The organism is Parabacteroides sp. AM17-47, assembly GCF_003434625.1.
GTDB lineage: Bacteria > Bacteroidota > Bacteroidia > Bacteroidales > Tannerellaceae > Parabacteroides > Parabacteroides distasonis.
Map to the genome: position 1 here is coordinate 1 of NZ_QTLI01000029.1, position 48115 is coordinate 48115.

Here is a 48115-nt window from a genome sequence, read left to right on the forward strand (position 1 = left end):
TTCGCCTCACCTCCACGTAGCTCCTCCATCTCCGGGACTACCAATGTCTTCAAGGAGGCCTGCTCGCAATAACGGATCAAACGGTCACGCTCCTGATGGGCAACCTTTATATTGGGGAAGAGAACGCCATCCAAGCTGTTGCGAGGGATCAAGCGATACAGATCCTCCACGTTCTCGATCTGGTAGACCGGTAACTCCGCGATCCGGATGCTTTTCTTGGAATTGCCAAAGGAAAGGAAGCCCATGATGCTATAATTCTGCATGAATACCTGACGGTTCGCCGATGTGGCGATCATCACGCTCTCCTCCTCCGTGCCAAAGACCAGTACCCGCTTGCGTTTCTTGCCGAGTTGCAGGAGGACGCTGTTATAGACATTGATCACGAAGACACGCAACGTGACCAACATCACGATCGTCAACGTACTGTCCATGATTCCACCCAACCAATAGATAGAAGGGCTGAAACGGGCTTTCAACAGCCAAAGCAGCAGGAACATCAAGAGCGACTTGCCGATCGCAGCACCACCGATCCGCCACAAGCCACGCAGCGTGGAATGGCGAATAACCCCATGATATGCTTTGAACAGCAAGAACGAAACGATACTGGCCACAAATGAGGAGAGGCCCACTTTCAGCACATCAGACTCTCCAATACGTATATGCAGAATGGAGAACATTCCTAGTACGCCCAGCAACGACACGGAGAGCGAGACGAAAAGGTCCGCACTAAAAATGATCCAACGGTTGATATACCGCAAATTCACCAGACGGCCTAAGGCCAATCGCCATCTGCCCTTATGAAAATCCATCATTTGTATTTTGTTTGTTTTATATTCAATGCCCTAACTTTTCCCAACGGCGGTGCCTGTGACTCGTGGCGTCCCGAAGCGGCGGGCGTAATACAGCTTTCCGTCCGCAAGATCGTACCATCACCCTGGTGGATGATTTGGATCGCATGGGTTGCATTGGGCACGATCTGCACATTGCAACCGTAGATATGGAAGACGAAACGTGCTTGTTCCGCCCGCTCATGGTTTTCTGTCATATCGTAATTTTTTCAGTAAGGTTATCACTTTTCGTTTCCCTTGGAAAACGAGGTATATATGAATTGCCCTATGAAGTATATATCAATTACCTAACGCAGTATATATCCTCGGGCATATGCAGTATATCTTCTCAAAAACGGCCAGTTGAGCGGTGTCTGAGACGACTGCTCCACGCATCGTTGATACGGGCACGGATGTTGCTGACGCTTTTACCCTTCGTGATTCGGGGGGTGATGGGTAGAAAGAGGCGGATGAAACGCTCTTTGACCATCTCCTCGGGGGTTATTTTCAGCTCGTTCTCTTGCATGACCAGAATGACTTGGGCCAACTCGGTAACCGTCCGGCACTCGACGATCTGCGCAAGATAGCGTTCCAGATCCTCTTCTTTATTTATATAGGCACGAAAACGGATCGTTTCAGGCATGAGACCGGATCTACCGTCCCCCTCTTCTAGGGAGGTCTCCCCGCAATATTCCCCCACATAGAAGTTCTGGATGGCTTCCGTAGCGTTGGGGAGTATCTGGTTATTGCCGCCGTGTATGGTAATCGTTATATCAGACATAAGGTATATATGAATCGTTTGTCAATGAAAAGTAAACAGTTTGTCAACGGTTATCAACGGATTTGATTTCGCTATCCGGGGGTTGTACTTTCGCATTGTCAACAATAAGTTTAATCTTTTAAAAAAAGAAGTATGATTAATTATTCAACTTACATGTGGAAAAGTCCACTGGATGAGACAGCAAAGGAACAGGCGTACGCCAAGAACCAAGTGACGAAAGTGATGAGTTTCGATGATTTCGTGAAGCACATCTCAGATCACAACGGTGTTTTCACACGCGGCACGGTAAAAGGCGTGGTAAGCGACACCTGCTCATGTCTAGTGGAACAATTGCTGAACGGCTACAAGGTACAATTCGGCGAACTAGGAATCTTTAGCATCTCCATCACCTGCGAGCCGGCCGCTACACTCAAGGACTTCTCCAGCGATAATATCAAGGCAGTGAACATTCTATTCAATCCGGGTATAGACTTCGAGAACCTACGTTCTAAGGCAGAATTCAACCTAGTAACCAGCCGCGCGATCCAAGCCGCCTCGCTGAAGGCGGTAAAGGAGAATAAAGACACGGTAGACTTGGCAGCGTTGAAGAAAGGAGACTCAGAATCTCCCGATGAGATCTAAATCCTACCATTGAGAAATACGGCTCTTAACCATGAAGCTTATTTTATTCATTTATTTAAAGACTACAAGTATGAAAAAAACAAATTGGAAGAGCGTCTTGCTCTACATCATCCGTATTGTCGAACTGGTCATCACCGGTGCTGCCGGTGGAGCCGCTAGCGGTTGGATCGGATGAGAACCATCACGTTGATTATCGTGCATTGCTCTGCCAATAGGCAGGGCAGCACTTTACGGATGATGGACATCGACCGTCTGCATCGCTCTCTCGGCTGGAAAGGCTGCGGATATCACTTCGTTATCCCGACCGATGGTACGATCGAGACCGGTAGGCCCCTTGAACAAGTGGGCGCTCACTGTAAGAACCACAATCGGTACAGTATCGGGGTTTGCTATATCGGAGGACTCGCCAACGATGGAAAGACTCCCATGGATACCCGAACGGAAGCCCAACGAGAAGCCCTACAGGGTTTGCTTCGTGAATTGCATCAGCGATTCCCCAAAGCCCTAATCGTGGGACATCAAGACTTGGACCCGTCGAAATCCTGTCCCTGTTTTAATGTCGTGAACGAGTTTTCCGATTAGTTTAACGCAGGGAGTCCCTTCACCTCCCTCGTATGCCACGCTTGGTAGGCGGGAGCGGAGAGTTCAGGTACAGTCAATAACTTGTAATCCGCCCCGTTCTGCTTAGCTATATGTTTTCGTTCATACAAACGAAGGGAACGATCCGTTACGGAAACCATGACAACCGGAAAAGGATAAGCGTACAGGCGCATCGGCGTGATCTCACTATCCGGAAAGGCACGACGCAATTGATAAGCGGAACGTTCGAACGCGACCCAATAAGATCCCGTACAATATAAATGGATCGAGGTCTGATTCGCACACTCACGATTCATGATCTCTCTCAAATGCCCTTTCAGCAATAGCATCAAACGGATACCGGAGGGAATTTCGCTTTCCTTTCTCATGACAGTCTACTATTTAATGTTTTAGCCAAATATCGTAATCGTGTAAACGCTGTATCAACAAGGCCTTGCTTCTCTTAGGCGAAGGGTCATCCCGCCAGGGATCTACCAGCTCATGCGCCATACGGTAATACAGGTTGCTATTCGTGCAGCCGTAAAGCGTGACGAGTAGCAAGGCACGAGAATTCACTGCCTTAACCAATAGAAGCATATTGCGTAGGGTGGAATACAAGCGTTCAAACTCCTCTTCCTGATCCAACAGCTTATAGGCCGGAAGGAGTAATGAGTAAACCTTGCAACGCATCACGTCGGTCTCCACACGAAGGGAAGCATAGCCCTTCAGCACCTCATGAACCAAAAGTTCGTCTTCCTTTCCCAATTTGCCCGAGAGATAATAACGCCCCAACGCCTTGTGCATACCTTCCGATAAACGATCGTTATCCAAATGGGTATAAACGTGCTTGCCTTTCGTATTCAACTCGATCAGCTCATACTCGCCTTGCCTTACCTCAAATAGAGGAACCCACATACAGTCAAGGATACGTACCATGACATCCTTATGACCTCCACCCGGTTGCACCACCACCTCAGCCTCCATCCCCATGAAAGAACCCGAGGTGATACGTACACGGTCACCTTTCAGCAAGCGACCGCTATCCGGTACGTACACCGGAAGCTCATTGGAATAAGATTCTGCCATCCAGCGTAAGGTCTCCATCTCATGATCTGACAGGTAAGGGAAATAAGAGTGTTCGCCCACGGATACCCGAGGAAGAAGATTATATAAGGGCATGATACGTTTCAAACGGAAAATCTCATTCTCCGAAGCATGGATAAACACATAGTTGTATAAAAGAGGCTTCCTCGTATTGACCATCTTGCCTCCCACCTTGCGAGCCTCGACATACGAGGGGGCAAAGTACTCGAACAAGGGTTCCCCACAACGTTTACGACGAGAAAGCTCGGCATCTAATCCTTTTGACGAATAGATATTATCACGTCCCCCAACAGCGGTAGGAAGCGTCAGTACGTACCAGCGTACAGCCTCCTGACTACGGCGATTGCGTATATGCACCATAGCTCTATCAGAGCTATTACTTGTCATGATATTCATTGAGGAAGATAATTCAGAGCCTTATCAAGATATTCTTGTAATACCCTGATAAATAAATACTTATGTGAAAACAAAAAAGGAATTACTGAAAATTTGCATCCCTTCAATACTCATGCTACTTGGCGAGTAGCGTTCATTTCATGCCGCAAATGTAGTAAAAAATAACATAACACAAGCAAACATTAGGCTTTGTTTGTGTTTCAACCTTAATTCTCTTTAAATCTTCGTTCTTATTTCTGATGTATAGACATGGCAATAGAAACGAAATGGCCTCGTTATTCCCGAAATCATCACGTTATCCGAAGTAAATTCCATATAACATCATGTAGAGATGGAGCGTGCTCCGTCTCCCACCGCCTGATAGTAACTAAAATACCATTGTAAGGGGATGAAACGGGACACGCTCCGTCTCTACAACTAAGGAATATCCTTTCACTCCTCTTGTTAAGGCTACTCGCCAAGTAGCAGTCAGTTTGGCTACTCGCCAAGTAGCGTACTTTTCTTCACCCTACTTTCGGCGCATAATTATACACACTCTCGAAACAAAGTTTGTTTACGGTTGAGAGTTTTTCTAAAGAGAAACTCTTCAAGTATATTTGCGTAGTCTTGATAGATTTATGCCCTAACAGTTCACTGATCATCTCAATCGGTACGTTTTGCTCCTTCAAGGTCGTGGCGAAAGAGTGACGAATCGTGTATGAGGTAACCCGAGTATGAATGCCAATGGATTCCGACAGTATTTTCAATCTGCGGTTAAAACCTCCTAATACGGTATTATATTCCTTGTAGGCATCCTCACCGGTCTTCATTCCCTCTAAAAAAGGAAACAGATAGGGCGAATCCTCGGTTGTATCGGCTGCCAACTCATTCAGCAGCCCTTGTGCCTCCGCTGGGATCTCCACCTGTATAAGGGATCCGCTTTTCTGCCGATAATAAGACAAGATCCCTTCCTTGATATCCTCCTTTCGCAAATGCGCCAAATCCACGAAAGCCATCCCGCAAAACAAAAACATCAGGCAAAAGGCTGATTGGGTCCTCTTCTGTTGTGGATCTGTCACCGGGCTTGTCATCAGCAAGCGTAAGCTTTCCGAAGGCAACGCCTTTTTACGTTTACTCTCAACCCCCGTAAACACATGCTTAAACAAATGAGGAATATAGGCAGCCTCACCCACCTCTACCGCTAAATTATAGATGTGACGAATCCGGCGCATATAAGTAGATACCGTGTTACGAGCACATCCCTTGGCCAACAGCCAAGATTGATAACGCAAAAGTGTATCCCGATTAATATACGCATAAGGAATCTCTTCCCGGCCACAAAAACATTTAAACGACCTCAACGCATCTTGATAACTCTTCGCCGTGGAATAACGCTTTTTCTCACGCAGGCAGGTGATATACGTAAGTACACCCACCACAAAATCATTCTCATTCATACTTTATCTCCTTAAGAATTAATACATAAAAAAATCCTCTATCTCTCCGTTTACACAGGAAAGATAGAGGATCTTCATAAAATCCTTAAAGAAATATATTATTTTCCGGCTTTCTCAGCAGCAGCTTTCTTATTGATCTTCTTCTTCTGCAACTCGTAAGCGATCGGAGTAGCGACGAACAAAGTAGAGTATGTACCGATAATGATACCTAATAAGATAGCGAACGTAAAGCTTCGGATCGTGCTACCGCCCAAGATGAAGATACACAATACAACCACCAACGTAGTCAATGATGTATTAAATGTACGACACAAGGTAGAGTTCAACGCATCATTGATCACTTGATAACGATCACGCTTCGGATACAAAGCGATCGTCTCACGGATACGGTCGAATACAACCACGGTATCATTGATAGAGTAACCGATAATCGTCAAGATAGCTGCGATAAACGTCTGGTCTACCTCCATTGAGAACGGAAGAACCTTCCATAACAAAGTATAGAAAGAAATGATACACAATGTAGTCGTAGCAACAGAGGCGAACGCACCAACAGAGAATGACACATCACGGAAACGAAGCAGGATATAAGCGGCCATACAGATCATGGCGAAGATTACCGCTAAGATAGCGCTATTCTTGATATCGTCTGCCATGCTAGGACCCACCTTCTGCGAACTCTGTATGAAAGTAGTCGTGAACTCATCTAATGTAGTTCCTTCCGGAAGTAAGGACTTCACGCCCTCAAACAATTTATTCTCGATCTCTTGATCTACCGTAGGATCATTGTCTTCGATCTTATAGTTGGTAGATACACGCACTTGATCCGCTGTACCGATCTGGATAACACTAACAGAACCGTCTAACTGGGCATCCAGCATATTACGAACATCGTCTGTCTTCACCTCTTGATTAAAACGAATCACGTAGTTACGTCCACCCGTGAAATCGATACCGTTATTCAAACCGATCGTCATCATAGAAATAGCACCCAATACGATAATAGCGGCCGGAATCAAATAACCGACTTTGCGAGCACCCAAGAAATTGATCTTCGGGTTTGTCAGCAAGTCTTTCGTCAGAGAAGTCGTGAATGTCACGTTCTTCAATTTATCTTTCGCTAACAATGCCTCATAAACGATACGAGTCAAGAACACGGCTGTAAGGAAGGAAGCGAACAAACCGATGATCATCGTCGTAGCGAAACCACGGATAGGACCCGTACCGAAATAGAACAATACGATACCGGTAATGATAGATGTCAAGTTTGAGTCGAAGATAGCGGAGAACGCATTGCTGTAACCGTCGGCGATCGCCTTTCCTAAAGACTTACCGGCGCGAAGTTCCTCTTTCGTACGCTCATAGATCAATACGTTCGCATCGACTGCCATACCTAGCGTCAACACCATACCGGCAATACCCGGCAAGGTAAGAACCGCTTGGAAAGAAGCAAGGATACCCATCGTGAAGAAAATGTTCAATACCAAAGCACCATCGGCGATCAATCCCGGTACCAATCCATAGAATGCGCACATATAGATCATCAACAGCACCAATGCCAACACGAAAGAGATCACACCGGCATTGATAGCCTCTTGTCCTAATGACGGACCAACGACGTCTTCTTGAACGATATGTACGGAAGCAGCCATCTTACCCGATTTCAATACGTTCGCTAAGTCCTTCGCCTCTTCCGGTGTAAAGTGACCGGTGATTTGTGAACGACCTCCCGTGATCTCATCGTTTACGTTCGGAGCGGAATAAACCATCTCATCCAAAACGATAGCGATCTGGCGACCGATATTCTCTTTCGTCAAACGAGCCCAAGCCTTAGAGCCTTCGGCATTCATAACCATGTTAACCATTTGCTCTGAACGACCGGCTTGTTGCATAAAGTCAGCGTTAGCATCTGTTACTACGTCACCACCTAAAGCGGGACTTCCGTCACGGTTCGTTACCTTCAAGGCATATAACTCAAAGAACTGCTCTTTATCATCGATCGCCTTTACACCCCATTTTAAAGCCAAGTTACGAGGCAATACCTCTTTCACTTGTTTCATGTTCAGGTATTCGCTGATCTTCTCCATATCTTTTGCTTGAGCGATACCTACCGTCGAACCCGGAGACAACTGACCGTTGTACTGGCTAATCTGCAATAATGCAAATAATGGATGTTGCTTAGCGAACTCTTCCATGCTTTGATTAGCTTCCGTATCTTTTTTATCTTGACCGAGCTCAGCCAACAAAGAATCGGCCTCACTTACATTCGCATCAGCGGCATCAGCGATTTTCTCAACATTATCGGTAGCAACAGAATCAGCGGAAGCCTCCTTACTTAGGATAGTAGCCAATACATTATCAGCGGCAACCAATTGTTGATAGATTTCCGGCAACTTATAAGTTTCCCAGAATTCCAAGTTAGCGCTACCTTGAAGCAACTTACGAACACGTTCCGGTTCTTTCACACCCGGCAACTCAACCAAGATACGACCCGCTGTCTCCAAACGTTGGATGTTCGGAGAAACCACACCGAAACGGTCGATACGAGTACGCAATACGTTGAATGAGTTATCAATCGCACTCTGCAACTCTTGTTTCAAAACAGAAACAACCTGAGCGTCTGAGCTCTGGGGCGTGATTTTATCTTTTAACTCGAATGTACTGAAAATAGCGGAAAGACGTGCGCCGCTATCCAACTTCTTATACTCCTCAGCGAAAAGGTCGATGAAATCTTTTTGGCTAGTCGCTTGATGCGCATAAGCTAAATCCAACGCCTTGTTGAAATTCTCGTCTTGGTTGTTGTTAGACAACGAACGGATTACATCCGCCACGTTCAACTCAAGGACAACGTTCATACCGCCCTTTAAGTCAAGACCTAAACTAATTTCCATTTCACGGCATTGCTTAAGCGTATAGCCTAACCATACCTTCTGAGTAGATAGTGAGTCTAAATAAGCACTCTCTTTCGCAGGATCTCCACCCGCATACTCAGCGGCTTTACTGTTGTAATGTTGCGTCACGAACGAGAACGACAAATAGAACAAACAGACAAGCGTAAGTAACACCGCGAAGACCTTTACAAATCCTTTGTTTTGCATCTGAATCTTAGGTTTATGTTATTACATTATTTATATTCGTTTTTTCACAGGGTGCAAATATAGACTTTTTTTCTTTGATAAAGAGCAATTAGTATAATTATTTGTCACGCTCATAGTTTATTTCAAACGCAAATGTATATCTTTGGGGCTAAAATAATAAGGAAAATATACCATGAAACAGTTATTATTCGCTCTGTTATTTATCCCCGCCCTGCTATTCGCGCAAGAGGATCAACACTATCTGGCAGGGGCCGTTCCGGTTGCAGACGGTAAAGTCGTTTTTACCCGAGAGATTAATGCCCCCTCTTTAAGCAAGGCACAAATCTACCAACAACTATTAAAATGGGGACAAGAAAATTTTAACACAAAGGAAAGTAGAGTAGCTTATCAAAATGAGGCAAAAGGCGAGATCGCCATTATCGGGGAAGAATATATAGTATTCTCCAGCACAGCCTTATCCCTCGATCGGGCGATGATGAAATACCGTATTATCATTGAATGCAAGGAACATGCTTGTACCCTGCAACTTGCGGGCATCCGATATGAATATAACGTGTCTTACCAGAACGAGCCGGAGAAATACCTAGCCGAGGAATGGATCACGGACGAGTATGCCTTGAATAAGAGCAAGACGAAATTGAACCGTATCAGCGGTAAGTTCCGTAAGGCCACGATTGACTTCGCGGATAAGACGTTCGATAGCGCAGCCAACGCATTAGGCGCACAGTTGCTGACAGCTGCACCGGTAGAACCAGTATCCGCTCCGCAACGGGAAACACGACCTGTGGCACCGATGGAAGGTTTCGTAGCGTTCCAAGCGGACAAAATACCTAGCACGATCCTCCAAATGTTACCGGACAACGCTTTACAGATCAAAGCCGTAAAAGGAAATACGACCGACGCAAACGTTGAATGGAAAGGCATAGGCAATATGTTCGGTAAAACGATCAGTACAATCTCCATATCCAAAGATAGTCCTGCTTATAAAGCGATTGGCAATAACGACGTATATCGATTATCCTTCTCCAAGCCCGGCACATCTGCCGATGCGCCATGGATTATTATCGAGTGCCGTAAACAAGGCGAGACCTCCGAAGGACAGCAAACGATGTTAATCGGCGAGATTACGAATGTATGGATCAAATAACGAAAAAGAGAGTTGCATTTATGAAAAAGATTCTATTATTAATATATATGATGTTCCCTGTGCTAGTCATGGCGCAGGGGCATAAAGGCGAGGTAGACGAATGCGCCCCCATGAAAAACGGGAAGGTATGCTATAGTGATGATGTAGAGATCGAGAATACCTCTAAACTAGAAATATTCAACGCTATTAACGCATGGGCTAAGAAATCTTATGGAAAAGATGTCTTCTTATCCAACGTAAACTCGAACAAGAACAAAGGGACCATCTTCGTAAGCTCTAAGGTTGAATTATTGTTGAATGATACAGACAAGACTATCATTAAATATAAAATGCGTATCACCTGCTTCGACAACCGATACACGATCGAGGCGAGCGATATCGTATATCAATACGATCCGCTAAACGATAAAAAGTACAAGACCTATAAAGCGGAAGATGTGATCGCCAATAATGGGGATAGCAATACGATAGCGCTGATCAAAGATCCTAAGCTATTCTGTAACGCTACCTTCTTCTTTGTCGAGAACTTGTTCGCCGACGTATTTGACGCTGCGCAGAACGCAGAATCCGAGTGATGAAACCCTTTTATTCAAGTTTCAAATAACACCATAACGGGTAGTGGTCTGAATAAGCGACCTTATCCACGGAACAATTCATAGAGGTCATGTTCGGGGAATGCAGGATATTATCGATACGGAACCAGAAGAAATTTTGATTATAGGTAATACCCATTCCCCGGCCAGACTCGGCAAAAGCATCCATCAAATCCCCTTGGATCGTACGGTGCGCATAAGAAATAGGCGTATCATTAAAGTCACCGCATACTAAGACATAATCTCCTTTAGCGTTCTTAATCTCTTCTGATACCGCTTCCGCTTGCTTAGCCCGAATCCGGAAAGCAGGTCCTAGCTTTTGCTCGAACGCTCCTTTCAAATCGTCCAACCCATCCGAGCTAAAGCTCTTTATAAGGGATGAATAACGGGTCCGATCCTCCATCGTCAGTTTAAACGATTCCAAATGGTTATTAATCAAGGTCAACTTCTTTCCCTTGATGTTCACTTCATGTACGGAAGAGCCGTTATAATCCGAATCGTATTTCACCATCCGGGAATTCGACAGCGGATATTTGGAGAACACAGCGATGCCGAAACTCTGGAATTTCGTGGAGCTTTGATAAAATACGGAACGATAAGGATACATGCTCAACGCATCATAGATCTTAGAGGCAGTAAGGCTCTTCTCTGATTTAGCCGTGGCATATTCCTGCAAACAAACAATATCTGCGTCCGAGTTAGCGATATATTGGATAATCTTGTTCGGAGCTATCTTCGTATGATTCTTGTACCCAAAAGCCATCACATTATAAGTCAGCACCTTCAGTACCTCTTCCCGAGGAACATCCTTATGCGAGTGAAACGGAAAATAGCGTTTCACGGGACCCCAACATAACAAGAAGGAGAATATGCCGATCAATAAGAACTTCCATTCCCATAAGAACAGCCAATAGATAATAAAGCAAAGATTGACTACACATAAGACAGGAAAGGCTAATCCCAGATAAGATAACGTCATACTCGTCTCAGGAGACACCCGATCCGAATAAGCCGAGACTATCAACAATACGACAGCCACCACATTCGCTACGACGAATAAGAATTGAAGAAAAATCCGTAGAGTTTTCATAAGTATCTGTTATTTCTTACTGGCGTCGAAAAGTCGCTTTTTCTCTTCAGCGGAAAGGCTCTCATAACCGGAACGTTTCAATTTATCCAGTATAGTATCTAGATCCACCGACTCCTGATGTTTGCGTGCGTTATACTCATAATCCGTCTCGTTACGTTTATAAGTCACACGCATCTTCGGTTTCCGTTTGCCCAAATTCACGAACCAGTCGATCAACCGATTCATCGGAGCGGTCAAGTCCTTTCCATTACGAATACGGGAAGCGAACCACATACCAAACAAAGCCCCGCCGATATGGGCGATATGTCCTCCCGCATTATCAGAAGTCATCGCCAACAAATCGATCACCAGCGTAAAGATAGCCAAATAAATTAATTTGATCCTTCCGATCAAGAATAAATTAATCTCCAAATCCTTCCGGTAAAACGACACGGCGAAAACGATCGCCATAACAGATGCCGAAGCCCCCATCAAATAGCTAAAAGAAGCCACGTTCTGGAAATAAGGGAAAATATTATAAGCAAGGACAAACAATACCGCACCGGCAAGACCTCCCAATATATACAAGCCTCCCAACTGCCGCTCACTGAAGAAATTCAAGAACAATCCCCCGAACCAATACAACCAAAGCATATTGAACAAGATATGCAAGAAGTCAAAATGAGTGAACATATAAGTAAACAACGTCCACGGACGGAAGAGCAAAAGTTCCGGAGAAGCCGGTAACTGCAAATACTGCAAAAAAGGTACCCCTTGCACATTAAAGAGCATAAACAATACGCTGGCCAAACGTATCAAGATAAACAAGCCTACATTTATATATATCAGTTTCGACAGGATATTACCCGACTGAAACATACGCTTCAAATTAGTAAAAATACCGTCCATTGTCTGCATCTTTCTTTTTCCAATAACGAATTAGGAAATAACCGAATAACATACCCCCCAAATGAGCGAAATGCGCTACCGTATCGCCACCAAAACTAGCCACACCCATAAATAGTTCGGCAAGACCATAAAATATTACGAAATATTTGGCTTTAATCGGGATCGGTATGAACATCAAGTACAAAGGAACATTCGGGAAGATCATCGCGAATGCCAACAAGATTCCGAATACGGCACCCGAAGCGCCAATGGTCACGAAATAATTCAAGAACTCGCTTTTGCTGATAATCTGGGCTCCATTCAAGTTTATCATGTCTTGGCTAGCGAAGATCACATCCCGCAAATTAAAGAACCATACCACCTCTTGTACCAAACCGGCGCCTATACCCGTCACGAAGTAAAAAATCAAGAAACGTTTGGGGCCCCATACGTTCTCCAATACCCGGCCGAACATATAAACGGCGAACATATTAAAAAACACATGCGCAAACGAATGGGTATCGTGCATGAACATATAAGAAACGATCTGATAAGCCTTGAAGTCGGTAGCACCCGGGACGTGAAGCCCTAATAAATCCACTAAATCGACGCCGACTTTCGGCAGTGCAAGGCTGGCTACCCAAAATAGCAAGTTTATAATGATAAGATTTTTCGTTACCGGCGGGATACTATTCAAGAACCCCGAATTTGTCTGATTCATCATATACTACGTTAATTTAGCGGCAAAGGTAAATATATTTTAGCCGTTTTTGCCCATAATAATACTAAAACATATGTAAATCGGTAAAAAAAGTAGGTTTTTCTTTTGTGATATTTCAAAATAAAACTACATTTGGAGCCGTCTATCGGTTATCATAGTTTTGTTTAATATATTAACAGTCAAACCATCATGAACAAATCAGAATTTATTAGTGCAGTCGCTGAAAAATCAGGTCTCAGCAAAGTGGATGCTAAAAAGGCAGTAGAAGCTTTTGTTGACACAGTTTCTAACGAATTAAAAGAAGGCGGTAAAGTCGCTCTACTTGGCTTCGGTTCATTCTCTGTGTCAGAGAAGGCCGCTCGTAAAGGTGTTAACCCGAAAACTAAAGAAACCATTGAAATCGCAGCTCGCAAGGCCGTGAAGTTCAAGGCTGGTGCTGAATTGAACGAGCTAATCAAATAAGAAACACCATTATTCTCTATAGAAGAAGGATACGATGCAAATTGTATCCTTTTTTTGTGTACCTTCGCGTACAAATAAAATCCGAATTATAGTTAGACGAATATGGTTATCGAACAACAGATTACCGGGGCTATCATAGCCGGCATCAAAGAGCTGTACGGAGCGGATGTCACCGCTAGCCAAGTGCAGTTACAAAAAACGAAAAAAGAATTCAAGGGGCACTTGACCCTAGTCGTATTCCCATTCCTTCGCATGTCGAAGAAATCTCCGGAGCAGACCGCTCAGGAAATCGGTGAGTACTTGTTGAGAAACGAGCCAGCGGTAGCTGAATTCAATGTAATCAAAGGATTCCTTAACCTGACGGTCGCTTGCTCTTGCTGGATCGATTTACTAAACTCGATCAATGAGCAGCCCGCTTACGGTATCATTCCGGTTACCGAGCAATCGCCTTTGGTTATGATCGAATATTCCTCTCCCAATACAAATAAACCGCTTCACTTGGGCCATGTCCGCAATAACTTATTAGGATACAGCTTATCGAAGATCATGAAAGCGAACGGTAACCAGATCGTAAAGACGAATATCGTAAACGATCGTGGTATCCATATCTGTAAATCCATGTTGGCTTGGCAGAAATGGGGAAATGGAGCTACCCCAGAGTCTACCGGAAAGAAGGGTGACCATCTGATCGGTGACTTTTACGTATTATTCAGCAACAAATTAAAAGAGGAAACCCATGCGTTAGAAGCGAAAGGCCTTACCAAGGAAGAAGCCGAGGCTCAATCCACCTTGATGGCGGAAGCCCGTGAGATGCTTCGTAAATGGGAAGCCGGAGACAAAGAGGTGCGTGCGCTTTGGGAAATGATGAATAATTGGGTATACGCCGGGTTCAACGAGACCTATAAGATGATGGGCGTAGATTTCGATAAGATTTATTACGAGTCTCAAACCTATCTGGAAGGAAAAGGCAAGGTGATGGAAGGCCTAGAGAAAGGGATTTTCTATCGTCGTGAAGACGGCTCCGTATGGGCTGATTTGACGAAAGACGGGCTGGATGAGAAATTATTGCTTCGTGCGGATGGAACTTCCGTCTATATGACGCAGGATATCGGTACCGCCAAGCTGCGCTTCGATGATTACCCGATCAATAAGATGATCTATGTGGTAGGGAACGAGCAGAATTATCACTTCCAAGTATTATCGATCTTATTGGATAAGTTAGGCTTCGAGTTTGGCAAGGGATTGGTCCACTTCTCCTACGGAATGGTAGAGCTACCGGAAGGTAAGATGAAGAGCCGTGAGGGAACGGTCGTAGACGCCGATGATTTGATGGCCGAGATGATCAGTACCGCACGCGAGATTTCCCAAGAATTAGGGAAATTGGACGAGATGACTCCGGAAGAGGCTGAGAATATCGCCCGTATCGTAGGTCTTGGCTCCTTGAAATATTTCATATTAAAGGTAGACCCTCGCAAGAATATGACGTTCAATCCGAAAGAGTCTATCGACTTCAACGGAAATACGGGACCATTCATCCAATATACCTACGCCCGTATCCGTTCCGTATTGCGCAAAGCAGCGGAACAGGGCATCGCATTACCGGAGCAGTTACCGCTTACTTTCGCCATTTCCGAGAAAGAAGAGAACCTGATCCAAATGATCGCCGATTATGCAGAGATCGTGAAAGAGGCAGGTAAGCTATACAGCCCGGCCTGTGTCGCCAACTATATTTATGATCTGGTAAAGGAATACAATCAATTCTATCACGATTTCTCCATCCTTCGCGAAGAGAATCCGGAATTGAAGAACTTCCGTTTAGTCTTATCCGCCAATGTAGCTAAGATCGTGAAATCCGGTATGGATTTATTAGGCATCGAGGTCCCGGAAAGAATGTAACGATAGAAGATGAACATAAACGAGAAAACAAGAAAGGCTCTCCTTCGATTTCAACAAAATGAAATCACGGAGAGCCTTCTCTATACGCAACTCGCCGCTATCGAGAAAGATCCAAGCAACAAGGAAGTATTACTACAGATAGCGAATGACGAGAAAGGACATTATACGATCCTGAAAAAGTATACGGGGCAAGAGATCTCCCCGAATAAATTACGCGTCACCAAATACTACTGGTTGGCACGTATCTTGGGGATTACTTTCGCCATTAAGCTAATGGAAGGTAGCGAGGAAAGCGCCAAGAATGATTACGCCTCTTATGATGAGTATCCGGATTTGCAACAAATCGCACGTGACGAGGATGAGCATGAGCAGAGGTTGATCGCCTTGATCAATGAGGAACGGTTGGAATATATGGGTTCTGTCGTACTGGGGCTAAATGACGCTTTGGTAGAATTTACAGGTGCTTTAGCAGGCTTTACCCTTGCCTTGAGCGACTCTAGATTAATAGCGTTGACCGGAAGCATCACTGGAATAGCCGCCGCATTATCCATGGCTTCCTCCGAATATCTATCTACCAAGTCCGAGAATGGAAATGAAAACGGGAAACATCCTGTTAAGGCATCGATCTATACGGGAATAGCTTATATCTTTACGGTAGTCGCCTTGGTCGCTCCATTTATCTTTATATCGAACGTATTAATGGCTTTAGGGCTTATGCTCATCATAGCGTTAAGCATCATCGCCCTTTTCAACTATTATTATTCCATAGCGAGAAGCGAGAGTTTCCGGAAGCGTTTTACCGAGATGGCAGTACTTAGTTTTAGCGTGGCCGCATTAAGCTTCTTGATCGGATATGCGTTAAAAGAATTTACGGGTATCGATGTCTAAAAAAATCATAGTTATGTTTTGAAAAATTCATAGTTATGAGTTTAGTAAATCATAACTATGAATTTTTAGAGCTATAATCAAGCCTTTTTCCGTGTCGTACGTTTCTTCGTCGCGGCAGGTTTTTCTCCCGCCTCGGCGATTATCTTCTGGCATTCCTCCAAGGTCAAGTTCTCCGGTTTCTCTATCGTCTTAGGGATTCTGTAATTCTTTTTCTTATAAGAGATATAAGGGCCGAAGCGACCATTCAAGATCTCCATTTCCGGGTCCTCATCGAACTTCTTGATAAATCGTTGCTCATCCTTTTGTTTTTTTGCCTCGATCAACTCGATAGCTTCCTCGGCTGTTATCGACAAAGGATTCAAGCCCTTCGGTATGGATACGAACTTTCCGTCATGACGGATAAACGGGCCAAAACGTCCGACAGCGGCAACCATGACCTTACCTTCATATTCACCGATCGTACGGGGTAGATCAAACAATTTCAAGGCTTCTTCCAAAGTAATCGTCTCGATAGATTGCCCCTTCATCAAGGTTGCGAACTGAGGTTTAGGAGCCTCTTTATCCTCTGGGTGCGCCTGCCCGATCTGTACGACTGGGCCATAACGACCGATCTTCACGAAAACAGGTTTGCCGCTCTTCGGATCGATACCCAATTCACGCTCACCCACTTTATGCTCCGTACGGACAGAGGCTGCCTCTTCCACGATCGGATGGAATAGTTTATAGAATTTATCGATCGCATCCGTCCATACCATCTCGCCTTCCGCTACGGCATCGAATTCCTTCTCTACGCTCGCCGTGAAGTTATAATCCATAACGCCCGGGAAATACTCCATCAAGAAATCATTCACGACCGTACCGATATCGGTTGGCATCAACTTATTCCGGTCCGCTCCTACGATCTCCGTCTTTTGGACTTCCTTGATCGTATGCTGAGCCAAGGTTATGATATTATAAGTACGCTCCGTTCCTTCCTTATCCCCTTTCACGACATACTCTCGATTCTGAATCGTCTGGATCGTAGGAGCATAGGTAGAAGGACGACCGATTCCCAATTCCTCCAAACGGCGAACCAAGCTTGCTTCCGTATAGCGGGGAGGACGTTGCGTGAAACGCTCGGTAGCGACGATATCCTTCATACTCAATACCTCGTTCAAGGTAACCGGAGGAAGAAGGCCGTTTTCCTGTTCCTTCTCATTCTCGTCATCAAAACTCTCGCGGTACACCTGAAGGAAACCGTCGAAAGTAATGACCTCACCGGTAGCCACGAACTTCTCTTTCTTGCCGCCGATGCCTACGGAGATCGTCGTACGCTCCAACTCGGCGTCCGCCATCTGGCAAGCGATCGTACGTTTGCGGATCAATTCGTATAATCTCTTTTCCTGAGCGGTCCCGCTTATCTCATCATGGCTGATATAGGTCGGACGAATCGCCTCGTGCGCTTCTTGCGCTCCCTTGCTCTTGGTATGATATTGACGGAATTTATAATATTTCTCACCGTAGGTATCCAAGATAGCTTCTTTTGCCGTCCCCAAAGCCAAATCACTTAAGTTCACGGAGTCAGTACGCATATACGTGATCAATCCGGACTCATACAGGCGTTGGGCGATCATCATGGTCTGCGAGACCGAATAACCCAACTTACGGGCGGCCTCCTGCTGCAAGGTAGATGTCGTAAAAGGAGGGGCTGGTGTCTTGCGCACCGGCTTTTTCGAGATATCATCGATCGTGAAAGAAGCGTCCTTGCAAGATTCAAGGAATGCCTCCACCTCTTCCTTATCTTTCAAACGACGGTTCAGCTCTGCCTTGAGGATTGTCGTACCATCCGGCAAGATAAAGCTGGCGATCACACGGTAAGCGGCCTCCGAGACAAACTCGTTGATCTCTCGCTCCCGCTCTACGATCAGACGTACGGCAACCGATTGCACGCGCCCCGCGGATAAAGCCGGCTTCACCTTACGCCAAAGAATGGGGGATAGCTCGAAACCCACGATACGGTCTAAGATACGACGGGCTTGCTGCGCGTTCACCAAATCGATATTGATATCTCTCGGCGTCTCGATCGCATGTAATATAGCGTTCTTGGTAATTTCATGAAAAACGATACGTTTCGTATTCTCAGGTTTCAATCCTAATACCTCATATAAATGCCAAGAGATGGCCTCTCCCTCCCGGTCCTCATCGGAAGCCAACCAAACCTGCTCGGCTTTCTTCGCTTCGTTCTTCAATTCGGTCACGAGTTTCTTCTTGTCAGAGGGAATCACGTATTCCGGGGCATAATTGTGTTCGAGGTCTATACTGAAATCTTTCGTTTTCAAGTCGCGGATATGACCATAGCTAGACATAACCTTATAGTCCTTTCCGAGGAACTTCTCGATGGTTTTTGCCTTGGCGGGTGACTCCACTATTACCAAATTCTTTTGCATATCTATTTTTTGCTGGTTAGAAATCGGGTGCAAACTTACACAAATAATTAACGTACGCGGTATATCGGTCACTAAAAAAGCGTTTTTTCCTATACATTATATATATAGTCATGCGTTTCTATTTACCTTCGCGGGACAAAATCAAAAAGCTATTCAAAAATATGGAAGAGATAAAGCGACTTATTTCAGAGAATAAACTAGAAGAAGCGATCCGGCTCTTGGACGCTTACCTCACGGAGCAACCGAGATCCGACGAGGCTTGGTTTCTCCTCGGAAAAGCTCATTATAAACTAGGCAACGTACGCCTAGCCCTCAACAGCTACCTGCAAGCGATAGAGATCAATCCGGAAAGCCCGGCACAAGCGGCCTACGATATGGCGATCAAGGTACTGGATTTTTATAATAAGGATATGTACAACCATTAAGAAGACAGAGCACCCGTACCCAAATAAATTCTAGAAGTACAAGTAACTCGACTTTATGCATTTATGAAGTTAGTTGTTCTTGATATAGCGTTTATTTGTATAATGCTCATTTACAACTTATAACGTAAGCTCGTCATAATAGGCATCGTTAAAGGCTTATAATGGGCATTATAAAGTGCTTATAATGGGCATTCTTAGCACCTAACATTGCCCATCGTAATTTGTAGAGACGGGGCGTGCCCCGTCTCTACAAGATATACAATGAATTTATGTTTCTTTAGATTTCAATCTTCCATGGGAGTAATCGTATAGTCATGCAGACAGAAGAAATGATAAAAATACAGAAAATGCTTTTTTCATATAAGTAAACTTTAAGAAATTACCTTTATCCAAATGATTATCCTTTATAAGTCAGCGCCAACATCGTAATATCATCGCTCTGCGTAGCGCCGTTCACGAATGATTGGACGGATTCAGATATACCTTCGATCATGGATTTGGGGGATTGGTTCTTTACGGAGCTACAAGCCTCTACCAAACGGATATCTCCATATTGCTCATTCCGCAGGTTCATCGCCTCACTGATTCCATCCGTATAGAGGAACAAGCTGTCTCCCGCTTCCAGTTTCAAGGATTGTTCTTTATAAGCTAATCCCGGCACGACTCCCAAGGCCATCCCACCAGTCATCGGCAAAAGAGATACCTTATCGTTCTTACGAATCCAAACCGGACGATTATGCCCCCCATTGCAATAAACCACGTCGCCCGTATGGATATTCAAGATCGCATAAAAAGTAGTGACAAACATCCCATTGACACTCTCACGGCACAATAGATCATTCGATTCCTTCATACAGACCGCCGGGGAAAGCTGCCTAAGCGCCGTAGCACGGATCACCGTACGGCTGATCGCCATGAAAATAGCAGCGGGAATCCCCTTATCCGACACGTCAGCGATCGTAAAACCCAGATGATTATCGTCCACCAAGAAGAAATCATAGAAATCCCCCCCCACGGCTTTCGCCGCACTCATGGTCGCATAAAGATCGAATTGCTTATATTGTGGGAACGGAGGGAACTGCTTCGGCAAGATAGATTGCTGTATCTCACGTGCCACGTTCAAGTCGTATTGTATCTCCTCTAGCTGATGATGTTCCTTTTGGGCCTCCTTGATAAAAGAAATCTGCTCGACCGCCTTCTCGATCGTACGTTCCAGATCCTCCATATCGATCGGCTTGGTAGCGAAGTCGAAAGCACCATGGTTCATGGCGGTACGAATATTCTCCATATCCCCGTAAGCCGATACGATGATACATTTCAAGGCCGGGTTACGCATCTCGTTAATCTTCGTCAGCAATGTCAAGCCATCCATCTCCGGCATATTGATATCGCTCAATATGATATCAAAGTCCGGATGGTCCAACATCATCCTCAACGCCTCCAAGCCATTATGGGCAAAGGAGAACTCATACTCTCCCTTACGGATCTTCCGACGGAAATATTGGGTTAGCAACGCTTCCAGATCCTGTTCGTCGTCTACGCTTAATATCTTGATCGCCATAATTCTTCTGTTTATTTCGTTAATGGAATAAGGAATATGAAACGGGTAAACTCACCTTCTTTCGATTCCACCTCTATCTTCCCGTCATGCTTCTCCTCTATAATGGATCGAGTGATAGATAGCCCCAAGCCAGTTCCCTCTCCCACCGGTTTCGTGGTGAAAAACGCGGAGAATATCTGCTCCCGGATATCCTCCGGCATACCGATACCATTATCCTCGATACTTAATCTTAAAGAATCTCCCTCCTTCCGTAGATCCACGGATATAACCGGCTCATACCCGATCGGCGAGAGCTTGGATTTACTATAGACCGCATAGCAAGCGTTATTCATGACATTCAATACCGCACGGCTCAAATCCTGCGGGATCACTTTCAGCATCGGAAGCCCCTCCTCGTAATGCTCCCGGATCGCAATATTGAAACCTTTATAGTTCGCTCGCATCGAATGATAAGCCAGCCAAACATATTCCTTCACCAGATTCTTGATATCCGTAGGGATGTACTCGTCATCCTTCCCTCTGGAATAAAGCAAGATACCCCGGATGATACTTGTCGCCCGGTTTCCATGTTCCTCGATCTTCTTCAAGTTACCATGCAAATCGTTAACGATCTCGCTAAACTCCTCATGCAAGGCGGTCAGCTTCTCCCAAGATTCCGGAGGCAAGACATCTTTCTCTTCTTCTAAAATATCTTCCAAGTCATCCACTAACTTAGAGGACAGCTTACTGAAATTGATGACAAAGTTGAGCGGATTCTGGATCTCATGCGCGATCCCGGCACTCAACATACCTAAAGAAGATAATTTCTCTAAGTTCTTCACTTGCAAACGTAGCCGTTCTATTTCCTTACTCTGGTCTTCCATATCTATTCCTCCTCTTTAGGCGGTGTAATTGTTTTCGGTTGATATACAGGGATCGTAATTAGAAACTGGGTATATTCTCCTTTCTTACTCTCCACCTCGATGGTTCCCCGATGGTTTTGCACGATCTCACGGCATAGGTAAAGCCCTACGCCGGCCGCTTCCCCCGTTGTCTTTGTTGTGAAGAAAGGAGCGAATATCTTATCTTTTATATTCTCGTCGATACCGGACCCGTTATCCCGGATCGTTATTTCCAGCATATCCTTATTGACTTTCAATCCAAGGAATATCTCCGGACTAAAAGTCACGGTCTCCGATTTCTTCAACAGGGCATACATGGAATTTTTCAATATCCCGGCCAGAACCTTACTGAACTGCTCCACGTTTACCTCCATCATCAAAGACAACGTCAAATTATCGAAAACAATCCGGATATTCTTCTCTTGAATATCCTGCTCATACGTTTTCTTCAATTTATCCAAGGCGATCCGGCATAATCCGTTTATGTTGGTAAGCGTAAGATTACCTCTTCGATCTTTCAGCAATTCCTCCATCGCCTTAACGATACGGACCGTATTGAAACCATGCTCGGAGATCTTCTCCAAATTACTGGTCATCATATTCAGCAAATCTACCGAGTCGTCATACACATCCGGTTTCAGATGCTCTTTCTGACTATCCAGATTTTCCCGGAGATCCTTGGCCAACCCCGATGTCAGATTCGCGAAGTTATTGATATAATTCAGTGGGTTCAAGATACGGTCCACCAAACCTTGGGTCAATTGCCCTACGGTAGCCATCCGTTCCTTACGGACCAGCTCGTCCTGCGCCTCACCCAAGGCTTTCAAAGCCGCCGCCAATTTCTCGGATTCCTCTTGGATAGCGTCTTTCTCCGAACGGATCTCCTGCGTACGCTCCTCTACCTCTTTTACCAAATACTCTTTTTGTTTGAGTTTCCGCTTGAAAACGAACTTAGAGATCTGGCAAAACAGAATCAAGAAAAGTAATCCGATCCATTCTTGATGACCGAACTTCACAGATACACAAATACCGACCAAGCTACCCAGTGTAACCCGTTCGCAAAGTTTAATCCGCCTTTTTAACCGATCGATCTCGGTATGTAAATCCTGTATCATGATGAACCTCCTTTCCTAACTATAAATAGGCAACGTAATCGTAACTTCCGTATATTTATCTTTCTCAGACTCGATAGCGATCGTACCCTTATGGTTCAACACGACCTCCCGACTCAAGTAAAGACCTGTTCCTGCCGCTTCCGCGGTCGGTTTGGTGGTAAAGAACGGAGAAAAGACTTTCGTCTTTATCGTTTCTTCTATACCGACGCCATTATCACGGATAACCACTTGCAACTTATCCGCTTGAATACGCAATACCAACGAGACAGAAGGCTGATATCCCGGCTCTCCGGCCTTCTTCAAGACCGCATATATACTATTATCCAATATCTGCGACAAGGCTTTTCCCATCTGATCGATATTCACCTCGATTGTCAACGGTACGGAAAGCCCGGAGAATGATAGATCTACTTGATTCTTCTCGATCTCCTTCGCGTAATTCTTTCGCAAGATATCCAGATTGACCCTACATAAATCATTAATATCCACGCAGGTTCGATTCGCCGAATGATCTTTCAGCAATTCTTCCATCGCTTTTACGATTCGCACCGTGTTATCACCATGCTTGGCGATCTTATCCAGATTGCCGGTCAAAAGAACCAGCAGTTCTTGCGTATCATTATAATTATCGTGTTTACCGGTCTCTTCGTCCTCATCGATATTCTGCTTGATATCTTTCGCTAATGCGGCAGACAAATGAGCGAAGTTATTGATATAATTCAAGGGATTCAAGATACGATCCACCAGACCTTTCGTTAATTGGCCGATCGATGCCAGACGTTCCTTACGAACCAACTCGTCTTGAGCGTCCGCCAAGGCAGAAAGGGCACGGGATAGTTTCTCCGACTCCGCTTGCATCGCATCCCGCTGGAAACGCAATTCCATCGTCCGCTGCTCCACGAGATTAGAGACGAACTGTCTTTTTCGCAGACGGAATTGCGTATAATACTTTAACAAGAATAGAAGGACTACGGCTCCCACCAAATAATAAACCAGTTCTTCCTTCTTCTGGTAAACCGCCAAGGCGATCCATGCCGTCCCAATCACGGTCAGCGTCTCGATCACCCGCATCCTCCAGCGAAGGCTTTCCAGTTGTTTGATATTTATGTCACCCATCCTTCCTATTTCAAGTGTTAGAAATTGATATTCACGCCAATCATCGCACTAAAGCTTTGCAAAGGATATCCGTAATATACCTCATACTTCTGGCAAAGGATATTATTCAACTTAGCGTAAACACCAAAGGTATCGTTGAAGGTATAGGTACCTGTTAGGTTTAGCTCGTTGATGTTGTTCATCTTGTATTCGCCAGCTCCCGCAGACACGCTACTGTGATTTTCAGCTTCCCAGTAATTCTTTACAAAAGCATAACGTCCGGTGGCCAAATAATAATCCAAGGCAACAGATAACTTATCGATCGGACGCACGGTTACATTTGCGTTAACCTCCATTTCTGGCTTTCCATAAGCATGGCTTAGTTCAACACTCTCATCCCCTTGATTTGCCTTCCAATTATTATACATCCCTTTTAAAGAGATATCCAGCAATTGCTGATAGCTATATTTCAAGTTAGCCCCTACAAAAAGCTGCTTAGTATCGACATCCGGTATCGCTTCACTGAAATTGGAAAAAAAGTCAGGTTTAGATGTGGCCACTTGACTGAAAAGCACATCGCTACTAGTTATCTTATAACCAGCGAACACGTCGAACCAAAATCCCGGTGCCACGCCACTCCGGATACCCAAGATAGCATTCAACCAGTTACGAGAAGGAGCCAACTCTTTCATTGGATACAGATAACGGTTGATCTGTGACATATCGTACATGCTGTTGGAGTAAAGCTTTCCGTCAGCCTTTACATATAGCTCCGTTTTATCAGCAACCTCCACATCAGCGGCAATATTTGGCGAGGCCATGAACTCCGCGTCATCACCTGTAGCCAGCATCACATTCGCACCTAATTTGATTTTCCAATTATCACCCTCAACTTTATAATATGGTGATAACATCACCTCGGCATGATTCTTAAACTCATAAACATACGAATTAGAAGCTGCCTCCGGAAAGTTGTAGTTGAAATACTCCACCAATCCACCCAAGCCAATCCGCATATTCCCATTAAAACCTGCGTTCAAATCAAACTTCGCCTCTAAAGTATGCTCCGTCGGTCCATCTATATTCTTGTTCAACCCATATTTATGGGAGAAATTTATATAACCTAAATCCAGCAAATATCCGAACGGGGCATCTTCCTTCGACTCAAATCCTATATTAGCAGCTATCGTCTGGTTTACTTGGTTTGTTTCCCGATCCACTCTATCCAAACTACCCTCTGCCATCATAGACCAAGCATCCGCAATAGGCAGTCCATAATAATTAAACGCCGAATACCCGTACTTCGCACCGATACTAAATATCGTCTTATCAAAAACATGCTTGAAATTAATGCCTCCCAGATTGTCATTGAGTTTCGCCTTTACCTTCTCATCGTCCATCTGGATATATTTCACCTTTCCATTCGTAGAACGATGCGAATACCAAATATTCAACTTATCCTTCTCGGTACTCAAGATATGATATCCCAAATCACCATTTATATTTAGATAGGTACCGGCACCAAAGTTAAAATATCCCCGGCGCTTGTTGTAGTCCATCTGCGTCATGATATTTCCGGAAGGCAACAAACTAATCTCTTTCTGCGGATCGGCGGCGATCGTATAATTCGAGTAATCGATCGGGATCTTACGAACCTCCGGCTCTTTCACCACGGGAAGCGTATTTACCTTGCTAGCGTCCTGCACGGAAGGATCATACTCCCGTTCAAGCGTCATCTCTCGGTTCAGGTTCTTTTCTTTCGTAACATCCTCTTGCGCACTCGCAGCAGCAGCCGAACCCAGCAAAGCTACCACACACAACGCCTTTACATTATATATAGTCTTCATCGCTTTCTTTTATTTCTTTAGTTTACCCAATCTGTCTTCGATCATCGCGGCGATCTCATCATCGCCCTTGTAGTTGTTTTGCAAACTGGTCAGATATTGACGAGCTTGGAAATCATCACCTTGGCGGATATAAATATCAGCCAACAAGATAAAGCCCCGTGCCAACCAATATTGGTGAGGCGTACCGTTCTCGATGAAGTTCATCAAGACAGTCTCGGCATTCTTATCATCCTTATTATCATAATACAATTGAGCCAATAGATATTTAGCCTCCGCCCCGTGTATCGTACGGGTATCCTTGCTGATCTCCTTCAAGTCGGCCAACGCCTTGTTCTCCTGCTTCAAGCTGATATAAGCCTTCGCACGGACATAACGGGCCTCGGACATAATCTCGGGAGATAGCTTCGGTTCCTTCAGCAAATCGTTGGCGGCAAGCAAAGCCTCTTGCGGCTGACCGGTCAACTCGGCGCAACGCATCAAGCCCAATTTAGCGGCCTCCTTATTCTCCGGATTCTCCGCTACCGCCTGTAGATGCTTGAAACTTTCCATAGCGGCGGCGTAATCCTTATCCAGATACTCGATCTCAGCCTTACGAGCCCAAGACTCTTCCCTGAATTTCGTATCACCGCTCTCCAATACCAACGAGAACAGACGTTTCGCCTCCTCCAGATCTTTCTTGGCAAAAGCGATACTTGCCAAATAGAAATTAGCGTTCGAGCTAAACGCTCCCTGCGGGAAGGTTTGCAAATAATTCGTCAAGCTACGACGAGCGCCCTCATTATCGCCTCGCATAAATAACTTCTCGGCCGCCAGATAGGTCAAGGAGTCTTGCTCACTCACCTCGAAACGAACATTTCCACCTAACGAATTCGCATAGGCGGCAAACGAATTGATATCGTTCAGCTCGATATATACGGACTTCAAGTCTTGCAAGGCCACTTTCGCCTCCTCGCTACCCGGATAATTGCTAATCACGCTCTTATAAGCGTCGGCCGCTTTCTCCGGCTGATTGTCGTTGAAGTAAATCAAACCAAGCTGTACGCCGGCCTTACGAGCCAGACTGCTTTGCGGGAAATCACGCATCAATTGCTCAAAGCTTGCCGCAGCCGCTTGATTATTATCCAATAACACGTAAGAACGTCCTTTCTCAAACAAGGCATCGTCCACATATTGTGATTCCGGGAACTCACGGATCAAGCGATCCATCACGCTGATCTTTCCCTTATAATCTTTCTGCAATCCCAGCAAGAAGCCCTTCTGATACACCGAATAATCTCCGGCGGACGGTTGCAATTGCGCCGCACGGGTATAATTCTCTTCCGCCATAGCGAACTGACGGTTGTGGAATAAACAATCGCCGATACGATTATAAGCGTCCGCATAAGCCGGAGTCTGCTGATTGCTTTCCAAATTCACGTATTGACGGAAGCGGTTCAACGCCTCGCCATACTCTTTCAATTTGAAGTAGCTGTAACCTAAGTTATAATGTGCCAAGGCATACATATCCGTATTACGTTGGCGGGTATTATTCAAATAGGTACGATAATCGGAAATCGCCTTGTTATACTCACCTTGGCGATAATAAGATTCCCCACGCCAGAAATAAGCGTCGTTACGAGATTCCAGATTATAAGCGCCCAACGAAATCGCACGGCTGAAAAGATCGACCGCCTTATCCAATTCCATATTCGTGAACGCCTGCGTTCCCAACTGGAATAAGATATCTTGTTTCGCCTCCAAGATCTTCGTACTCGGATGCTTGATCTTATCGATAGAGTTCAGAGCCGCTTGATAGTTCTTGGTAGTCAAATAAACCTCCACCAGATAATCGTTTACCTTATCGGCATATTTGGAATTCGGGAAATCATTCAAGAAATCCTCGAAGATTGTCACCGACTCGCCAAAGCCCGTGAAAGCGGTCTCGTGGATCAATAAAGCGTAATTATACATAGCCGCCTCTTTCACTTGCTTATCGAAAGAAGAAGTCGCGGCAGCCTCGAAGGCCATACGGGCGTTATTCTTATCTTTTAATTTCAGATAACTTTGCCCCAGATACAGATAAGCGTTCTGCGAAAGGGCGTCGTTCTCACGAACGGTCCGTCCCAAAGCGTTCACGGCGCTACTGTAATTACCCTTATTATAATAACATACGCCCAAGATATATAAATCGCCCCTCAACGGGCTATCCGTCGAGGATACATATTTACTCAGCATATTAATCGCTTGATCCTCATTTCCCAGATGATAGTAGGCGTTACCCATGATACGGTAAACCTCGCTATTGTTCTCGCTATCCGGATAAGAGGCTAACAATTCCTTGCCTTCGCTGATCACTTTCTCGTATTTATTCTGTATAAAATAAATTTGCGTGATATAGTACAAAGATCGCTCCTTATAATCAGACAAGTCCTTCAAGCGGGTAAATTCCACCAAGGCATTGTTGTATTTACCGGTCGCGTAATCGATATAAGCGACATAATAGGTAGATGCTTCCCGGTACTTCGTTCCGATCTGCTCGATCCGTGCGAAATAACCACGGGCCTTCTCCATATCCCCGGTTTGCAACAAGGAATAAGCCAAACGGAAACAATAAGCCTCCTGTTGTTCCGGACTTAGCATATCAATGTTCGATTCGTTAAACCAAAAGATAGCTTTCTGATACTCTCCCAGTCCGAAATGGGCGGAACCGATCAAGAAGTTCACCTCGTCCGCATGACGGGAAGCCGGGTACACATCCAGATAATCTTTCAATAACTCAACGGCATTGAGACGGCCTTGCTCATAAGCGGAATAAACCAACATATAATCGGCCTCTTGAATCAAGTCGGCATCCGTGGAATGCTGTTTATACGCCTCCAGTTTATCGATGCAACCTGAATAATTCTTCAAACTAAACAACTCCTTGCCTTCGACAAACAAACGGTTCGGCGCATCAAATTGATACGATCTCTGCCCGCTTGCCATGTGGCTGCCTACTACCAGACACAGCGGAATAAGTATTCTTTTCATCACTCATTTGCTTTTTAATACAAGCACTTACTTCAGTGCCTATTCGTTCTAATTCGCAAATATAAGTAATATGCGCCAAACAGAAGGCAAGTTCTATCAATATTTACCAAGATAGATCGGTACCGCCTTTCGGATAGAGTCTAAACCGAAGTCTTCCGGATTCACATCCTCCGGGCGAAGGATCACGATCTCGGCGGCATCATCTTCCGCATGCACGTTATTGAAATCATCTACCAAACACTCATAAAACATATCCAGCGTATGCACCTCAAAGCCGGAATACATATATAAATTAGGCAAGGAAAACAAATAACGGCAATTCTGGATATGCAACCCCGTCTCCTCCCTTACTTCCCGGCGAGCGGCCTCCTCCCCCGACTCAAACATATCGACGAAGCCACCGGGCAAATCCAATGTACCTTTAGCCGGCTCTTTTCCTCGGCGAACCAGCAATAACTCCCCCTTAGCGTTCTTTATGAAACAAGCGACAGCCGACGACGGGTTGAAATAATAAACAAAACCGCACGCCATACATTTTTTCGCTTTCTCGTTATGTTCCACGAAAGCTTTTGCCCCGCAAACCGGGCAAAACTGAAATTGATACAACGGATGTCTCATACTTTATGATTTATAATTCAATTAAAAACAACAAGCCGCACCTAAATATAGATGCGGCTTGCCTTATTTCGCAAATGTCTTTTCGTTATACGCAAAACCGGATTTAGACTTCCAAACCAGCACTTTGGTCTCTTACTTCCCAACCCAAAGCACTTGCTCCTAATACGGCAGCGTCGCTCTCTTTCAATTGAGAGAATAATAATTTAGTCTTACCTGCGTAAACTTTCAACATATTTTTCTCCATTGAACGTTTAATCGGGTTCATGATCAAATCGCCAGCTTTCGTAAGACCGCCAAACAAAATGATAGCCTCCGGGCTAGAGAATGCTACGAAATCAGCGAAAGCCTCTCCCAACATAGAGCCGGTAGCCTCGAAAATCTCAAGAGCGATCTTATCATTCTTCATAGCTGCGTCGTATACGTCTTTTGAAGTGATTTCATCCGGATCCAAGTCGCGAAGAACACTCTCGTCCTTACGGATTTCCAGATATTCACGAGCCGTACGAGCCACACCGGTAGCTGAAGCATAAGCCTCCAGACATCCTTGGCGACCGCAACCGCACTGACGACCATTGTTACGACGCATGATAACGTGGCCCAACTCGCCGGCAAAACCGTCATGTCCGTATACCAAGTTACCACCGATTACGATACCGCTACCCACGCCAGTACCCAAAGTGATCACGATAAAATCTTTCATACCGCGAGCGGCTCCATAAGTCATCTCACCGATAGCGGCAGCGTTGGCGTCGTTTGTTAAAGCAACAGGAATACCATCGATCTGTTCGCTGATCAATTGAGCCAAAGGAATCTTACCTTTCCAAGGCAAGTTCGGAGCGAATTCGATACATCCGTTGAAAAAGTTTCCGTTCGGAGCACCTACACCCACACCTTTAATCTTATCCGGACCACCAGCCTGATCAATAACAGACTTCAGACCTTTAGCTAATTCCGCTACATAGTCATTAACGTCTGCATATTTACCAGTCTTAATTGATCCACTATACAAGATTGTTCCTCTTGCGTCAACTACACCAAAAACAGTGTTGGTACCACCTATATCGATACCTACTACATAAGGCTTCTCCATGATTTTATATTTAGGATTAATAATGATTTTCCTCTTTCTGGGTAGCAAATATAAGAGGTTTAACACAAGTTGCAATACGATTTGAAGAAAATTTTACAGATTCCTGTCATTTTATCTTCTTTTTTCGAAAACTTATGTTAAGCAACATTGTTATATAATAATGGAGAATTATCGCAACGGTAATATCTCGATCCAATAGTCATCCGGATCATTAATAAAATACAATCCCATCTTGGTATTCTCGAAGCAAACCGCTCCCATTTCCTTGTGGTATTTACGTACCTCCTCATAATCGCCGGCTACCCGGAAACAAAGATGGCTCTCATTGTCGCCTAGCTCATAAGGTTCTTTCCGGTCACGCAGCCAAGTCAGCTCCATCAAGAAACCGGTTTGCTCATCCGTTAAATAAACCAATATAAAAGAACCGTCTTCCGCGACCTTTCGATGATGCTCTTTCAACCCCAACGCTTTGTTATAAAAAGCGATACTTTTCTCCAAATCCAATACGTTAATATTGAAATGGTCAAATCTGCCTTTAACTTCCATACCTAAATAAATTTATATGTTTTCTAAAACCTATACATTAATAATATATTATATATCGGTACCCTCACCCGGTACAGAAAGGACAACATACCGGCAACCTTTCGATTCGGCATACGGGGCAAAGGCCATGACCTCCGCCGGACGTTCCCAGAAATGCATCGGCACAAAGATACCGGTCCTTATCCGGTCGATGAATTGTTGGGCACCTCGCATAAAATCGGTCCCTAAGCGGGGATCTACCGGAAACATGACAACATCCATCGCCTGCGTATATTTCGCTATTATATCCAGTTCTTTCAGGTAATTCCCTTCCGCCTCCGCAACTTCCTGTGGAGTAGACTCATCTTTCCAATGCCAATTATTCAAGTCTCCGGCATGAAAAATCAGTTTACCTTGCGCCTCGATCAAAAAAGAGATACCGACATCGGTCGATCCGAACGCCCTAATCGTTAAATGCTCATCTTGGTACACATCTCCCTTCTTCATATAAAAAGCGTCCTCGGCTTTTGCCCAGCGGCGTTTCAAGATATCCTTGGAGAAAATATATTTGATATCGTCTTTCTCCTCTTTCCATTTCAACACGTCCGGATTAAAATGATCCGGATGGAAATGTGATGCCAATACGTACAACGTCCCCGGACGTTTTAATAGCTCCCCACGCACAAACCCCTTCGCCGGGTCCGGATTCGTATCTTTGAAATAATCGATCAAGATGGAGAAGCCTTCCGCCTCTACAACAAACCCGCTATGATAAATATACACCAGTCTCATCCTATTCTCTTTATTTGTTTATTAAAAAACACCGAAACCCTCCGGGTTGTTGACTTCATGCCGCAAATATACAAAACGGTCAGACATATCACATGCCTGACCGATACAGATTATTAACCTACGATTTATTTCCAATTCTCATTCTGGACTAAAACGCCTTCCATGGTCACGATTTGATCATTCGGGATCGGAAGAGTTACCCATTTAGCGTTATAAACGCAGTTGGCAAACTTTCCGAGATGCTTCTTCTCGTAAGTGATATAATTACTTATCTCATCGTACGCTATTCCCCAACGAGCTAAGTCGTACCAGCGATGACCTTCCATCGCCAACTCTAATTTACGCTCGAAACGTAAAGCGGCTAAAGCACCACCCTTGCTGTTGAATTGCGAATCCGGATACAAACCTACACGATAATTAGCCGCAGCGTTCGAATCCAACTTCCCATTCACTTTATCATCCAAGACATAAGATGTAGAAGTGGGCAACATCGTGGCAGCATCAACGCCCTTCACATACGAGTTTGCCGCACGGGCACGTACCTCATTTATATACTTCCCGGCCTCCTTATAATTTCCGTCGTGAATCAAGACTTCGGCATACCAAAGTAAAACATCCGCATAACGGATCAAATGGTAATTCTTGGCTGTAGAACTCGTCTCCGTAGATACGCTCGTACCGCCTTTATCCGCTTTTTTCGGTTGCCGCTTCTTATTCATATAAGGACCACCATTCGCGATATCACGTACCCACCCATCCAAGATAGAAGGAACCGTTCAGTCCCAATAAGGGACATCAAAACGACCGGTACTGATATCCAGACGAGGATCGGTAAAAACCTCTAAATCCGTATGTGGAATATTATCTGTCAAGGTAGTCAACGCCGGTTTATCTTAATATGATTTATCCAGATACGGCAAACCATTCTCGTCTACGATATGTGAGTTTACCAACTCATAGGAAGGTTGATAGAAACCCCATCCGGATGTGCCCATACCTCCCGGAGGAGCCGTATGCCATGAACCTTCGATAGAGTTCGTGATTACCTGAGAACCAGAGATAGTCCGCTGTATATCGAACACGGACTCACCGCTCCAATCGGCACTACCTGCCGTAAACAAATCCTCATAAGTATCCGCTAGTTTGAATTTCGTGCCATTATTATCCTGCCCATTCGCGATAATAGCCTCCAATAAAGCCTTGGCATCCGCCCAATGATCGGAAGAACCATTCGTACCGTTATAGGGTGAAGACTGATACAGCCTCAATTTTGCCAAGAAAGCGGCGGCGGCCCATTTATTGACACGTCCTTTATCGCTCGCCCAAATATCCGGCAGGTTATCATAAGCGAACTGTAAATCCTCGGCCACCTTATCCCATATGTAAATATAATTGCCAGACTCATCCACATTGGAAACTTTTGGGTTTACATCGCTAGCGAACTCCTCGCTTCCCACGTAAGGAATAGCGGCACCAAATAATTTCATTCCCTCAAAATGCCAGAATCCGCAGAAGAATCGGGCTTGGGCGATCGCTTCGGTATAAAAATCCTTTGATACGCCTTTTACGGAGGAAAGCTCGTCCTTGATTTTATCGATCATATTAATCACGTTGTTCGCACGATAGACACCTTCATAAACCACTTTCCATTTGGTATTCAAATATCCGTTGTCCGTAGTGATCGCATACGTTTCCAAGTTCGTAAAGTCAGACTGGTCCGTAAACGTAGACCCTTTATTCGCGCTTCCACCCAGTACATCGCCATAGGCATAATTTGTCAAAGGAGCCGCAAAATACTCCTGTGTAAGCATCGATGAATACATTCCTGTAATCGCATAATTTACGCCTTCCTGATTCAGTAACTCTTCTTCACTGACCGCACCCACCGGCTTCACATCCAAGAAGTCAGAGCAAGAGGTCATCGCTCCTAATGAAGACGCCACTAACATTGAATATATAAATAGTCTTTTCATACTGTTTTTTTTAATCGTTATCAATATCCTTATCGAAAATCCTTTTAGAAAGAAATATTCACGCCTAAAATGAACTGGCGTGGCATACCATAAGAACCGTAGTCGATACCTTTCATCATATCGTTACTGCTATCTTCATTATTGCTACGAACCTCCGGATCCAAACCTGAATAGCCTGTTAATGTAAACACATTGGAAACCTGACCGTAAACACGAATCTTCTCAAATTTGATCTTATTCAAGATACTCTTTGGCAACGTATAACCGAGCGTCAATGTCTGCATACGCAAGTATGAACCGTCTTCTATATAAGTAGAATTGGATTCATTAGCCGCCTCCGTACCTTCATTAGATGTACCAGCCCATAATGGATAGATACCATCCGGGTTTGTAACGGGATCCCAAGAGTTTTCCAAGCGATCTTTAGAGAAGTTACTTTGTAATGCCCCGAAATGCGTATAATACTGATAATGTTTATACAAGTCGTTACCTACAGAGAAATAAAGGAATGTACTCAAATCAAAACCTTTCCAACCAACACTAAGGTTCACACCTCCCGTGAAGTCCGGATGCGGATTACCGATAATCGTACGGTCTTCCGCCCCAATCTTTCCATCTCCGTTCACGTCACGAATCTTATAACGACCTACCCATGATTGAGGATTCAAGCTGGCCTCGTCCGCCACGGCATACGGTAAAATCGTTTTTCCATCCGCGGTCTTATAGTTCAGCACATCTTGTTCACTCGTATAGATTCCGTCCACTTGATAACCGTAGAACATCGCTACCGGTTGCCCTACCGTGGTGATGTTTACCTTACTCAAACGCGTATTCGTAAATAGATCCGAAGAACCTAATTGGGTAACCTTATTCTTATAGGTTGAGATATTGGCGTTTACCGAGTAACTAAAATCACCGACTTTATCTCTCCAGCCCACACTGAAATCAAGACCTTTATTCTGCATATCGCCAATATTGATCTTTGGCTTAGTAGCGTTACCGGCCAAAGCGGACCAGTTAGCGTTCACCAACAAATCTGAAGTCTTCTTAATATAATAATCGATACTTCCGGTCAAACGATTATTCAACGCCGTTACGTCTAAACCGACGTTAAACATCTTGGTTGTTTCCCACTTAGCATTCACATCCCCCAGATTTGAGATCGCATAGCCCGGAGACGCCCCTGAATCCGCACCTGTGATTCCATATAAATAATCATTTCCGGTCGCATATTGAAACGCATAATTATAGGCTCCGATATTAGAGTTACCGGTCGTTCCATAACCCGCACGCACCTTTAAATCATCCAACCACGTACGTGTCTTTTCCATAAAGACCTCATCCGACATACGCCAGCCTAAAGAAAGAGAAGGGAATGTACCCCAGCGGTTATCCTCGCCAAACCGGGAAGAAGCATCCCGGCGAACCGTTACAGTTGCCAAGTATTTACCTTTATAGGAATAATCGCCACGGAAAAACAAGCCGAACATCGTACTTTTATCAAACATTTTTCCTTCATTCTTCATATTGTCGGAAGAACCATTGTTTAATATCCATGTATTGGGATTATTCTCGAAGATATAATCATAGCGAATGGCTTTCATGCTTCGTCCCACACCAAATTTCATAGCTTCCGTACCGATCATAAATGTCACGTCATGATCTTCATTGAATTTCGTCTTATAAGTCGCCGTATTGGTCCACTGATAATCCAACCTCCAATTCGCGTTTTCCTCCAGATAATTTTGAGATTGCCCCTCTTTATTGGTAGCGATCGTCTTCTCACTCAACGCTTGGCTCCACATACCCATCAAACGAACGCTGAACTGCGTACGAAGACTCAGGCCTTTGATCGGTTTCAACTCGGCGAAAGCCGCACTTTGCAATCGCATGAAACGAGTCCAATCATCCTGTTGATTCATGGCTGTCTGATAAGCCGTATTCGCACGTCCACCTTCCGAGGCCTGTGATCCCGCATAATCGCCACCTACATTATAAACAGGTACCCATGGCTGGATCGTATATGTTTGGGCGAATACGCTCGCATCGCCTTGACGACCCCGCTCACCGCCCATCTCCATTACGGCGATATTGGAATTCTGGCCTATCGTGAAATATTTATTCGCATTATAAGTAGAGTTGGCACGCAGTGAATAACGTTTAAAGAAAGAAGAGATAATCGTTCCTTCCCGATTAGTATAGCCTAAAGAAGCCGAGTAAGTTCCTTTTTCTCCACCTCCTAATAAAGAGATCTGATGATCCTGTACTTTACCCGTACGAGTCACCATATCATACCAATTCGTTCCTTTCTGGGCCTCCGCTTCCGAATATCCATCTTCCAACATCTGATAATAAGCGGAACGCGACCACGAATTACTACCATCCGGTTTATAGGAAGCCACCCACGCATCGATACTACCAAACTGCGAGATTACTTGATCTTTTGATAAACCGGCCGGTTTAATCGCATAAGGCATCGTCAATTCATCTTTATCGTTCAACGATCCGAATTGAGGATGAGCGGTGGGTGTTTGTCCGCGATAATCCCGCACGTTTCTCATACCTTGTGCTTGCCATTCCATCGCCTCCCATCCATTCAACAAATCATAACCACTATTCGCCATCTTTGCCACACCAAAGTAACCATCATAAGATACTCGTACCCGGCCGCTTTTAGTTCCTTGCTTTGTCGTGATAATGATTACACCATTCGCTCCTTGCGCACCGTAAATCGCAGTAGCGGAAGCATCTTTCAAGACTTGCAAAGACTCGATATCATTCGGATTGACCGCGTCGATATCCACATTCGAGACACCGTCCACAACAATCAATGGGTCTGAACCATTCAACGAGCCGACACCACGGATACGGATAGTCGTCTCACCACTAGGTCCACCCGAGTTCGAGATATACACACCGGAAGCCTTTCCTTGCAAAGCCTCAGAGAATGTCGCTACCGGAGTCTCCTTCAACTCTTCCGTAGATACGACAGCGACAGATCCCGTAATATCTTTCTTCGCTTGGGTACCATAGCCGACAACAACGACCTCATCCAAGGCTTGTGTGTCTTCCGCTAATTTTACTTTGATATTGTTCTGGCTATTCTTCAGAGAGATCTCTTGAGTTACATAGCCAATGTAAGATACCACCAATAGGCATTATCCGGTACACCATCAAGTATGACACGTCCGTCCATATCGGAAATATTTCCGATAGTTGTCCCTTTAACAAGGACATTTGCTCCAACAATTGGTCCTGCTTTGTCTGAAATAGTGCAAGTGACTCTACGTCCATCTTGTTGCAGTGCATTGCCCCTTACGTCTGGTGTTAAATCGCCTACTTCAGTGGCCATGGCTGGACTTGCGCCACATAAGAATAAAGAGGCTCCTAGAAACACCTGTTTCCATAATACTACATTATTCATACAACATTAGATTTTAAGGTATAAATCAATAAAAAACACAATCTAACAGCAAAATGATCTTTCCATATACAACAACATTCTAGATTTCAGTAAATTTCTGAATACTTATGGTCTAAATGTTTTTTCATAAACGACTAGTCTAAACGATCGTTTCTATTAGTCGTTTGTAAAGGTCTGTTTTTTTTTCGACACGTGCAACTTTTTGTTGATTTTTTTTTATTTTATCTTATTGCTAATGGGAGAGATAACCCTTCATCGATCTAAAAAAAGCTTTTCTTTTTCAAATCATCATTTCCTCTTTTCAAAAACGCAAGATTTAAACGATCGTTTAGACTAGTCGTTTTTTTAGTATTATGAAAGAAAGCAAGAAGCGGCTTTTATCATTAAAGACATGATAATGAAGAAGCTACACAAATGAAGTTGAGAAGAAGAGAGTGATGTTTGCCTATTTTGAGATGTAAACAGATGTAACATACCCTAGAGGTATGGCAGAGTAGTGAATTCATTTTGTTAAAAGTTTGTGTTTTTTATTTTATTATACCTTAAATTCTAATTTTGTATGAGAAATGTTGTATCATGGAAGCCATTAGTCTTAGGAGCTTCTTTTCTTCTGTACGGAGCCGGAACGGCCTTCGCAACAGAAACGGATCATCTGTATCCTACACCTAGTACGGGATTTATGAGTGTCCAGCAAGATGGACGACAGGTTAACTGCCACATCGTGGATAAATCTGGTCCTATCGTTGGAGCTAACGTAGTCGTAAAAGGGACTACTATCGGAAACATCTCCGATATGGACGGGCGAGCTATTATCGACAATGTGCCCGCAAACGCAGTTCTAGTAGTATCGTATATCGGATACGTTCCCCAAGAAGTCATTTTGAAAGGTAATCAAACCAACATCAAGATTACGTTGGTTGAAGATTCACAGGCATTGGATGAAGTCGTTGTTACGGGTTATAGCACACAGGCTAAGAAGGATATTACCGGAGCTGTGGCTGTGGTCGCTACCGATGAGTTGAAAGAGACTCCTGTTTCTAACTTCGCAGAGGCTTTGCAGGGTAAGGCTGCTGGTGTATTCGTACAGGCTGGTGGTGGTCCGTTGGGTGAAACAACGATTCGTATCCGTGGTGTCGGCTCCGTAAACGGTTCCGATCCATTGGTGATCGTTGATGGTGTTTCCGGAGTGGATATTGATGCAGTGAATCCGAATGATATCGAGTCTATGCAGATATTAAAGGATGCTGCCGCTTCTGCCATCTACGGTGCGAAAGGAGCAAATGGTGTTATCATTATCACAACGAAACAGGGTAAAAAGGATGATCGTGTAAAAGTATCTTACAACGGTTATTTCGGCGTAGCTAAAATGGCTAATAGCGGTTACGATTTAATGGATGCTTGGGAAGCAATGGAATTCCAAGAATTAGGTCAACGTAACTTGCTTCAGTTCCGCGGTAAAACAGCGACCCATGCCCAGTTCGGTTCTATCGGCGCTGATGGAAGCGGTCACTTGACAATGCCATACGCAATCAAACCGTCGGGGTTATCTAAGGATCAAGTGATCGCTCAGTTCGGAAGTATTGACGGTTGGGTCGCTTCCTATAAAGATAATGGATCTAACTCTTGGTCCCGTTCCGCATATTATCAAATGCTGGAAGATGGTTATTCAGAAGAAGAAGCCCGTAAAGGAACAAACTGGTATGACGAAGTAGTACAAACAGGAAAAGTCCAAGACCATCAAGTATCTGTTTCCGGTGGTGGAGAAAAAGCAACTTACGCAACTTCCTTAGGTTATATGAACCGCGAAGGTACGATCAAAGAATCGTGGTTCCGTCGTTATTCTTTGCGTGTAAATACCAATTTCATGCCGAATAAATACTTCTCGATCGGACAAAACACGAATATCGCAGTAATCGAGAACTCAGGTGAGCGTGGTCGTCAAGGTGATGATAACACTTTCGGTAAAACCTTCTCTATCCAACCTTGGGTTCCTATTTACAATATTGGTGGCGACTATGCCGGTTCACAGGCCCCGGAAGGTGGACGTGCGAATACCGCTGTTCAAACTGTAAACAACGAAAAAGACAACCGCCGTCGTTTCTTACGTGCGCAGTCCGCTATCTTCGCAGAAGTAAAACCGTTGGAATCCATCGGTGAAGACTTGAAGTTCCGCACACAGTTCAGTGCCACATTGATGGGAAGCTGGGACTATTGGATGAGTAAACGTACCATCATGACTAACAAGGAAGGAGCAAATAACAATAGCTTCACTGAACGTGCGGATTATCGCTTAGGCTATCAATGGACTAATACGGTGACTTACAATAAGACTATCAATGAAGATCATACGATCGGCGTTGTGTTAGGTACAGAGGCACTCCGTGAAGGGTTAGGCCGTTGGATACAAGCCAACCGTATCGACTATCCGTATGAAGATAATCCAAACACATGGACAATTGAAAATGGCTCTACCGCTAATATGGGTACAGACGGAAGAAGAAACAATACTACAACCATGTTTGGTTTCTTTGGACGTGCCGACTACTCTTATCAAGGCAAATATTTGGCAACTGTGACTGTCCGTCGGGATGCTTCCTCACGTTTTTCCGAAAAGAATCGCTGGGGAACGTTCCCTTCTATCTCTTTAGGCTGGCGTATGTCTGACGAGAAATTCATGGAGAAAACCCGTACTTGGCTAGATGACTTAAAGATCCGTGCGGGTTATGGTACAACAGGTAACTCTAATATCGACCCATACAACTGGGCGTTCCAATACGGTACGGGTAACAAATATTTATATAGTATTAATGGTTCCGATACAGAAGTATACCAAGGTTTCGGAGTAACGAACCTAGGAGATATAGAAGCGAAATGGGAAACTTCTAAGATGTTAAATATAGGTTTAGATGTAACAGCCCTAGATCAACGCTTAAGCATGAACTTCGACTGGTATACCAAAAAGACCTCTGATATGTTAATCGACGCAAACTGGTCCGCATTAGCGGGTAATATGACAAAGCCGAACATTAATATCGGTGATATGCAGAACAATGGTGTAGATTTAAACTTGAGCTGGAGGGACAAAGTCGGCGAGTTCGACTACTCTGTAGGTGTTAACTTATCTCACTACAAAAATAAACTGACCGAGATCGGAACAGAGGCCGGTATCTTTACAGGAACTCGTATCGCCAACATGAATGTAATGATGAAAGGGCACGCCATCGGTATGTTCCACGGTTATCAGTTAGATGGAATTTATAAGAGCGAAGAGGACGTACATAACTACAAGAACGACGCTGGTGGTGTTGTATTGCCATATGGTGTAAGCGACGTAAAACAAATGGTCGCATCTGATTTTGTAGGCCAGTATAAAATCAAGGATGTAGACAACAATGGAAAGATTGACGCAAACGATCGCACATTTATCGGTAATCCGCATCCGGACTTGACTGGAGGTGTTAATCTAAGCTTAGGCTGGAGAGGATTCGATTTGAGTACTTATCTATACTTCTCCGTAGGCAACGATTTGTTCGCAATGTATAAATATTATACGCATTTCGGTTCTTTGCAATCGGCTTACTCAAAAGATCGCCGCGATAATTCTTGGCATCCTCAAACCAATCCAGATGGTATCTATCCATTATGGGCTACAACCGGCGGTGAGAGCGATATCGCTGCCAACCAATCTAACTCCGGTTATATAGAAGATGGCTCTTTCTTACGTATGCAAACACTGACTTTAGGATACACGCTTCCAAAAAAGATCTTAGATAAGATCAAATTTGAAAAGATCCGTATTTATGGTCAAGTAGCCAACGTATTTACGATTACGGGTTACTCAGGTTTGGATCCACAGGTTCGTACAGATAGAGACGGTGGTATCTCTAACGACCGTAACATGGGTACCGACTTCGGTGCTTACGGTATGCCGCGCCAATTCATTATAGGTCTAAACTTAACCTTCTAACAAAAGAGAATTCATAATGGTAATGATCCTCTAGAAAAACAGTTATAACTATAAATTTCAAATAAGATGAAGAGACTATTTATATATGCGGCAATTGCTGCCGCCGCAATAGGAAGCATGACTTCTTGCTCCGATTTCTTGGAAGTGGAACCGGTAGGTAAGATGAGCGAACCGGACTTCCTTAATCAAGAGGGTGTTTCACGATTGATAACCGGTATGTATGCCACCTTACACAACGATAGCTATTTCGAAGGTACATTAACGAATTATGCATACGGTGATGTAATGGGAGGTAGCGCCAATAAAGGCTCTAATTTTACCGACCAACCAGACTTTACTAGTTTGGAGACTTATACATTCGCTGCCGATAACAGCTATTTAAGCGTAAAGTGGAAAAGCTGTTATAATGGCGTATTTTTCGCAAACAACTTGATTAATGTAGCCAAGCAAGTGGAGACAGAATTAACCGCTGTTCCCGGACAAAGCAAGGACTACTTTACAGAGACAATCGCTCAAGCACGCTTCTTCCGTGCCTTCTGGCATTTTGAAGTTGTCAAACTATTTGGAGCCGCAGTTCCTTATGTAAATGATGAGGATGTAGCAGCGAATGTAAACCCTCAAGTTTCGAATGTAGATGAGAGCGGAAATTATATTTACATATGGGATAAGATCGCAGAAGATTTCCAATATGCTTATGACAACCTGCCTGATACATGGCCAGCAGAAATGGGACGTGTTAACAAATGGGCCGCAGCCGCATTTTTGGCAAAAACGAGAATGTACCAATCTTCCGTATATAACGGAAAGAACGGAAACTCAAACCATTGGGCTGAAGTAAAAACCATATTGGAAGAAGTCATGGCCAATGGTAAAGACAACAATGGTACGAAGTATCGCTTGGCTGATACCTATGAGGAACTTTATACTGCAGGAGTATCAGACTGGACAGGAGAGTCTGTATTCGATATCCAGATGGCAATCTCCGGTACGCAAACTAATACAAATGCTCCAAATGGTGCACCTCATATTGGTTTCGGTGGTGCTTTAGGAACCGGTGGTTGGGGATTTTATCAACCTTCTTACGATTTGGTTAATTCTCACATCGTTGACGCAAATGGTTTGCCTAAAATGGATGGCTCTTATCAGAAGGATGTGCCACTGACTACAATTGACGAGAATACGATTCCTCATACAGATTTGACCGTCTACACAGATCCACGTCTGGATGTTTCCACGGGTCGTTTCAATACTCCATTCCTAGATTGGTCTATCCCAACAACAATTGACGGTTGGATTCGTGAAATCACAAACGGTGGTCCATACCTAAATAAAAAGAACCAGCCAAAGAAAGCTGATCAAGGAAGCTTATCCGTTCCGACAGAGACTTCTTCTTCTGCCAAGAACTTCCATTTAGCGCGATATGCAGATATATTGCTATGGTATGCGGAAGCTTTGATTGAAACAGGTAATCCGCAAGGAGCACGTGAATATGTAAATCAAGTACGTGCCCGCGCAGCCAATGGATATGTGAAAGCAGCAGATCCGACAACTATGCTAGAGACAACCTCTCCTTATGTATTGGATGATAAGATTAATGGTAAACAAGATACAAATGCCGCCGCAAACTATCGTATCGGTCTATATCCAGAATCTCAATTCGCTACGAAAGAGAAAGCCACCCAAGCATTACGCTGGGAACGTAAGATAGAGATGGCCATGGAAGGTCATAGATGGTATGATTTGGTACGCTGGGGTATCGCTGCTGAAGAATTGAATAATTACATCAAATACGAATCTCAGTATTTAGGTAAATACCAGAATAAGTATTATAATCCTAATTGGACTACACTTCCAATTCCAATCAACGAAATACGTTTGATGAATGGTTTATTAGTTCAAAACGAAAACTGGAAATAAACAAGTGGGTTAACAGTTTCAAAAAGAGCAGCCGGGCATGTGATATGTCCGGCCTGCTTTTTAATCCCCAAAAGTAAGTTAACTTACTTTGCTCACGAAGTTAACATACTTTGCCAACGAAGTTAACTCCATGTGCCAATTAAGTTAACTTCGTTTTGTGTAGATTGGTATTTCCGATAAAAATCGTATCTTTGTTTGACTTTAAATCAAAATGAAACGTGTACTCTAGCCATGAGATATAAACAAATACTCCTCGGTTTGATCCTGTTTGTCCTATTAGGGGGTTTCTTGCAAATAACCGGCAAGTTTCATTTCTTCTATATCGAGCAGCTTCAACTATTCCAGTTTTCCGAAGATTATCTTGCGGATAAAATCAGCAGTCCGGGAGGTTTATCTTTGATTATCGGGGAATTCTTGACACAATTCTTTATTACGCCTTATGCAGGGCCTTTCATTATCGCAGCTATACTTACGTCTATCGGCTTAACAATGAGGGAGATCATCCTGCAAATTAATCCAAATAAAGAGCTCTTCCTGCTTTACTTACTCCCGGTTTTATTCTTATTATTGATTCAATACGACTTCAATTATTTAGTACAAGGCACTATCGCATTCCTATTTTGTTTGATTAGCCTGAACGCATGGATGCGCATAAAAGATCCCCGTTACCGGCTATCCGCCGCATTGGTAATCACCCCACTACTTTTTTGGATAGGAGGACCGATTGCCGGGCTATTCTCATTAAGTGTGGTTCTCAAGGAAGCGATAAGCCGTTCCAAACAGGGGTTCTATTTTTTAGCGGTTTTAATTGAATACCTGTTTATCGGGATCGGAAGTGTCTGGTCAACTACCATCACCAGTTATCGCTTCGCATTCTTACCGGACGCTTTTTACCACCCGATTCTGGCGGCTCCCAATCTCATCTATTTCGCATGGGTCTGTTTACCGCTTAGCTTGATCGGGGCATTCGTATATCCTAAAGGCAAAAACCAATCAAAGAAAAAAACAGGGATAGAGCTTACCGTTCAATTCATCCTAATCCTATTCCTTTGCTGGGTAACGATTCCACGGTATAACGACCAGAAAGCCTATCCTCTAAAAGTCTTGGATTATTATGCCCGTACCGAACAATGGGACGAGATCATCCGGCATTGTCACGGGCCGATCAAAAACTATTTATATTTAACTTACTTAAATAGGGCACTTGCGGAAAAAGGGGAGTTGGCAGACCGGATGTTCGCTTTTGATCAACACGGTCCTCAAGGGTTACTCGCCTCTTGGAACAAGACCTTTACGGTCTCCACCCTGTTAAGCGACGCCTATTTTACGCTAGGGGAAATCGCATTATCGCAGGAGATGGCTTTTGAAGGGTATGTCACCGTAATTGGTGCCGGTAATCCCCGGAACCTGCAACGGCTTGTTCAAACAAACTTGATTTACGGAACGTATCCTATCGCCGAGAAATATATCAGTATCTTAGAAAAAACATATGCCTATCATGATTGGGCCAAACGGCATAGAGGCTTCTTATATAACGACAAAGCGATTGAAGCTGATCCGGTATTAGGGCCTAAACGAAAAGCTCTTCCGAAGGAAAGTAACTTATCCGGTATCAACGGACTGGAACATGATTTACTTATCCGTGCGGAACAAGATCCGGAAAATCAGCTCCCGATCCAATTCACCGGGGCTATCTATCTGCTGTCTAAAGACATGAAAGCTTTCCAAAGGCTGATAGAAAAGTATTATGGAACACCGGTACTCCCCTCTCTCCCCGTGAGTTTCCAAGAGGCTGTTATCCTATTAGCAGAGAAGGATGTGGATTACTGGAAGCGTTTTAACGTATCCGGAAATGTGATCCGCAAATTCGCAGGTTATCGGAATTTAGTCGTGCAGAACCGGAACAACCCACAACTTCCGCAACTTATAAAGAAGTCGTTCGGAGACACTTATTGGTCTTATTATACTCTAAAATGATCAACAACCATGAAAAGAAATATTCTATATATCACCTGTTTATTTCTTATTCTACTAGGAATATCCTGCTCGGATACGATCCCGGTAAGCAAAGAAACCTCGGAGAAACCTGTATTATTTCCCGATTATGCGGATGTAACGATCCCTTATAATATCGCTCCCTTAAATTTCAAGATAGAAAATCCACATGCGGAAGCCTTCGCCGTACTCAAATTCGGAGAAGAAAAGATACAAGTCAAGGAAAAAGGGGGACAATTCTATCTTCCCGCATCCGATTGGAGAAAATTGCTGAAAAGGGCGACAGGAAAAGCGATACAAGTAAAGCTCTACGCAAAAGACAAAGAATGGCTCGCCTATCCGGAATTCTCACTATTCGTCGCTCCGGAACCCATGGATTCATATCTGGCTTATCGCTTGATCGAACCCGGATACGAACTTTGGAATCAAATGGGTATTTACCAACGGAATCTGGAAGATTATAAGCAAAGCCCTATCATGGAAAACAAATACAGCGGTCAAAACTGTATGAATTGCCATTCTTTTTGTATGCAAAACCCCGATAAAATGCTGTTCCACATGAGGGATAAGTATTCGGGCACTTATCTGATCGACGGAGACAAGATCGAGAAATTAAATACGAAGACCGATCAGACGATCTCGCCTTTGGTCTATCCCTCTTGGCATCCATCGGGGAAATACGTAGCCTTCTCTGTCAATCAGACCAGCCAAAGCTTTCATGCCAACGACAAAAACCGGGTGGAGGTCTTCGACAGCCAATCCGACGTAGTTGTATACGATACGGAAAAGCATGAGATTATCAGTACGCCTTCCATTCGGACAGCAAAAGCGTTTGAGACTTTCCCGACATTCTCTCCCGATGGCAAGACTCTTTACTTCTGCTCGGCAGAGGCACGTTCCATGCCGCATGAATATTCAGAAGTAAAATATAACCTTTGCTCCATAGCGTTCGATCCCGTAACCCGGAGTTTCGGCTCCCGTATAGATACCTTATACAATGCCGGAAAAGATGGGAAGAGCGCCTCTTTTCCCCGTGTTTCCCCAGACGGGAAATTCTTGTTATATACGCTGTCCGGCTACGGTAACTTCTCGATCTGGCATAAAGACGCAGATCTATATCTACTGGATATAGCGAGCGGAATCTCTCATTCCTTGCAAAACGCCAATAGCACGGATACGGAGAGCTATCACTCATGGAGTAGCAACAGCCGCTGGATCGTCTTCAGCAGTCGAAGGATAGACGGGTTATACACACGTCCTTATTTTGCTTATATAGATGAAGAAGGAAATGCGTCTAAGCCCTTCCTTTTGCCTCAGAAAGACACAGACTACTATCACCGTTTCATGAAATCTTATAATATACCCGAGTTTATTACCGGAAAAGTATCCTCCAAGATCCGGGCGCTTAGCACGCTAGCCAAAGAGGATAAAGGAATTGACGTAACTTATCGTAAATAGAATAAATCACATGAGTACTTTATATAAGAAGATATTACCACCGCTTCCATTCATTCTATTGACCGGCGTCTTATGGTTTCATTTGCAGACCATGCAAGAGCCTCTCTTTTTTTATCGGGAACAGCAGCAGATTTTCCTATTCGATTCCACCTATATATTCAGCATACTTAAGCAGATAGGGGGGCTAGCGACTTTTATCTCTCAATTCTTGATACAGTTTTTCAGGATCCCGCTTATCGGATCGCTGGTGACCGCCTTGATCGGTGGAATCTCCGGTTGGTTATTCTGGCTGACCTTACGAAAGATACATCCGGCATTATATCTTATGCCCTTGGCCTTTCTCCCCATCCTATTCCAATATCTTTACCTAATGAAAGATAGCTATCATTATGAAGGACTGATAGCCATGTTGTTTTGGTCATTGGCGCTTAACGTATATAGTTACAGCGCACGAAGATTTAATTGGACGTACCGTACCTTAATTGGTTGCTTGCTGGCGACCGGATTGTTTTACACGATGGGATCTGTAGCTATATTATTCGCCCTTAGCATCTTACTATTTGATGTATTACAAAAATGCGAACGCTGGTACGCAAGCTTCATCCCGTTGCTGCTGCTACTTATCGTAGGCTCCCTATGTGTCCTAGGAGGCAGTAAACCCGATTATGACTATGTATTTTGGATGAAAGATTACGTAGAGTATTTCATTGAGCTGGAACCATTCTACGGCTTCTCTTGGCAAGTAGCGCTACTCGTTATGCTTCTATTCTTCCTATCACGTTACTTAGATCACATAAAAACCTATTTAAAAGCTTTAGTAGCCGTAGCATTACTTGCCTTATCCGGTATGTATTATACGCAAACGGCTCTTCAACAGAGGAATAAAGATTTCTATACGTTGATGCAAATGTTTCATTACATAGATACCGAGCAATGGGACGCCATAATCTCGTCCGCCGATCTAAACTATAATAACTACTTACACCTGAATTGCTTAAACCTTGCCTTATCCCACAAGGGTGTCATGCAGACTGATTTATTCAAATATCCGCAAAGCGGAATACAATCTTTGGTCTCAAAGTACCAAGCGCATATAGAGGAAAGTTTCCTATTCAGCCAGATATACTACCATGTAGGAATCACGTCCTTGGCATACAATTTCGCTTTTGGTACCTCGGTAGGAATTACATACGGCAGTCCCGTCATGACCAAATTATTAATAAAATCCCATTTGATATACGGACAGTATCCCGCAGCCGAGAAGTTTATATCATTATTGGAAAAGACATGGGCCTATCACGAATGGGCCTCCTCGCAACGAAAGTTCTTATATAATGACCAAGCGGTGGAGAGCGACCCGGAATTAGGTACAAAAAGAAAAAGCCTATCCAGCGACAAAGACCTTTTCGCCAATATAATCGGATTGTTTGATAACCTGATGATTATATTGGAAGTTATCCAAACCCCAGCATTATCCTAAAAATACAGTTT

At 44.2% G+C, this 48115-nt stretch carries 38 protein-coding genes; 13 read left to right on the forward strand and 25 right to left on the reverse strand.

Features of this window, described 5'->3' with window-relative positions; all coding sequences use genetic code 11:
* The 3 genes from DW205_RS19435 to DW205_RS19445 all read right to left on the reverse strand — a co-directional run.
* Window positions 1-812: nucleoside-diphosphate sugar epimerase/dehydratase (locus DW205_RS19435; RefSeq protein WP_370016560.1), on the reverse strand; the 812-nt coding region annotated here is incomplete at its 3' end.
* Window positions 809-1045, reverse strand: a complete 237-nt coding sequence (locus DW205_RS19440) for a hypothetical protein (protein WP_005859228.1) — start codon at window positions 1043-1045, stop codon at window positions 809-811. The genes DW205_RS19435 and DW205_RS19440, both read right to left, overlap by 4 nt.
* Window positions 1046-1176: 131 nt before the next feature.
* Window positions 1177-1608 carry a hypothetical protein gene (locus DW205_RS19445; protein ID WP_005859229.1) on the reverse strand — a complete coding sequence of 144 codons (432 nt, stop codon included), beginning with the start codon at window positions 1606-1608 and terminating at the stop codon, window positions 1177-1179.
* A 132-nt stretch (window positions 1609-1740) separates the two neighbouring features.
* Here DW205_RS19445 and DW205_RS19450 point away from each other — a divergent pair, with 132 nt between their 5' ends.
* Window positions 1741-2229, forward strand: coding sequence for a hypothetical protein (locus DW205_RS19450; RefSeq protein ID WP_005859232.1), 489 nt, complete (start codon window positions 1741-1743; stop codon window positions 2227-2229).
* Window positions 2230-2400: 171 nt separating this feature from the next.
* A complete protein-coding gene (locus DW205_RS19455) occupies window positions 2401-2811 on the forward strand; it encodes an N-acetylmuramoyl-L-alanine amidase (protein ID WP_005867677.1) in 411 nt (136 codons plus the stop codon).
* On the opposite strand, the gene DW205_RS19460 is transcribed toward DW205_RS19455, so the two are convergent.
* From DW205_RS19460 to secDF, 4 genes are all read right to left on the reverse strand, one after another.
* A complete protein-coding gene (locus DW205_RS19460) occupies window positions 2808-3197 on the reverse strand; it encodes a hypothetical protein (protein ID WP_005867674.1) in 390 nt (129 codons plus the stop codon). The genes DW205_RS19455 and DW205_RS19460 overlap by 4 nt on opposite strands.
* A gap of 13 nt (window positions 3198-3210) precedes the next feature.
* Window positions 3211-4308, reverse strand: a complete 1098-nt coding sequence (locus DW205_RS19465) for a hypothetical protein (RefSeq protein ID WP_005867671.1) — start codon at window positions 4306-4308, stop codon at window positions 3211-3213.
* Window positions 4309-4811: 503 nt separating this feature from the next.
* On the reverse strand, window positions 4812-5744 hold the full coding sequence (locus tag DW205_RS19470) for a site-specific integrase (protein ID WP_005859241.1): 933 nt from the start codon (window positions 5742-5744) through the stop codon (window positions 4812-4814).
* Window positions 5745-5842: 98 nt separating this feature from the next.
* Window positions 5843-8842: a protein translocase subunit SecDF gene (gene secDF, locus DW205_RS19475; protein WP_005867669.1), complete on the reverse strand. Its 3000-nt coding sequence runs from the start codon at window positions 8840-8842 to the stop codon at window positions 5843-5845.
* Window positions 8843-9014: 172 nt separating this feature from the next.
* Here secDF and DW205_RS19480 point away from each other — a divergent pair, with 172 nt between their 5' ends.
* Both DW205_RS19480 and DW205_RS19485 read left to right on the forward strand, forming a co-directional pair.
* Window positions 9015-9989, forward strand: coding sequence for a DUF4468 domain-containing protein (locus tag DW205_RS19480; protein ID WP_005867667.1), 975 nt, complete (start codon window positions 9015-9017; stop codon window positions 9987-9989).
* Between the two features lie 20 nt (window positions 9990-10009).
* Window positions 10010-10564 (forward strand): DUF4468 domain-containing protein, encoded by a 555-nt coding sequence (locus DW205_RS19485; protein ID WP_005859247.1) that lies wholly within the window; start codon window positions 10010-10012, stop codon window positions 10562-10564.
* Window positions 10565-10574: 10 nt separating this feature from the next.
* On the opposite strand, the gene DW205_RS19490 is transcribed toward DW205_RS19485, so the two are convergent.
* The 3 genes from DW205_RS19490 to DW205_RS19500 are packed head-to-tail and all read right to left on the reverse strand — an operon-like array spanning window position 10575 to window position 13263.
* Complete coding sequence (locus DW205_RS19490; protein WP_005867665.1) at window positions 10575-11672, reverse strand: endonuclease/exonuclease/phosphatase family protein; 1098 nt, start codon at window positions 11670-11672, stop codon at window positions 10575-10577.
* A 9-nt stretch (window positions 11673-11681) separates the two neighbouring features.
* Window positions 11682-12560, reverse strand: coding sequence for a rhomboid family intramembrane serine protease (locus tag DW205_RS19495; RefSeq protein WP_008777894.1), 879 nt, complete (start codon window positions 12558-12560; stop codon window positions 11682-11684).
* On the reverse strand, window positions 12541-13263 hold the full coding sequence (locus tag DW205_RS19500; RefSeq protein WP_005867662.1) for a rhomboid family intramembrane serine protease: 723 nt from the start codon (window positions 13261-13263) through the stop codon (window positions 12541-12543). The genes DW205_RS19495 and DW205_RS19500 overlap by 20 nt, the downstream gene beginning before the upstream one ends.
* A gap of 186 nt (window positions 13264-13449) precedes the next feature.
* Here DW205_RS19500 and DW205_RS19505 point away from each other — a divergent pair, with 186 nt between their 5' ends.
* The 3 genes from DW205_RS19505 to DW205_RS19515 all read left to right on the forward strand — a co-directional run bounded on the left by DW205_RS19505 (window position 13450) and on the right by DW205_RS19515 (window position 16506).
* Complete coding sequence (locus DW205_RS19505; RefSeq protein ID WP_005859256.1) at window positions 13450-13722, forward strand: HU family DNA-binding protein; 273 nt, start codon at window positions 13450-13452, stop codon at window positions 13720-13722.
* Between the two features lie 102 nt (window positions 13723-13824).
* A complete protein-coding gene (gene argS / locus DW205_RS19510; protein WP_005867661.1) occupies window positions 13825-15618 on the forward strand; it encodes an arginine--tRNA ligase in 1794 nt (597 codons plus the stop codon).
* A 9-nt stretch (window positions 15619-15627) separates the two neighbouring features.
* Entirely contained in the window at window positions 15628-16506 is an 879-nt protein-coding gene (locus DW205_RS19515) for a VIT1/CCC1 transporter family protein (protein WP_005867660.1), read from the forward strand.
* A 77-nt stretch (window positions 16507-16583) separates the two neighbouring features.
* Here the strand turns inward: DW205_RS19515 and topA are convergent, their stop codons facing one another.
* A complete protein-coding gene (gene topA, locus DW205_RS19520; protein ID WP_008777893.1) occupies window positions 16584-18932 on the reverse strand; it encodes a type I DNA topoisomerase in 2349 nt (782 codons plus the stop codon).
* Window positions 18933-19093: 161 nt separating this feature from the next.
* Between topA and DW205_RS19525 the strand changes: the two genes are divergently transcribed.
* The gene (locus DW205_RS19525; RefSeq protein ID WP_005859264.1) at window positions 19094-19357 is read left to right on the forward strand and encodes a tetratricopeptide repeat protein; all 264 of its coding nucleotides are present in this window, start codon (window positions 19094-19096) and stop codon (window positions 19355-19357) included.
* Between the two features lie 397 nt (window positions 19358-19754).
* On the opposite strand, the gene DW205_RS19530 is transcribed toward DW205_RS19525, so the two are convergent.
* From DW205_RS19530 to DW205_RS22900, 14 genes are all read right to left on the reverse strand, one after another.
* On the reverse strand, window positions 19755-20918 hold the full coding sequence (locus DW205_RS19530) for a PP2C family protein-serine/threonine phosphatase (protein WP_005859268.1): 1164 nt from the start codon (window positions 20916-20918) through the stop codon (window positions 19755-19757).
* 11 nt (window positions 20919-20929) lie between these two features.
* A complete protein-coding gene (locus tag DW205_RS19535) occupies window positions 20930-21781 on the reverse strand; it encodes a sensor histidine kinase (protein ID WP_005867658.1) in 852 nt (283 codons plus the stop codon).
* Window positions 21782-21783: 2 nt separating this feature from the next.
* Window positions 21784-22914 carry a sensor histidine kinase gene (locus tag DW205_RS19540; RefSeq protein ID WP_005867657.1) on the reverse strand — a complete coding sequence of 377 codons (1131 nt, stop codon included), beginning with the start codon at window positions 22912-22914 and terminating at the stop codon, window positions 21784-21786.
* Window positions 22915-22929: 15 nt separating this feature from the next.
* A complete protein-coding gene (locus DW205_RS19545) occupies window positions 22930-24030 on the reverse strand; it encodes a sensor histidine kinase (protein WP_005867656.1) in 1101 nt (366 codons plus the stop codon).
* A gap of 17 nt (window positions 24031-24047) precedes the next feature.
* Window positions 24048-25856 (reverse strand): TonB-dependent receptor, encoded by a 1809-nt coding sequence (locus DW205_RS19550; RefSeq protein ID WP_005867655.1) that lies wholly within the window; start codon window positions 25854-25856, stop codon window positions 24048-24050.
* Window positions 25857-25865: 9 nt separating this feature from the next.
* On the reverse strand, window positions 25866-28865 hold the full coding sequence (locus DW205_RS19555) for a tetratricopeptide repeat protein (protein ID WP_005867653.1): 3000 nt from the start codon (window positions 28863-28865) through the stop codon (window positions 25866-25868).
* Between the two features lie 96 nt (window positions 28866-28961).
* Complete coding sequence (locus DW205_RS19560) at window positions 28962-29483, reverse strand: NUDIX domain-containing protein (RefSeq protein WP_005867651.1); 522 nt, start codon at window positions 29481-29483, stop codon at window positions 28962-28964.
* A 103-nt stretch (window positions 29484-29586) separates the two neighbouring features.
* Window positions 29587-30573 (reverse strand): ROK family protein, encoded by a 987-nt coding sequence (locus DW205_RS19565; RefSeq protein ID WP_005867650.1) that lies wholly within the window; start codon window positions 30571-30573, stop codon window positions 29587-29589.
* 168 nt (window positions 30574-30741) lie between these two features.
* Entirely contained in the window at window positions 30742-31119 is a 378-nt protein-coding gene (locus tag DW205_RS19570) for a VOC family protein (RefSeq protein ID WP_005867648.1), read from the reverse strand.
* A gap of 48 nt (window positions 31120-31167) precedes the next feature.
* Window positions 31168-31890 (reverse strand): MBL fold metallo-hydrolase, encoded by a 723-nt coding sequence (locus DW205_RS19575; RefSeq protein ID WP_005867645.1) that lies wholly within the window; start codon window positions 31888-31890, stop codon window positions 31168-31170.
* A 125-nt stretch (window positions 31891-32015) separates the two neighbouring features.
* Window positions 32016-32609: a RagB/SusD family nutrient uptake outer membrane protein gene (locus DW205_RS22645; protein WP_005867644.1), complete on the reverse strand. Its 594-nt coding sequence runs from the start codon at window positions 32607-32609 to the stop codon at window positions 32016-32018.
* Between the two features lie 174 nt (window positions 32610-32783).
* On the reverse strand, window positions 32784-33863 hold the full coding sequence (locus DW205_RS22650; protein WP_005867643.1) for a RagB/SusD family nutrient uptake outer membrane protein: 1080 nt from the start codon (window positions 33861-33863) through the stop codon (window positions 32784-32786).
* A 44-nt stretch (window positions 33864-33907) separates the two neighbouring features.
* Window positions 33908-37012 carry a TonB-dependent receptor gene (locus DW205_RS19585; RefSeq protein WP_005867642.1) on the reverse strand — a complete coding sequence of 1035 codons (3105 nt, stop codon included), beginning with the start codon at window positions 37010-37012 and terminating at the stop codon, window positions 33908-33910.
* The gene (locus DW205_RS22900) at window positions 36988-37287 is read right to left on the reverse strand and encodes a hypothetical protein (protein WP_005867641.1); all 300 of its coding nucleotides are present in this window, start codon (window positions 37285-37287) and stop codon (window positions 36988-36990) included. The genes DW205_RS19585 and DW205_RS22900 overlap by 25 nt, the downstream gene beginning before the upstream one ends.
* 559 nt (window positions 37288-37846) lie before the next feature.
* On the opposite strand from DW205_RS22900, the gene DW205_RS19590 reads away from it, so the two are divergent.
* The 5 genes from DW205_RS19590 (at window position 37847) to DW205_RS19610 (ending at window position 48104) form a co-directional block, all read left to right on the forward strand.
* Window positions 37847-41254: a TonB-dependent receptor gene (locus DW205_RS19590; RefSeq protein ID WP_005867640.1), complete on the forward strand. Its 3408-nt coding sequence runs from the start codon at window positions 37847-37849 to the stop codon at window positions 41252-41254.
* Between the two features lie 66 nt (window positions 41255-41320).
* The gene (locus DW205_RS19595) at window positions 41321-43171 is read left to right on the forward strand and encodes a RagB/SusD family nutrient uptake outer membrane protein (protein ID WP_005867639.1); all 1851 of its coding nucleotides are present in this window, start codon (window positions 41321-41323) and stop codon (window positions 43169-43171) included.
* A gap of 231 nt (window positions 43172-43402) precedes the next feature.
* A complete protein-coding gene (locus DW205_RS19600) occupies window positions 43403-45148 on the forward strand; it encodes a DUF6057 family protein (protein ID WP_005867638.1) in 1746 nt (581 codons plus the stop codon).
* Between the two features lie 9 nt (window positions 45149-45157).
* On the forward strand, window positions 45158-46624 hold the full coding sequence (locus tag DW205_RS19605; protein ID WP_005859297.1) for a PD40 domain-containing protein: 1467 nt from the start codon (window positions 45158-45160) through the stop codon (window positions 46622-46624).
* 10 nt (window positions 46625-46634) lie between these two features.
* The gene (locus DW205_RS19610) at window positions 46635-48104 is read left to right on the forward strand and encodes a DUF6057 family protein (protein WP_233523166.1); all 1470 of its coding nucleotides are present in this window, start codon (window positions 46635-46637) and stop codon (window positions 48102-48104) included.
* Window positions 48105-48115: the final 11 nt, after the last annotated feature.

What these genes read in the sequence shown, in the direction of transcription:
- DW205_RS19470 (WP_005859241.1), bottom strand. Translation starts at nt 5,744, where the DNA reads ATGAATGAGAATGATTTTGTGGTGGGTGTACTTACGTATATCACCTGC.
- DW205_RS19595 (WP_005867639.1), top strand. Translation starts at nt 41,321, where the DNA reads ATGAAGAGACTATTTATATATGCGGCAATTGCTGCCGCCGCAATAGGA.
- DW205_RS19570 (WP_005867648.1), bottom strand. Translation starts at nt 31,119, where the DNA reads ATGGAAGTTAAAGGCAGATTTGACCATTTCAATATTAACGTATTGGAT.
- DW205_RS19485 (WP_005859247.1), top strand. Translation starts at nt 10,010, where the DNA reads ATGAAAAAGATTCTATTATTAATATATATGATGTTCCCTGTGCTAGTC.
- DW205_RS19575 (WP_005867645.1), bottom strand. Translation starts at nt 31,890, where the DNA reads ATGAGACTGGTGTATATTTATCATAGCGGGTTTGTTGTAGAGGCGGAA.
- DW205_RS19445 (WP_005859229.1), bottom strand. Translation starts at nt 1,608, where the DNA reads ATGTCTGATATAACGATTACCATACACGGCGGCAATAACCAGATACTC.
- DW205_RS19545 (WP_005867656.1), bottom strand. Translation starts at nt 24,030, where the DNA reads ATGGGTGACATAAATATCAAACAACTGGAAAGCCTTCGCTGGAGGATG.
- DW205_RS19600 (WP_005867638.1), top strand. Translation starts at nt 43,403, where the DNA reads ATGAGATATAAACAAATACTCCTCGGTTTGATCCTGTTTGTCCTATTA.
- DW205_RS22900 (WP_005867641.1), bottom strand. Translation starts at nt 37,287, where the DNA reads ATGAATAATGTAGTATTATGGAAACAGGTGTTTCTAGGAGCCTCTTTA.
- DW205_RS19450 (WP_005859232.1), top strand. Translation starts at nt 1,741, where the DNA reads ATGATTAATTATTCAACTTACATGTGGAAAAGTCCACTGGATGAGACA.
- DW205_RS19440 (WP_005859228.1), bottom strand. Translation starts at nt 1,045, where the DNA reads ATGACAGAAAACCATGAGCGGGCGGAACAAGCACGTTTCGTCTTCCAT.
- DW205_RS19555 (WP_005867653.1), bottom strand. Translation starts at nt 28,865, where the DNA reads ATGAAAAGAATACTTATTCCGCTGTGTCTGGTAGTAGGCAGCCACATG.
- argS (WP_005867661.1), top strand. Translation starts at nt 13,825, where the DNA reads ATGGTTATCGAACAACAGATTACCGGGGCTATCATAGCCGGCATCAAA.
- DW205_RS19565 (WP_005867650.1), bottom strand. Translation starts at nt 30,573, where the DNA reads ATGGAGAAGCCTTATGTAGTAGGTATCGATATAGGTGGTACCAACACT.
- DW205_RS19610 (WP_233523166.1), top strand. Translation starts at nt 46,635, where the DNA reads ATGAGTACTTTATATAAGAAGATATTACCACCGCTTCCATTCATTCTA.
- DW205_RS22650 (WP_005867643.1), bottom strand. Translation starts at nt 33,863, where the DNA reads ATGAAAAGACTATTTATATATTCAATGTTAGTGGCGTCTTCATTAGGA.
- DW205_RS19515 (WP_005867660.1), top strand. Translation starts at nt 15,628, where the DNA reads ATGAACATAAACGAGAAAACAAGAAAGGCTCTCCTTCGATTTCAACAA.
- secDF (WP_005867669.1), bottom strand. Translation starts at nt 8,842, where the DNA reads ATGCAAAACAAAGGATTTGTAAAGGTCTTCGCGGTGTTACTTACGCTT.
- DW205_RS19560 (WP_005867651.1), bottom strand. Translation starts at nt 29,483, where the DNA reads ATGAGACATCCGTTGTATCAATTTCAGTTTTGCCCGGTTTGCGGGGCA.
- topA (WP_008777893.1), bottom strand. Translation starts at nt 18,932, where the DNA reads ATGCAAAAGAATTTGGTAATAGTGGAGTCACCCGCCAAGGCAAAAACC.
- DW205_RS19455 (WP_005867677.1), top strand. Translation starts at nt 2,401, where the DNA reads ATGAGAACCATCACGTTGATTATCGTGCATTGCTCTGCCAATAGGCAG.
- DW205_RS19480 (WP_005867667.1), top strand. Translation starts at nt 9,015, where the DNA reads ATGAAACAGTTATTATTCGCTCTGTTATTTATCCCCGCCCTGCTATTC.
- DW205_RS19490 (WP_005867665.1), bottom strand. Translation starts at nt 11,672, where the DNA reads ATGAAAACTCTACGGATTTTTCTTCAATTCTTATTCGTCGTAGCGAAT.
- DW205_RS19500 (WP_005867662.1), bottom strand. Translation starts at nt 13,263, where the DNA reads ATGATGAATCAGACAAATTCGGGGTTCTTGAATAGTATCCCGCCGGTA.
- DW205_RS19530 (WP_005859268.1), bottom strand. Translation starts at nt 20,918, where the DNA reads ATGGCGATCAAGATATTAAGCGTAGACGACGAACAGGATCTGGAAGCG.
- DW205_RS19590 (WP_005867640.1), top strand. Translation starts at nt 37,847, where the DNA reads ATGAGAAATGTTGTATCATGGAAGCCATTAGTCTTAGGAGCTTCTTTT.
- DW205_RS19505 (WP_005859256.1), top strand. Translation starts at nt 13,450, where the DNA reads ATGAACAAATCAGAATTTATTAGTGCAGTCGCTGAAAAATCAGGTCTC.
- DW205_RS22645 (WP_005867644.1), bottom strand. Translation starts at nt 32,609, where the DNA reads ATGAATAAGAAGCGGCAACCGAAAAAAGCGGATAAAGGCGGTACGAGC.
- DW205_RS19550 (WP_005867655.1), bottom strand. Translation starts at nt 25,856, where the DNA reads ATGAAGACTATATATAATGTAAAGGCGTTGTGTGTGGTAGCTTTGCTG.
- DW205_RS19465 (WP_005867671.1), bottom strand. Translation starts at nt 4,308, where the DNA reads ATGAATATCATGACAAGTAATAGCTCTGATAGAGCTATGGTGCATATA.
- DW205_RS19540 (WP_005867657.1), bottom strand. Translation starts at nt 22,914, where the DNA reads ATGATACAGGATTTACATACCGAGATCGATCGGTTAAAAAGGCGGATT.
- DW205_RS19460 (WP_005867674.1), bottom strand. Translation starts at nt 3,197, where the DNA reads ATGAGAAAGGAAAGCGAAATTCCCTCCGGTATCCGTTTGATGCTATTG.
- DW205_RS19525 (WP_005859264.1), top strand. Translation starts at nt 19,094, where the DNA reads ATGGAAGAGATAAAGCGACTTATTTCAGAGAATAAACTAGAAGAAGCG.
- DW205_RS19495 (WP_008777894.1), bottom strand. Translation starts at nt 12,560, where the DNA reads ATGGACGGTATTTTTACTAATTTGAAGCGTATGTTTCAGTCGGGTAAT.
- DW205_RS19535 (WP_005867658.1), bottom strand. Translation starts at nt 21,781, where the DNA reads ATGGAAGACCAGAGTAAGGAAATAGAACGGCTACGTTTGCAAGTGAAG.
- DW205_RS19605 (WP_005859297.1), top strand. Translation starts at nt 45,158, where the DNA reads ATGAAAAGAAATATTCTATATATCACCTGTTTATTTCTTATTCTACTA.